At 39.3% G+C, this 57671-nt stretch carries 50 protein-coding genes, 1 other RNA gene and 1 other annotated feature (1 of these 52 running past the window's edge); of the genes, 25 read left to right on the top strand and 26 right to left on the bottom strand.

Annotated features, from left to right (window positions below):
• The 3 genes from AAEY62_RS07365 to fadI form a co-directional block, all read right to left on the bottom strand.
• Window positions 1-312: the 5' portion of a GNAT family N-acetyltransferase gene (locus AAEY62_RS07365; protein WP_007580595.1), read on the bottom strand. 198 nt of this gene lie to the left of the window's left edge; 312 of the gene's 510 nt are visible here — the first part of the coding sequence; it begins with the start codon at window positions 310-312; its stop codon lies off the left edge, out of view.
• A 73-nt stretch (window positions 313-385) separates the two neighbouring features.
• On the bottom strand, window positions 386-2593 hold the full coding sequence (gene fadJ / locus AAEY62_RS07360; protein ID WP_101164079.1) for a fatty acid oxidation complex subunit alpha FadJ: 2208 nt from the start codon (window positions 2591-2593) through the stop codon (window positions 386-388).
• The gene (gene fadI, locus AAEY62_RS07355; RefSeq protein WP_004335629.1) at window positions 2593-3903 is read right to left on the bottom strand and encodes an acetyl-CoA C-acyltransferase FadI; all 1311 of its coding nucleotides are present in this window, start codon (window positions 3901-3903) and stop codon (window positions 2593-2595) included. The genes fadJ and fadI overlap by 1 nt, the downstream gene beginning before the upstream one ends.
• Before the next feature lie 306 nt (window positions 3904-4209).
• On the opposite strand from fadI, the gene AAEY62_RS07350 reads away from it, so the two are divergent.
• The 9 genes from AAEY62_RS07350 (at window position 4210) to AAEY62_RS07310 (ending at window position 13517) form a co-directional block, all read left to right on the top strand.
• On the top strand, window positions 4210-5166 hold the full coding sequence (locus tag AAEY62_RS07350; protein WP_004335627.1) for an AAA family ATPase: 957 nt from the start codon (window positions 4210-4212) through the stop codon (window positions 5164-5166).
• Window positions 5167-5169: 3 nt separating this feature from the next.
• Window positions 5170-6114, top strand: coding sequence for a DUF58 domain-containing protein (locus AAEY62_RS07345; protein WP_010554656.1), 945 nt, complete (start codon window positions 5170-5172; stop codon window positions 6112-6114).
• A gap of 2 nt (window positions 6115-6116) precedes the next feature.
• A complete protein-coding gene (locus tag AAEY62_RS07340) occupies window positions 6117-6551 on the top strand; it encodes a DUF4381 domain-containing protein (RefSeq protein WP_004335624.1) in 435 nt (144 codons plus the stop codon).
• A complete protein-coding gene (locus AAEY62_RS07335) occupies window positions 6544-7530 on the top strand; it encodes a vWA domain-containing protein (protein WP_101164078.1) in 987 nt (328 codons plus the stop codon). Before AAEY62_RS07340 ends, AAEY62_RS07335 begins: the two co-directional genes overlap by 8 nt.
• Entirely contained in the window at window positions 7530-9470 is a 1941-nt protein-coding gene (locus tag AAEY62_RS07330) for a VWA domain-containing protein (RefSeq protein ID WP_101164077.1), read from the top strand. The genes AAEY62_RS07335 and AAEY62_RS07330 overlap by 1 nt, the downstream gene beginning before the upstream one ends.
• Window positions 9464-11122, top strand: coding sequence for a BatD family protein (locus AAEY62_RS07325; protein WP_101164076.1), 1659 nt, complete (start codon window positions 9464-9466; stop codon window positions 11120-11122). The genes AAEY62_RS07330 and AAEY62_RS07325 overlap by 7 nt, the downstream gene beginning before the upstream one ends.
• Window positions 11123-11182: 60 nt before the next feature.
• Window positions 11183-11740, top strand: a complete 558-nt coding sequence (locus AAEY62_RS07320) for a sigma-70 family RNA polymerase sigma factor (RefSeq protein WP_032827217.1) — start codon at window positions 11183-11185, stop codon at window positions 11738-11740.
• Window positions 11740-12492: a DUF3379 family protein gene (locus tag AAEY62_RS07315; RefSeq protein WP_007582005.1), complete on the top strand. Its 753-nt coding sequence runs from the start codon at window positions 11740-11742 to the stop codon at window positions 12490-12492. Before AAEY62_RS07320 ends, AAEY62_RS07315 begins: the two co-directional genes overlap by 1 nt.
• 164 nt (window positions 12493-12656) lie before the next feature.
• Window positions 12657-13517: a Tim44 domain-containing protein gene (locus tag AAEY62_RS07310; protein ID WP_101164075.1), complete on the top strand. Its 861-nt coding sequence runs from the start codon at window positions 12657-12659 to the stop codon at window positions 13515-13517.
• Between the two features lie 47 nt (window positions 13518-13564).
• Here AAEY62_RS07310 and ggt read toward each other — a convergent pair whose 3' ends face one another.
• Window positions 13565-15238, bottom strand: a complete 1674-nt coding sequence (gene ggt / locus AAEY62_RS07305; RefSeq protein WP_101164074.1) for a gamma-glutamyltransferase — start codon at window positions 15236-15238, stop codon at window positions 13565-13567.
• 92 nt (window positions 15239-15330) lie between these two features.
• Entirely contained in the window at window positions 15331-15873 is a 543-nt protein-coding gene (locus tag AAEY62_RS07300) for a GNAT family N-acetyltransferase (protein WP_101164073.1), read from the bottom strand.
• Window positions 15874-15924: 51 nt separating this feature from the next.
• Here AAEY62_RS07300 and AAEY62_RS07295 point away from each other — a divergent pair, with 51 nt between their 5' ends.
• The gene (locus AAEY62_RS07295) at window positions 15925-16290 is read left to right on the top strand and encodes a hypothetical protein (protein ID WP_008169794.1); all 366 of its coding nucleotides are present in this window, start codon (window positions 15925-15927) and stop codon (window positions 16288-16290) included.
• Between the two features lie 103 nt (window positions 16291-16393).
• Here AAEY62_RS07295 and fabB read toward each other — a convergent pair whose 3' ends face one another.
• Window positions 16394-17605 carry a beta-ketoacyl-ACP synthase I gene (gene fabB, locus AAEY62_RS07290; RefSeq protein WP_007582000.1) on the bottom strand — a complete coding sequence of 404 codons (1212 nt, stop codon included), beginning with the start codon at window positions 17603-17605 and terminating at the stop codon, window positions 16394-16396.
• A gap of 178 nt (window positions 17606-17783) precedes the next feature.
• Between fabB and mnmC the strand changes: the two genes are divergently transcribed.
• The 3 genes from mnmC (at window position 17784) to AAEY62_RS07275 (ending at window position 21003) form a co-directional block, all read left to right on the top strand.
• Window positions 17784-19793 (top strand): bifunctional tRNA (5-methylaminomethyl-2-thiouridine)(34)-methyltransferase MnmC2/FAD-dependent 5-carboxymethylaminomethyl-2-thiouridine(34) oxidoreductase MnmC1, encoded by a 2010-nt coding sequence (gene mnmC, locus AAEY62_RS07285; RefSeq protein WP_101164072.1) that lies wholly within the window; start codon window positions 17784-17786, stop codon window positions 19791-19793.
• 67 nt (window positions 19794-19860) lie between these two features.
• Window positions 19861-20184 carry a hypothetical protein gene (locus AAEY62_RS07280; RefSeq protein WP_101164071.1) on the top strand — a complete coding sequence of 108 codons (324 nt, stop codon included), beginning with the start codon at window positions 19861-19863 and terminating at the stop codon, window positions 20182-20184.
• Between the two features lie 183 nt (window positions 20185-20367).
• Window positions 20368-21003: an SDR family oxidoreductase gene (locus tag AAEY62_RS07275; protein ID WP_197178228.1), complete on the top strand. Its 636-nt coding sequence runs from the start codon at window positions 20368-20370 to the stop codon at window positions 21001-21003.
• Window positions 21004-21182: 179 nt separating this feature from the next.
• Here AAEY62_RS07275 and AAEY62_RS07270 read toward each other — a convergent pair whose 3' ends face one another.
• The gene (locus AAEY62_RS07270) at window positions 21183-21941 is read right to left on the bottom strand and encodes a sulfite exporter TauE/SafE family protein (protein WP_007581996.1); all 759 of its coding nucleotides are present in this window, start codon (window positions 21939-21941) and stop codon (window positions 21183-21185) included.
• 185 nt (window positions 21942-22126) lie between these two features.
• Between AAEY62_RS07270 and AAEY62_RS07265 the strand changes: the two genes are divergently transcribed.
• The 3 genes from AAEY62_RS07265 to AAEY62_RS07255 all read left to right on the top strand — a co-directional run bounded on the left by AAEY62_RS07265 (window position 22127) and on the right by AAEY62_RS07255 (window position 24729).
• On the top strand, window positions 22127-23131 hold the full coding sequence (locus tag AAEY62_RS07265) for a YHYH protein (protein WP_350634750.1): 1005 nt from the start codon (window positions 22127-22129) through the stop codon (window positions 23129-23131).
• Between the two features lie 35 nt (window positions 23132-23166).
• A complete protein-coding gene (locus tag AAEY62_RS07260) occupies window positions 23167-23463 on the top strand; it encodes a hypothetical protein (RefSeq protein ID WP_007581994.1) in 297 nt (98 codons plus the stop codon).
• 156 nt (window positions 23464-23619) lie between these two features.
• A complete protein-coding gene (locus AAEY62_RS07255; protein WP_350634749.1) occupies window positions 23620-24729 on the top strand; it encodes a hypothetical protein in 1110 nt (369 codons plus the stop codon).
• A gap of 99 nt (window positions 24730-24828) precedes the next feature.
• Here AAEY62_RS07255 and ssrA read toward each other — a convergent pair.
• Window positions 24829-25185, bottom strand: a transfer-messenger RNA (tmRNA) gene (ssrA, locus tag AAEY62_RS07250).
• A 257-nt stretch (window positions 25186-25442) separates the two neighbouring features.
• On the opposite strand from ssrA, the gene AAEY62_RS07245 reads away from it, so the two are divergent.
• Window positions 25443-27068, top strand: a complete 1626-nt coding sequence (locus AAEY62_RS07245) for a flagellar assembly protein A (RefSeq protein ID WP_007581992.1) — start codon at window positions 25443-25445, stop codon at window positions 27066-27068.
• On the opposite strand, the gene rnt is transcribed toward AAEY62_RS07245, so the two are convergent.
• Entirely contained in the window at window positions 27052-27744 is a 693-nt protein-coding gene (gene rnt, locus AAEY62_RS07240; RefSeq protein ID WP_350634748.1) for a ribonuclease T, read from the bottom strand. The two genes, AAEY62_RS07245 and rnt, sit on opposite strands and share 17 nt — an antisense overlap.
• 202 nt (window positions 27745-27946) lie before the next feature.
• On the opposite strand from rnt, the gene AAEY62_RS07235 reads away from it, so the two are divergent.
• Window positions 27947-28825: a flagellar protein MotY gene (locus tag AAEY62_RS07235; RefSeq protein ID WP_024608925.1), complete on the top strand. Its 879-nt coding sequence runs from the start codon at window positions 27947-27949 to the stop codon at window positions 28823-28825.
• Between the two features lie 69 nt (window positions 28826-28894).
• On the opposite strand, the gene AAEY62_RS07230 is transcribed toward AAEY62_RS07235, so the two are convergent.
• Complete coding sequence (locus AAEY62_RS07230) at window positions 28895-29788, bottom strand: DMT family transporter (RefSeq protein WP_350634747.1); 894 nt, start codon at window positions 29786-29788, stop codon at window positions 28895-28897.
• Between the two features lie 215 nt (window positions 29789-30003).
• Between AAEY62_RS07230 and AAEY62_RS07225 the strand changes: the two genes are divergently transcribed.
• Complete coding sequence (locus AAEY62_RS07225; protein WP_024608927.1) at window positions 30004-31206, top strand: aromatic amino acid transport family protein; 1203 nt, start codon at window positions 30004-30006, stop codon at window positions 31204-31206.
• A gap of 84 nt (window positions 31207-31290) precedes the next feature.
• Here the strand turns inward: AAEY62_RS07225 and AAEY62_RS07220 are convergent, their stop codons facing one another.
• The 4 genes from AAEY62_RS07220 to AAEY62_RS07205 all read right to left on the bottom strand — a co-directional run bounded on the left by AAEY62_RS07220 (window position 31291) and on the right by AAEY62_RS07205 (window position 35232).
• A complete protein-coding gene (locus AAEY62_RS07220) occupies window positions 31291-32481 on the bottom strand; it encodes an amino acid aminotransferase (protein ID WP_010554636.1) in 1191 nt (396 codons plus the stop codon).
• 80 nt (window positions 32482-32561) lie between these two features.
• Window positions 32562-33221, bottom strand: coding sequence for a GAF domain-containing protein (locus tag AAEY62_RS07215; protein WP_350634746.1), 660 nt, complete (start codon window positions 33219-33221; stop codon window positions 32562-32564).
• A 56-nt stretch (window positions 33222-33277) separates the two neighbouring features.
• On the bottom strand, window positions 33278-34927 hold the full coding sequence (locus AAEY62_RS07210; protein ID WP_024589408.1) for a SpoIIE family protein phosphatase: 1650 nt from the start codon (window positions 34925-34927) through the stop codon (window positions 33278-33280).
• Window positions 34927-35232 (bottom strand): STAS domain-containing protein, encoded by a 306-nt coding sequence (locus AAEY62_RS07205; protein ID WP_002962948.1) that lies wholly within the window; start codon window positions 35230-35232, stop codon window positions 34927-34929. Before AAEY62_RS07205 ends, AAEY62_RS07210 begins: the two co-directional genes overlap by 1 nt.
• Before the next feature lie 135 nt (window positions 35233-35367).
• Here AAEY62_RS07205 and AAEY62_RS07200 point away from each other — a divergent pair, with 135 nt between their 5' ends.
• The gene (locus AAEY62_RS07200) at window positions 35368-35697 is read left to right on the top strand and encodes an SUI1 family translation initiation factor (RefSeq protein WP_007581414.1); all 330 of its coding nucleotides are present in this window, start codon (window positions 35368-35370) and stop codon (window positions 35695-35697) included.
• A gap of 12 nt (window positions 35698-35709) precedes the next feature.
• On the opposite strand, the gene AAEY62_RS07195 is transcribed toward AAEY62_RS07200, so the two are convergent.
• Window positions 35710-38724, bottom strand: coding sequence for a bifunctional diguanylate cyclase/phosphodiesterase (locus tag AAEY62_RS07195; protein ID WP_024589409.1), 3015 nt, complete (start codon window positions 38722-38724; stop codon window positions 35710-35712).
• Window positions 38725-38916: 192 nt separating this feature from the next.
• Window positions 38917-39034, top strand: a sequence feature (Phe leader region).
• A 44-nt stretch (window positions 39035-39078) separates the two neighbouring features.
• Between AAEY62_RS07195 and AAEY62_RS07190 the strand changes: the two genes are divergently transcribed.
• Complete coding sequence (locus AAEY62_RS07190; RefSeq protein WP_101164064.1) at window positions 39079-40236, top strand: chorismate mutase; 1158 nt, start codon at window positions 39079-39081, stop codon at window positions 40234-40236.
• A gap of 128 nt (window positions 40237-40364) precedes the next feature.
• On the opposite strand, the gene tyrA is transcribed toward AAEY62_RS07190, so the two are convergent.
• The 6 genes from tyrA to ffh form a co-directional block, all read right to left on the bottom strand.
• The gene (tyrA, locus tag AAEY62_RS07185; protein WP_024589410.1) at window positions 40365-41498 is read right to left on the bottom strand and encodes a bifunctional chorismate mutase/prephenate dehydrogenase; all 1134 of its coding nucleotides are present in this window, start codon (window positions 41496-41498) and stop codon (window positions 40365-40367) included.
• A gap of 228 nt (window positions 41499-41726) precedes the next feature.
• Window positions 41727-42086 carry a 50S ribosomal protein L19 gene (gene rplS / locus AAEY62_RS07180; RefSeq protein ID WP_007581406.1) on the bottom strand — a complete coding sequence of 120 codons (360 nt, stop codon included), beginning with the start codon at window positions 42084-42086 and terminating at the stop codon, window positions 41727-41729.
• 33 nt (window positions 42087-42119) lie between these two features.
• Window positions 42120-42887, bottom strand: a complete 768-nt coding sequence (gene trmD, locus AAEY62_RS07175; protein ID WP_007581405.1) for a tRNA (guanosine(37)-N1)-methyltransferase TrmD — start codon at window positions 42885-42887, stop codon at window positions 42120-42122.
• Window positions 42887-43423, bottom strand: a complete 537-nt coding sequence (gene rimM, locus AAEY62_RS07170) for a ribosome maturation factor RimM (protein ID WP_010554631.1) — start codon at window positions 43421-43423, stop codon at window positions 42887-42889. Before rimM ends, trmD begins: the two co-directional genes overlap by 1 nt.
• A 17-nt stretch (window positions 43424-43440) precedes the next feature.
• A complete protein-coding gene (gene rpsP, locus AAEY62_RS07165; RefSeq protein WP_002962192.1) occupies window positions 43441-43689 on the bottom strand; it encodes a 30S ribosomal protein S16 in 249 nt (82 codons plus the stop codon).
• A 260-nt stretch (window positions 43690-43949) separates the two neighbouring features.
• Window positions 43950-45329 carry a signal recognition particle protein gene (ffh, locus tag AAEY62_RS07160; RefSeq protein ID WP_007581399.1) on the bottom strand — a complete coding sequence of 460 codons (1380 nt, stop codon included), beginning with the start codon at window positions 45327-45329 and terminating at the stop codon, window positions 43950-43952.
• Window positions 45330-45581: 252 nt separating this feature from the next.
• Here ffh and AAEY62_RS07155 point away from each other — a divergent pair, with 252 nt between their 5' ends.
• Window positions 45582-46388, top strand: a complete 807-nt coding sequence (locus AAEY62_RS07155; protein ID WP_024589411.1) for a cytochrome C assembly family protein — start codon at window positions 45582-45584, stop codon at window positions 46386-46388.
• Between the two features lie 61 nt (window positions 46389-46449).
• Window positions 46450-47718, top strand: coding sequence for an HlyC/CorC family transporter (locus AAEY62_RS07150; RefSeq protein WP_007581396.1), 1269 nt, complete (start codon window positions 46450-46452; stop codon window positions 47716-47718).
• Between the two features lie 48 nt (window positions 47719-47766).
• Here the strand turns inward: AAEY62_RS07150 and AAEY62_RS07145 are convergent, their stop codons facing one another.
• Both AAEY62_RS07145 and gshA read right to left on the bottom strand, forming a co-directional pair.
• A complete protein-coding gene (locus AAEY62_RS07145) occupies window positions 47767-48378 on the bottom strand; it encodes a transglycosylase SLT domain-containing protein (protein WP_010554629.1) in 612 nt (203 codons plus the stop codon).
• A gap of 144 nt (window positions 48379-48522) precedes the next feature.
• Window positions 48523-50100, bottom strand: coding sequence for a glutamate--cysteine ligase (gshA, locus tag AAEY62_RS07140; RefSeq protein ID WP_024589412.1), 1578 nt, complete (start codon window positions 50098-50100; stop codon window positions 48523-48525).
• Between the two features lie 588 nt (window positions 50101-50688).
• Between gshA and AAEY62_RS07135 the strand changes: the two genes are divergently transcribed.
• Window positions 50689-52236, top strand: a complete 1548-nt coding sequence (locus tag AAEY62_RS07135) for a methyl-accepting chemotaxis protein (RefSeq protein WP_024608933.1) — start codon at window positions 50689-50691, stop codon at window positions 52234-52236.
• Between the two features lie 52 nt (window positions 52237-52288).
• On the opposite strand, the gene clpB is transcribed toward AAEY62_RS07135, so the two are convergent.
• From clpB to rluD, 3 genes are all read right to left on the bottom strand, one after another.
• On the bottom strand, window positions 52289-54865 hold the full coding sequence (clpB, locus tag AAEY62_RS07130; RefSeq protein WP_007581388.1) for an ATP-dependent chaperone ClpB: 2577 nt from the start codon (window positions 54863-54865) through the stop codon (window positions 52289-52291).
• A 96-nt stretch (window positions 54866-54961) separates the two neighbouring features.
• Window positions 54962-55693 (bottom strand): peptidoglycan editing factor PgeF, encoded by a 732-nt coding sequence (gene pgeF / locus AAEY62_RS07125; RefSeq protein ID WP_024608934.1) that lies wholly within the window; start codon window positions 55691-55693, stop codon window positions 54962-54964.
• Window positions 55693-56670, bottom strand: a complete 978-nt coding sequence (rluD, locus tag AAEY62_RS07120; RefSeq protein WP_002962209.1) for a 23S rRNA pseudouridine(1911/1915/1917) synthase RluD — start codon at window positions 56668-56670, stop codon at window positions 55693-55695. Before rluD ends, pgeF begins: the two co-directional genes overlap by 1 nt.
• A gap of 141 nt (window positions 56671-56811) precedes the next feature.
• Here rluD and AAEY62_RS07115 point away from each other — a divergent pair, with 141 nt between their 5' ends.
• Window positions 56812-57576, top strand: coding sequence for an outer membrane protein assembly factor BamD (locus AAEY62_RS07115; protein ID WP_007581382.1), 765 nt, complete (start codon window positions 56812-56814; stop codon window positions 57574-57576).
• Window positions 57577-57671: the final 95 nt, after the last annotated feature.

Genomic DNA, 57671 nt, shown 5'->3' with positions numbered 1-57671 from the left:
TGTCGCGTAGCCTTTATTAAAATACTCTGGCAATAATAAATAACCAAGCTCTGCGGTTTCTCCGTCATAGGCAAAACCTGTAACACCCACAGGTTGTTTTGTTTGATTATTAATAATGAGTAAACACAGGGGATGACGTGATTTAGCATTCCACTTAGGCAAGCGTATCTCAAAGCGGTTTCTTACCAGTGACTCCATTGGCATATCAAAACAATACTTGAGGACTTGAGGATCGCGATGAAGCGCAAGAAAAAGAGGCCAATCAGATTCTTCCATTTGGTATATGCTCAATCTTTGTGTAAATAATGTCATTAAGCTCCTCATTTATTTATAAAAACTATAAAAAAACCGCATTTAAATGCGGTTTTTTTAGATAGCAGAAACTTTATTCTTTCGTTTCAATCTCTTTGGTAACTTCAGGCTCAGTTACACTTTGCTCTTGTGACTCAGTGCTTTGTACTTCAGGAGCTACAACCTCAACATGTGTTGCGTTATAAAAAGTAGCACCAGAGCTTGCCATTGTTACCAGTGATTCACATGGTGCAAAGTTAGCATCGCTGTTAGCTAATGTAGACATATCAGAGCTTATTTTACTTGCGCCTAATTTATCCATATAGCTAAACGGGCCACCTAAAAATGGTGGAAAACCAATACCAAATATTGCACCGATATCGCCATCACGTGGGCTGGCAATAATGCCATCATCTAAACAGCGTACTGCTTCGTTAAGCATTTGCGATACACAACGCTTAGCAATTTCGCTCTTGTTTAAACGTGGAGCCGGGGTAACACCCAATAGTTCGTAAACTGACTCATCAACCTTTTTGCCTTTTTTATCGTATTCATAAAAACCACGACCAGACTTACGGCCAAGGCGTTTTGAATCAATCATACGCATAAATGCATCAGGGCCTTTAAAACGCTCGCCTAATTCTTTTTCAAGAATTGGGGCAATTTTAGAGCCAATATCAATACCTACTTCATCAAGTAGAGCCAGCGGGCCTACCGGAAAACCAAACTCAACAAGCGCCGCATCAATCTTTTCAATTGGCTCGCCTGCTAACATTAAGTTAGCAGCTTCGTTTAAGTAAGGCGCTAAAATACGGTTGACGTAAAAACCGGCCATGTCTTTTACAACAATTGGCGTTTTACCTTGCTTACGTGCAAAGTTAACAACGCGGGCAATGGTCTCTTGAGACGTACCTTCGTGTGGAATAATTTCCACTAATGGCATTTTTTCCACTGGTGAAAAGTAATGCAAGCCAATTACATTTTCAGGACGTGCTGCCTGCGCTGCAATTTGCGATATTGGTAATGATGACGTGTTACTTGCAAAAATTGTATTTGCTTGGCATTGCTGCTCTACGTCTGCAACCATACCTTGCTTAAGTGCAAGATCTTCAAACACCGCTTCTATTACTAAATCAATGTGTTTAAAGCCACTGTAGTCAGTTGTACCTGTAATACGGTTCATCGTTAACTGCACATCAGCTTTAGACATAATACGACGCTTAAGACGCTTATCTAAAATTTTATAGGTGTAGCTCATTGCATTACTAATGCCCTGCTCTGCTACATCTTTAATACGTACCGGTACTTTAGCTTTAACAGCACTTACGTGCGCAATGCCTGCGCCCATTAGTCCACCACCTAAAACAGCAGTTTTGCTTATTGCGGGTGCGTCATCATTGCGCCACTCTTTTTTCATTTCAGTGGTTGCAAAGAAAATACCGCGAAGCGCTTTCGATTCGTCACTCATTACAAGTGTTGCAAAGCTTTCAGCTTCTGTTTTATACGCTTTTAGCTCATCAAGCTCTACACTAGCTCGCACTGCTTTAATAATAGCGAGTGGTGCTGGGTAGTGCCCGCCCGTTTTTTTAAGTACGTTTTCTTTTGCTTTTTTAAAGATAAAGTTACGACCAAACGGGTTTGACTCTAGTAATTTACTAATATTGTCGAGCTTTGGCTCTTTTGCTTGTGGCTTTTTCTTAGTCGCAAATTCTTTTGCAACTTTTAGCAGCACACTGTGCGGTACACAGTCATCAAGCACACCTGCTTTTTTAGCTTGCTTAGGGCGAATCTGTTTACCTGTTAGCATCCACTCTAGTGCTTTTTGAATACCAACAATTTTAGTTAAGCGTTGGGTGCCGCCGCCACCAGGAAGTAAACCAAGTTGCACTTCTGGTAAGCCAATTTTTGTTAAATCACTGTCGGTACCAACACGGTAATCACATGCTAAAGCAAACTCTAAACCACCACCTAATGCAGCGCCATGAATCGCACTTACTGTTGTGTATGGCAATTTTGTCATATCAAAAAACGCTTGATGACATAGCTCGCTAATAGCTAAAGCATCTTCACGCTTTTGAACGCTATCGAGCATTTTTACATCGGCGCCAGCAATAAAGTTATCGCTTTTTCCGCTTATAAATACCATGCCTTTTACATTTTGCGACTTAGCGTCTTCTAGTAACGCTTTTAAATCATCGGCAAAACTGCTGCGCAGGGTATTCATTTTCTCACCCGGCACATCAATCGTTACCACGGCGATTTTATTTTCATCTACCGCTAAATTAAATACTGAATCTGTCATTACGCGCTCTCCAATACAAAGGCTGCACCTAAACCACCAGCAGCACACGCTGTTGTTAATGCTAAACCGCCACCACGACGTTTAAGCTCGTGTAAGCTTTGCGTAATTAAGCGTGCACCTGTCGCTGCAAATGGGTGACCATATGCTAAAGAGCCGCCGTTAACGTTAAACTTATCCATGTTAATTTCGCCAATTGCTTTGCTGCGACCTAAATGCTCTTGTGCAAATTTGTCTGAAGCAAACATTTTCATATTGGCAAGTGTTTGCGATGCAAACGCTTCGTGCATTTCAATTAAATCTAAATCAGCAAGCGTAATACCCGCTCTATCTAGTGCAATAGGCGTTGAATGAGCTGGGCCCATTAACATGTCTTTTTCTACGCCAATTGCCGAAAATGCAAAGCTACGTACGTAACCTAGTATTTCATAACCTAGTGCTTTTGCTTTGCTTTCGCTCATCATAAGTACGGCCGCTGCACCATCAGTTAATGGTGTTGCATTTGCGGCGGTAACAGTACCGTGCTGACGGTCAAAAACAGGTTTAAGCTTGGCGTAGCCTTCAACAGTTGAGTTTTTACGAATGTTATTATCTTCTGAAATAAAGCTTTTATATGGCGGTAAATGTGCCGTCATTACTTCATCTTTTAACTTTCCATCAGCCCATGCTTGCGTTGCAAGTGAGTGAGAACGATGCGCTAACGCATCTTGATCTTCACGGCTAATATTATGTGTTTTAGCCATTTGCTCAGCAGTTTGCCCCATTGAAAGGCCTGTTGAGTACTCTGCAACTGCAGGAGGCACTGGTAATAAATCTTTTAAGCGCAGTTTTGAAAATATTTTTAAACGTTGACCAAGCGTACGCGCTTTATTTAAATCAACTAAGCTGCCTGCTAGCTTTTTACTAACACCAATTGGCAATACTGATGACGAATCTGCGCCGCCTGCAATACCTACACTTACAGATCCCGCCATAATAGACTCAGCTACATTAGCAATAGCCTGAAAGCTGGTAGCACATGCGCGCGATACAGAATATGCATCAACCGATACCGGCATACCTGTGCCCAATACAATTTCACGTGCAATATTTGGCGCTTCTGGCATTTGTACTACTTGACCAAATACAAGTTGATCAATTTCTGACTTGTTGAAATTTAATCGTTCAAGCATTTCGTTAACCACCAATTTACCCATATCAAGTGCTGGTACATGGTGAAACGCTGTTGCTTGCTTTGCAAAAGGTGTACGTAAGCCGCTGACTATGGCAATACGGTCGCCCTTTGGTGTTTTTAGTATGTTTTGCTCAGACATTTATGCTCTCCCGCTGACAGGTCTGACCTGTTTGTTTTCCTCGATTCTAAACAACCCGTGTACTAAAGCCAATAGATAAACACAAATTTATATAAATAGTGTTTAATTACGACTATCACAATAGGCTTTTTTAGACGCATTTACAAAGTTTTGTGGTACGCTAAAAATCGTTAAAAAATAACGAACTATTTTAAAAAATACAGTCTAACTCTTGAGTTACCCAATTATAAACCTTATAAATAGGTCAGTATTTATCACCTAACACTATTAGGTACAAACCCAGCTGACGAGGACAGTCCACTTATTATGGCAGCTAACGCATTTTCACAATTAAAAACGTACTTAGATACACAAATCATTGGCCAGCCAGAGCTTACACAAGCGCTACTTATTGCTATTTTAGCTGATGGTCACTTATTAGTAGAAGGCCCTCCTGGGCTTGCAAAAACACGTGCAGTTAATGCACTTGCTAAAGGTATTGAAGGATCGTTTCAGCGCGTACAGTTTACGCCAGACTTATTACCGGCTGATGTAACAGGTACCGATATTTACCGCCAACAAACTAGCGAGTTTGTATTTGAAAAAGGCCCTCTTTTTCACAACCTAATTTTAGCTGACGAAATTAACCGTGCACCAGCCAAAGTACAATCAGCACTATTAGAAGCCATGGCAGAGCGACAAGTGACCGTGGGTAAAAACACTTATCCGCTTAGCGAACTATTTTTAGTTATGGCAACACAAAACCCGCTAGAGCAAGAAGGGACTTACCCGTTACCAGAAGCCCAGCTGGATCGCTTTTTACTGCACCTAAGTATTGGCTACCCTGGCGCAGAGCATGAGCTTGATATACTACGTTTAACACGTGGCGAAGCGCTTAACGAGCAACAACCAGTAATGCAAAAAATTAGTCAAAGCGATTTATTTGCAGCTCGTAAAGAAATATTAGGCCTTTATTTAGCAGAGCCGCTTGAGCAATATTTAGTACAACTTATTATTGCCACTCGTGAAGGCGCTAAATTAGATGCGCAACTAGGTAGCTGGATTGAATTTGGTGCAAGTCCGCGTGCAACAATAGCACTTGATAAATGTGCTCGTGCTCATGCATGGCTTCAAGGCCGTGACTTTGTAGCACCTGATGACATTCAAGCTGTTGTGCATAACGTACTGCGTCACCGCATTATTTTAAGTTACGAAGCCCAAGCCGATGGCATTACTAAAGATCAAGTAATAAGCCGTATAGTTGAACTTGTAGCCGTACCATAAGTTATGCAAAAACAATTAGAATCCCAAGCATGGCTCAAACAGAGCCATAGCCACGGTGTTAATTTAGCACTCAAAGAGCTGATGTATTACAAAGCCAAAGCGCAATTGCTCGAACTTGCCCCTAAGGTAAAAATAAAAAACACCTTAACAGGGCAATACCTTGCACCGCACAAAGGTCGAGGAATGGAATTTGCCGAAGTGCGACATTATCAGCAAGGTGACGATATTCGTTCTATTGATTGGCGAGTTACTGCGCGTACCGGCGAGACTCACACAAAGCTCTTTCAAGAAGAAAAAGAGCGCCCTGTGTTTGTATTTACTGATTTTTCAAACTCAATGCTGTTTGGTTCAAAGTTACTATTAAAGTCGGTGCAAGCTGCGCATATAAGCGCTCTTGTTGCATGGTCGGCGTGTCAGCGCGGCGATAGAATTGGCGGTATTGTGTTTAATCAGCACTCGCATTTGGAGCTAAAGCCCAGCGCCCGTGAAAAAGCAGTCCTTAAGCTTTGTCATAATTTATGCGACAACCACCAGCAAGCGCTCAACAATATTGATAAAACAGCCCCTAACAACTTTAGCGATAACCTAAAGCGCCTTAATCATTTAGCAAAACCAGGCAGCTTAGTGTATTTGGTGTCTGATTTTAATGCTCTGGATGATGCCAGCTTTAAGCAACTCGAAATATTAAGCCGCCACTGCGAGCTGATTGGTTGCCATATAAGCGATCCATTTGAGCATCAGTTACCTGCGTTTAAGCAAGCCGTTACTGTTAATGCAAATGGTCAAGACTTTGCCCTACCATTAATGGATAACAGCTTTAGAGAACGCTTTGCTAAAAATGCTGAGCAAGCATTTAGTACGCGCTTTAATCGCTTAACTAAATCGGGTCTTAATTTAATATCATTCAATGCAGCAACACCGCTTGAGCTGCAATTAGTGAGAAAATAACCATGCAAACCAATCCACTCGATGGCCTGCACGATATAATAGCGCCAAGCCAAGTTAATTGGTGGCCACTCGCCCCTGCTTGGTGGGTTATTATTGCACTGCTGTTTTTAGCACTGTGCGCAGCTATTTATATATTTTACAAAAAACATAAATTTAAAAAGCCTAAACGCTACGCAATACAATTGAGCCAAAGTGAGCAAAATCCTCAGCAACTGCATATTATTTTAAAACGTTTAGTGATTGAATATTACGACAAGCGCCTTGCTGCGCAATCTACCTCTAAATGGTGCACAACACTTAATACACTCACCGGTTTGAGCTTTACAGAACAAGAAATATTAAGCTTGTATAACCCCAGCCAAAAAGATACAACACTGTGCGAAAAATTTCGCCAAGGTATTAAGCAATTTAAAATAAAGGAGTCAGTAAATGTTTGAATTTAGCTGGCCATGGTTATTTTTATTAATACCCTTACCTTTATTACTTTTACTATTAAAACCCGCAGCAAGTAATGCCAGTATGCGTTTACGTATACCCAGTTTTGCAAAGCACAATTTAACCAGTCAAAGCATTGAGCCACACGCACGACGTTTAAATCCTTTCGAGTGGGTAATTTGGTTATTACTTGTTACTGCCGCTGCCAATCCAACATGGTTAGATGAGCCAATCTCATTACCAAATGAAGGGCGCGATATAATGTTAGCAGTTGACTTATCAGGCTCAATGACCGAACAAGACATGGCTTACAATGGCCAATATGTTGACCGCCTTACCATGGTAAAAGCCGTACTCAGTGATTTTATAGAGCAGCGTCAAGGCGACAGGCTTGGGCTGATATTATTTGGCGACACCGCGTTTTTACAAACCCCGCTCACGCGCGACGTTAAAACAGTAAGTAAAATGCTCAGTGAAGCGCAAATTGGTTTAGTAGGACGCGCAACAGCCATTGGTGATGCATTGGGTCTTTCGGTAAAACGCTTTGCCAATAAAGATGAGAGTAACCGTATTGTGGTGCTATTAACCGACGGACAAAATACCGCGGGCAATTTAAACCCAGAAGATGCACTACTGCTAGCCCGCGAGGAAGGTATTAAAGTGTACACCATTGGCGTTGGCTCAGATAATCCGCGCGGCTTTAGCCTCTTTAATATGGGTGGCTCTAGTGGCAGTAGTTTAGATGAAAGCTTACTTAAAAAGATTGCCGAGCAAACTGGCGGATTATACTTTAGGGCCAAAGATGTAGCAGGCCTTCAACAAATTTATGCAGAGCTTGATAAACTTGAACCTATTAGCGCTGATGAACAAACATTTCGCCCACAAAGCTCATTATTTTACTACCCGTTACTTATCGCTATTTTACTTATTAGCTTAAAAGTAATGCTGAGTACACTGCGTGCATTAAAGGAGCCAAACTAATGGATTTTGAATTTATTCGCCCCGCTCTTTTATGGTTACTCATACCTGCTGTGGCATTATTTTTTGTCGCCTTAATTAAGCATAAAAAAACCACCAGTGAGCAGCTAATTGCACCGCATTTAGCACAATTTATAATGAGCGAAGCAAACACTAAAGCCAGCCAGCCACTTTGGTTAGTTGCTTTGTTTTGCAGCCTTGGCATTTTATTTAGTGCTGGGCCTAGCTTTGAGAAAAAACAAGTTCCTGTATTTCAAAGTAAAAGTGCCCGTGTAATTGTTATGGATATGTCGTACTCAATGTACAGCACCGATATTTTACCAAATCGTTTAATGCAATCACGCTTTAAAGCGCTTGATATGATTGAGCTATTTAGAGAAGGTGATACCGCGCTTGTAGCTTACGCAGGCACAGCCTATATAATATCGCCGCTAACAAACGACGCCACAACACTCAGTAATTTAATTCCAAGCTTAAGCCCTGAAATAATGCCAGACAAAGGCTCAAACGTTTTAGCCGGTCTTGATATGGCCAAAGAGCTATTAACGCAAGCGGGTTATATTGATGGCGACATTATTTTAGTGACCGACGGTATTGACCAGCAAGAACAAAGCGACGTGAGTAGCTTTACCAGTAACACCCAATATAGATTAAATATATATGGCGTGGGTACCGCTCAAGGCGCTCCAATTAAGTTACCTGAAGGTGGTTTTTTGAAAGACAGATACGGCCAAATTGTAGTACCTACTCTCAATGCCAGTCAGCTTAAAAATTTAGCATCGAGCAGTGGTGGTAAATTTGCTAGTTACCAGCCTAGTAATAACGACATAAATACGTTTGCCCCAAATGCACAGAGTGAATTATTGAAAGACGAAAAACAAAGCCACGCACTTTGGCGAATAGATGCAGGTATATACGGACTCTTGTTATTACTGCCATTTGGTTTGTATTTATTTAGACGCGCTGCCTTGTTAGGCGCATTTTTAGCTTTTGGTTTTTTACCGCAGCAAAATGCGTATGCCGTAGAGCTCCCTACTCTTTTGCAAAATGCAGATCAACGTGCATTAGAGGCTTACAATAATAAAGAATACGATGCAGCAACACAGGCGCAATCGAGTGAGTTAAAAGGCGCGGCGCTTTACCAGCAAGGTAATTTTGATGCTGCACTTAATGAGTTTAGTAATGATAAGTCGGCTACCGGTTTATACAACTACGGTAATGCCCTCGCCAAAGCTGGCAAGCTTGAGGACGCCATTGAAGCCTACAAACAAGCCCAAACCTTACAAGACGACTTTACACAAGCAACTGACAACCAAGCTTTAGTTGAACAATTACTCAATCAACAAGAGCAACAAAACCAGCAAGATCAGCAAAGCGACGGCGACGACTCTCAAGACCAAGATGATAGCCAGAAAAAAGATGAGCAAAACCAAGGGCAAAATTCTGATGAGTCAAAACAGGATAAGCAACAAAATGGTGATAAAAGCGATTCTGAAAAAGGCGAAAACGAAAGTCAAAGCTCAAGCGATGAAAAATCTGATAAAGAATCAGATAAAGAGTCTGAACAATCAAAAGATCAACAAGGTGAGCCTGGTGAGCAATCAGACAAGCAAAATGAACCTGATATGCAAGCTCAGCCACAAAGTGAGCAAGGGCAAAATAAAGACGCTGACCAGCCTCAAGACGAGCAGCAACAAAGTAAGCCACAAACAATGAGTGAGCAACCTGCTACTGATGAGCAAAAACAAAGTGCTCAGCAACAAGCTATGCAAGCCCAAGCAAGTGAGCTCACTAATGAAGAAAAAGAAAAAGCACAACAGCTTAATCAACTACTTAGAAAAGTCCCGGACGATCCGGCTATTTTATTACGGAATAAAATGCAATTAGAAGCCCAAAAAAGACAATATAAACGTCGCCCTACAGGAGTCGAAAAATCATGGTAATGCGATTATTTTGCTGTTTATTGCTATTAAGTGCGATGCCTTCGTGGGCTGCCACCAAATTAGAAGCCAGCGTAGATAAAAACCCTGTTTTAGCGGGTGAATTTTTTATGCTTAATATATCCGTAGACGATACAGTTAAGGGCGAGCAACCAGACACCTCATCGCTGTTAAAAGACTTTGTGGTAGGCCCAACAAGCTTAAGTTCTCGTACCAACATTATTAATGGCAGCATTAATAAACAAACCACGTGGTCAGTTAAATTAATGACCCGTGCAGAGGGTGATTACACTATTCCGGCATTTAGCGTTGCAGGGTTAACCTCACAGCCTATTAAATTAAAAGTGGCAAAACGCTCAGTTGATGCAGATAAAAATAACGAAATATTTTTAAAAACGTCGCTCTCGAGTAATTCATTGTTTGTCCAAGAAGCCGGTGTTTACACTATTAAGCTTTACCTTGCGAAAGAACTGCTTGATGGCAGCTTAAGCACACCAAGTATGGAAGATGCTCAGCTAACCCAATTGGGTAAGCAAACTGAAAGCTATGAGCTTGTTGATGGTAAACGCTACCTTGTTATTACTCGCGAGTATTTGATTCAGCCACAAAAAAGTGGTGCGTACACTATTGCAGGCCCCGCTTTTCAAGGGCGAGTACAACAAAATTATCGTCAATTAGAAGTATCAGCTCTTGGCGACGATCAGCAAGTAGAAATCAAACCAATTCCGAGTGACTATAAAGGTGCATGGTTACCAAGCGAGCTGGTTAGTCTTGATGAAGAATGGCAACCTAACGACAACACCGTAGAAGTAGGTACGCCTATAACACGTACTATTACACTTACAGCGCTTGGGGTTACAAAAGAGCAATTACCTGAAATCTCTATGCCTACCATTGATGGCATACGCAGCTACCCTGATAAAAAAGAAAATAACAATGCAGTACGTGACGGACGTGTTGTATCACAGCAAACTGCATCGTATGCATTACTGCCGCAAAAACCAGGTACTTACACTTTACCTAAAATACAGCTGCCTTGGTTTAATACTAAAATGAACCGTATTAGCGTAGCTACATTACCAAAGCGCACTATAACGGTAACGCCAAGTAGTACCGCACCTAATACCGCCGTGGTAAACCCACAATCAAACCCAAACAATTTACCTGCTATTGAAAATATTTCGAATGAAACGACAGGCACACAACGTATTGAAACTAAAAGTGATACTCCTCTTTGGTTAATAGTTGTTGCCGCTTTAGGGTATATTTTATGGATTGGTACTGTAATTTTTTACTTAATGACCCGTTCTACTAAAAATACGACTGAGAAATTACAACTAAACAACCGTGATATTTCTCAGCCGAGCTTAAATGAGCTTAAAACGCTCGCTAAAACGAACGATGTGAAAGCTTTTTACACCGCATTAAATAACTTTTCTGTAAAGGTGACCCATAAAAATGTTGGCGCGATTGATGAGCTTTGCATCCGCGTAAACAGCAGCGAGCTTAATGGCCTCATTAGCCAATTGCAGGCACAACTTTATAGTAATAAAGGCGCAAACACGGATCTTAATGCTATTATTAAAATTCTTGAGAACTATCAAACTCAAGCATCAAAGTCGCAACAAGCTGTATTAAAAGACCTTTATGATTAATAATTACGATACTCAGGTCTTTTTTGCAATAAATAATAATTTTTAATTAAAAAAGTGCTTATGCTTGGAAAGAAAAAATCAAACAATCAGGTCTTAATCGATATGGCAGAGAAACAAAAGCGTTATGAAGCCTTGGTCCACGTTTACAATAAAGAGCTTTATCGCTTTGCTTATTGGTTATGCCGTGATCCGCACATAGCAGATGATTTAGTACAAGAAACGTTTTTACGCGCGTGGCGTTCTCTCGACTCTTTACTTGATCAAAAGGCAGCTAAACCTTGGCTGCTTACTATATTACGAAGAGAAAATGCGCGCCGATTTGAACGTAAACAGTTTGATTACAGCGACGTAGAAAACGATACGCTTGTTGATGAAACCAGCCACTCATTAGATGATGAAATGGAGCAAACGGTTATCCAACGCCAGATTGCCCTGCTATCTGATGAATACCGAGAGCCATTATTACTACAAGTTGTAATGGGCTGCTCTGGCGAAGAGATCGCAGGCATACTTAATTTAAATAAAAACACGGTAATGACTCGTTTATACCGTGCCCGAAATCAACTTAAAGAGGCTTTAAGCCGTGATGATGAACAACTTAAAGGGGCATCAAAATAATGGATGAACTTGAGTTTCGTCGCCGCACTATTGCGCAGCCAAACGACATTGACAAGGAGCTCATGGAGTTTGCTAACAATAACCCAGAGCGACAAAGTTTTATTAATGATATGAAAGATTTTGATAAATTTATTCAAGACTCTTTAGATATACCTGTGCCTGAAAACCTTGCAGATCGCATTCTTTTAAACACATCGTTAAAAGAAAAAGCACTACAAGAAGAGCAAGCAACAGGAAAAAATGTAGTTGATGCCCGCTCGCGTTTTAAGCTTGACCGCGTGCATCTTGCATTAGCTGCATCTTTTGTAGTGGCTATTAGTGCCTTCTTTTTTAGTACAGAGCAAAATATTGCACACGAAGCGGGTGAGCATGCGCTTGCCCATGTGTACTACGAAATTAGTGCGCTTGATAAAAAAGAGCCCATTAGCCTACAAAGCGTTAACGACAAGCTTGCAGTATTAGGTGGTCATCTTGATGAGCTTCCTGGTGATGTAACTTACGCTATGTTTTGTGATTTTAAAGGCGAAAAAGGGCTACATTTGATATTTGAGTCTGACTTTGGTCCTATGACGGTATTTATAGTGCCTTCTGAAAATAAATCATTTGGTTTTGGCGATGATAATTTCAAAGACGAGCGCTTTGAAGGTCATATTAACCGAGGCTCACAAGCAGATACTATTTTAGTGGCAAGTGTTGGAGCACCTCTAAATACTTATAACGAACGCGTTACTGGCGCTATTCGTTGGCTTTAAAATAAACAAATTTACCGCTTAGTCCCTACTAAGCGGTTTTTTGATTATATACCTACCAATAAACCTTTTCTTTTATACTCAAAACCTCTGATTTTTAAAGTAATTAATTAAATTCCTTAAGAAAGTAAATTATAATCGCGGCTCGATTTTAATTAGGGAATTTCATGAAGAACATCATCGTTATTTTTTCACTATTGGCATTATTATGTACTGCCAGTTTTGATGCACACGCACGTAAAAAGTTTGGCAGTAGCAAACGTGGACAAACTCCTGCAACACAACAAACAGCACAAAAACAAAAAGCAGATACAACAACCCCAACAGCAGCACCTAAAGCCACATCAAATAAAAAAGGCATTATGGCTGGCGTTTTGGGTGGTCTTTTAGCGGGTGGCTTAATTGCAGCGATGTTAGGCGACGATTTTGAAGGTTTTCAGCTATTAGAAATGATTTTATTAGCTGGCGGACTATTTATTTTATTTAAGCTAGTAACAGGCTTTTTACGTGCTAATCGTGCCCCACAACTTGCAAATGCCAGTGCGGATACAAGTGCTCAGCAAAATGCTTTTAAACAAGCACCAATCGAGCAGCCAATGAGTACAGGCTTTGCTAACAGCGCCCCACAAGGTGAAAGTGTCCCTTTTAATTTACCACCTAACTTTGACGTTAATGGCTTTTTGCAAGGTGCCCGTAGTCATTACCATACGCTACAAACTGCATGGAATAATGCCGATTACACCACAATGGCTGAATACTTAAGCCCTGCACTTGTTGCCGAATTTAAAGCTGAGCGTGAAGCTATACAAAGCGTAGACACTGAAGTAATGTTTATTGATGCCGAACTTGTGCGCGCAGATACAAACGCGCAATCGTGGCTGGTTAGTGTTCGCTTTAAAGGTAAGTACCGTGATTTAGGCGATAAAAAAGAACAGCCTATTTTAGAAATTTGGCACTTAGAGCGCCTAATTTCAGACGATGCTCCATGGCTAATAGTGGGTGTTGAAGATTTAATTGATACTCAATAAGTTTTTATTATTTTAAACACCGCGCTTTTTAGCGCGGTGTTTTTTATTTAAAAAACAATTGATTTACCGCGCCCTGATGCTTCAGAAGCGGCATCTAATTGACCCTCTTTATTAATAATAACGTGTAAGTCACCAAAGTGTCTCTCGTCTATGGTGTAACCCATTTTTGTAAGCTCTGCTTTTACGCTATCGGTTAAACCAATGTGCGTTCTAATTATATTTTTAGGCCACAATTGATGATGAAAACGAGGGCTATTTACAACCTGCTCTGCACTCATATCAAACTCTATCGCATTTAAGATAGATTCGTACACAGAGCTAATAATGGTTGTGCCACCAGGCGAACCTGTCACCATTTTAACGGTGTTGTCTTTAAGTAATATTGTCGGTGTCATAGAACTCAACATACGCTTGTGTGGCTGTATTTCATTAGCTTTACCGCCTATTGCACCAAACACATTCATAACGCCTGGTTTGGCGCTAAAGTCGTCCATTTCATCATTTAAAATAAACCCCGCACCTTCAACAACGACACCGCTACCAAACCCTAAGTTTATTGTGGTGGTATTTGCTACAGCGTTACCCATTTTATCAACGATTGAAAAGTGCGTAGTTTGCTCACTTTCTTTAAGGCCCGGTTTAATATTTTCGGTAGTCGAGATAGCGGTTAACGAAATGCCATTACTGCGCTCTTTGAGGTAGTTAATATTAGTTAACGCGTTTACTGGAACATCAAAAAAATCAGGGTCGCCTAAATACTCTGCTCTATCTGCAAATACACGTTTACCTATTTCAGAAAGTAAGTGCACATACTGAGTCGAGTTATGCGCTAAGCCTGCATCTGGTTTTTGTAACTCATACATTTTGAGCCACTGTAAAATAGCAATACCACCTGAACTCGGCGGTGGCGAAGTAAGTACTTCATAACCATTCCAACTTGCTTTAATGGGTGTACGTGATTTAGCGGTATAATTTTTTAAATCATCTTGATTAATAATACCACCATGCTGGTGCATAAATTTAGCAATAATATTTGCAGTCTCGCCTTTATAAAATCCATCTTGACCGTTATCACGAATACGCTTTAGCGTTGCCGCTAGCTCGGGTTGCTTAAAGACTTTATTGGCTTTTACATCAGCAAAGTATTTTTCGAAGTTTACATTTATTTTTTGCTCTTTTAGATGGGCTATATAATGGCTAACACCTTTTGCTAACTTAGGCGGAACTATAAACCCTTGCTCAGCCAACGTTACAGCAGGCTGTACTAGTGTTTCCCACTTTAAAGTGCCATGCTTTTGATGGGCAAGCCACATACCCGCTACACTGCCAGGTACACCGCTTGCGTGAATGCCATATATTGATTTGTTTGCAATAACATTACCTTGCTCATCTAAATACATATCACGATGAGCCGCTGTTGGCGCTGTTTCGCGATAATCTATAAAATCGCCTTTGCCATCTTTTTGAATAAGCATAAATCCCCCGCCGCCAATATTTCCAGCTTCAGGAAGCGTCACTGCAAGTACAAATTGTGCCGTAATAGCTGCATCAACAGCATTACCGCCTTGCTCTAATATACTTTGAGCAGCATCCGCACTGAACGAGTCTGGCATTGCGACCGCGCTTTGCGCTAAAGGCTGCGCCAAAACACTAAAAGTAGTGAACTGTAAAACCAGTACACTTTTGACGATTAATTTACGTGGTGAAAAAAACAATCCCATACAACATCCTTAATTTATTATTTTTGTTGCCCATATTAATGCACGTCACTTAAGGACAGGTCAATCTTTATGCTGTTGATATTTAATCATCTTCAAACGTTTTTTGAATAAAGTACCGCGGGTAAGTCGCCTTGCTCATCTGTATGTGTATAATTTTTTATAAATTGCAGGCCTAACTTTTTCATTATTGTTATAGAGGCCGTATTATCTTTTAGTGCAGTTGCGCTTATCGCCTTAACGTCATCTTGCTTAATGAGTTCATCACATAATGCTAAAGCCGCCTCGGTTGCATAACCATGCCCCCAACTCGCTTGTTTAAAGCGCCAACCTATTTCAATATCGCTGTAATTTGGTGCATCACTAAAGAAATCCATAGGTCTTATTAATACCCAGCCAATAAATGTATTGGTTTGCTTTAGAGTGATACTCCACAGCCCCCAGCCTTTTAGCTCATTTCTATATGCGAGCATACGAGGCACTCCCTCATTTTTTATTTGCTCTAAAGAGGTAGGTACACCTCGCGTTAAATACTGCATTACGGCGGGGTCTTGGTCGAGTTCAAATAATTGAGGCCAATCGTGCTCATTCATTAATTTAAAATTTAATCGTTTTGTTACGGGGGCGTTCATTTTCATTGTTGTATAGTCTGCCTCGAATTAATTATCAGTCTCTAAAGGAGATAGCACATGAATAAATTAGCAGGTTTAGCTTTATTAGGCACTTTAATTACATTAACTGGTTGTGAAGATGCCAACGAAGTAAAAGAAGATGCAAAAGATAAAAGCGCACAAATGCAAGAAAAGCTTGGTGATGCATGGAACGACGTTAAAGAGACAACTAACGATCTTAAAAATGATGAGTCTTTAAACGAGCTATTAGAGCAAAGTAAAACAATGGGCTTAGACATGTACGACGACGGCAAAGAGATTGCGGTTGATGCATGGATTAAAAGCAAAGAAGCTGCTGGCGAGTTAACTGAAAAAACTAAGCAGAAAGCGCAAGAAATTGCTGACGAAATTGAGCAAGCGCGTAAAGAACATAACGAAGGTTAATTTAACTTTCGATAATAAAAAAGGAAAGCCTCGGCTTTCCTTTTTTGTTTTAAGCAGTTTAGCCCTGACATGTGTTTACATATTTAGGGCTTATAAGCTCAAATTAACCTTTGTACTTACTCATAACTAAAGTAGCGTTTGTACCACCAAAGCCAAAGCTATTAGACATTACAGTATTTAACTCAACGTCACGACGTTCAGTAATAATATCTAAACCTGCCGCTTGCTCATCTAGCTCATCAATATTAATTGAAGGCGCTACAAAGCTGTGCTCTAGCATCAATAATGAGAAGATAGCTTCGTGAACACCTGCAGCACCTAGGGCATGACCCGTCATTGCTTTAGTTGCGCTGATCATTGGTGACTTACCACCAAACACTTCTTGAATCGCACCAAGCTCTTTAACGTCGCCTACAGGTGTAGATGTACCATGCGTGTTTAAGTAATCAATACTGTCTACATCTTGCATAGCTTGGCGCATACAACGTGCTGCACCTTCGCCAGATGGAGCAACCATGTCGTAGCCATCTGATGTTGCACCGTAACCAACAATTTCAGCGTAAATGTGCGCGCCACGTGCAAGTGCATGTTCAAGTTCTTCAACTACAACAATACCGCCGCCGCCAGATATAACAAAACCATCGCGGTTTGCATCGTATGTACGAGACGCTTTTTCTGGTGTTTCGTTGTACTTAGTAGAAAGTGCGCCCATAGCGTCAAATTCCATTGCCAATGTCCAGTGTAGTTCTTCACCGCCACCAGCAAATACAACATCTTGCTTACCTAATTGAATTTGTTCTACTGCATTACCAATACAATGCGCAGATGTTGCACATGCAGAGCTAATTGAGTAGTTAACACCTTTAATTTTAAAGGGTGTTGCTAAACAAGCAGATGTAGTGCTCGCCATAGTACGTGGAACCATATAAGGCCCTACACGTTTTACGCCTTTTTCACGTAAAATATCAGCAGCTTCTACCTGCCATTTAGACGAACCACCGCCAGAGCCAACAATAATACCCGTGCGCTCATTTGATACTTGGTCGTCAGACAAACCTGAGTCTTCAATTGCTTGAGTCATCGAAATATAAGAATATGCAGCAGCATCACCCATAAAGCGCATTGCTTTGCGGTCAACATGTGCTTTAACGTCAATATCAATTTTACCCGATACGTTACTACGTAACTTGTAATCGGCAAATTCTTGGTTAAAAGCGATGCCGCTTTTGCCCGTTTTTAACGATTCTAATACTTCTTCTTTGTTGTTACCAATGCTTGATACAACACCGATACCTGTAATTACAGCTCTTCTCATGGGTAATTCCCTTAGCTTAATACTTAATTGCATTCTATTTTACGCGAATTTAATCACCTAAGTGGTCAGCTTTCTAGCGTACACTTGTACTCTGAACTGCTAGCTTATAAATAACGCCAGACTATTACAAAGAAAACCCGTAAAATAATTAAAAATATATCTATAAATTTAAGAAATTATGATTAAAAACGCACATAGTCACATTAATAATTTAGGTACACCTTTGACTAATGACTCCGGTGATATTTATTTTTCTAATGACGATGGCTTAGCTCAATCGCATTATGTGTACTATGAGCAAAATAATATAGATGTACGATTACAAAATCATGACCAATCACATTTTGTTATTGCCGAAACCGGTTTTGGTACCGGTTTAAACTTTTTAAATACGTGGCAACGCTTTAAAGACCACCTTGAGCGGATGCAAGTTCAAAATGAATGTGAAAAAAGCGTAAAACGCCTACACTATATTTCGTTTGAAAAGTATCCCTTAACATTAACAGACTTAAAACAAGCATTAACCGCTTGGCCTACCTTAAGTTATTTTAGTGAGCAATTAACAGTAAACTACCCAATTAATTTAGAAGGATGCCACCGGCTCGAATTTAATAATGGCAGTGTTGTTCTCGATTTATACTTTGGTGATGCGCTTGAATCAATACAAGCAATGAGCTACCCGCAAACAGGAATTGTTGATGCTTGGTATTTAAATGGGCTTGAGCCAAGTGAAAATCCTGATATGTGGCAGCAAAGTTTATTTAACTCCATGGCTGATATAACAAGAGCTAATGCAACCTTATCGACTTTTACTGCCGCTGACTTTGTTCAACGAGGATTAATAGAGGCTGGTTTTAGTACTAAAAAAGCCAAAGATTTTAATCAAAAAGAAGATATGCTTACTGGCCAACTTAAACATGTTAATAACGCTCAATCAACCCCCGCTTATTTTAATCAAGATAGCAGTACTTTAAAAAATGTAGCGGTCATTGGCGGTGGTATTGCCAGTAGCTGTATTTTATACAGCTTGGCTAAACGTGGCATAACCAGCCAATTATTTTGCCAAGATGAAAAGCCTGCAATGGGGGCTTCGCACAATGTGCAAGGCGCTATTTACCCTCACCTACAAGCTAAAAACTCGCCGCACAGCGAATTGTTTGCACATAGCTTTTTATACGCCAAACGCCTATATAACAACTTACTTAGCAGTGGTTTTAATTTTGATTACGATTGGTGCGGCGTATTACAACACGCAGTGAAAAAACCTCTCGCTGATAAGCACGAAAACTTAGCACAAAAGCAACTGTGGCCAACCCAGCTAATGCGTAACGTAACCGCAGAGCAAGGCGATGAAATAGCCGGCGTAACAACAGGTTATTCAGGCGTGTTTTTTGAACAAGGCGGCTGGGTTAACCCGCCACAATTAGTAAACGCTATGCTAAGCGCTGCAAATAGCATAAGCCCATTTAAAAGCCTATTTAACTGCAATATAAAGCAGCTTAAAAAAACTGATAGCGGTTGGTTTTTATTAACGAATGATGAGCAGCTAGGCCCTTTTAGCGATGTAATTATTTGTGCAGGTGAGCACAGCGATGCATTTGAGCAAACAAAAGCGCTACCTATAGTGGGCGTACGCGGTCAGGTTTCACATATTGAGGCAAGTGAGCAATCACGCAAACTTAAAACAGTGCTATGCCATAAAGGGTATTTTACCCCGGCTTATTTAGATCATCACTGCATGGGTGCCACATTTGAAAAAAACACTAAAAGCCGCCAAGTTACCGAGCAAGACAACCTAACTAACAAAGAACAGTTACTTAGTTTTTACGACCAAAGTGAATTTGCCTCTACCCTTGGCAATATAACCTCGGCAAAAGCGGCTGTTCGCTGCACATTTATAGATCACCTACCAATGGCAGGGCAATGGTGCGAGCAAAGTGATTATATAATGGCTTTTGCTAATCTACGTTTAGGTAAACGCTACCAATATGAGCAACTTAATAAACCACAACAAGGCCTACATATTTTCACCGGTTTTGGCGCACGCGCTTTATGCAGCGCACCGCTAAGTGCAGACCACCTCGTAAGTTGTTTAAATAACGAACCCCGCCCATTAAGCGAACGTGTAAGCCAAGCTATTCATCCTGCACGATTTATAGTGCGAGACTTAATTCGTAATAAAATTTAAATGACAAAGGTGCTTATTGGGGTAAAATAAGTACCAATAAAAGGAATTTATTACTCAAAGGACTCTAATGAAAACTTTAGCATTTTTAATAATATTGCTATGCACTCTATCGTTTAACGCACTCAGCCAAAACGTCACTGAAATCCCACTTCCTGAAGAATTTGTTACAACGATGGATGTAGCAAGCGAATACCCAATGGTACGCACTGGTTATTTAACCGATTCAATTTCTGATATCACTCGCTTTTATCAGCAAAAATTAGGTGAACCTTTAAAAACAAATGGCAATAGTACATACCGCACTTTGTTTTATAATTACCAAGAACGTAAAGTCCGTATTAGTCTATACCGCCGTAGTTATGTGACCGAAGTGAGTATAATGGTTGAATAAAAAGGTCTAAAAAAACACACCAAAAGCAGCTAATTTTAATACTCAGTTAAGCATCGCACTTTAATTAAAGTATTTTTTGAAATTAGCTCATTTAAACTCTTTTTTACCCTTTAAAAATAATCCCCTACCCCAAGGTCTGTTTGTAAGCACATTACTTTTACTATTTATTGGAAGGAGTTAATTATGAGTAAGACCCTAATTATTGGCGCAAGCGGACAAATAGGTAAAATGACAACTGAGCTACTTTTAGAAAATGAGCAAAATGTTGTGGCATTAGTGCGTGACAAAAATAAGTTAAGCGATTTAAACAGCTCTTTTTTAACTATTGTTGAGCAAGATCTTGAAGGCGATTTTGGTGATGCAATGAAAGGCTGTGACCAAGTGATTTTTGCTGCTGGTTCTGGTGGAAGTACAGGCGATGATAAAACTGTACTCATTGATTTATGGGCAGCAGCAAAAGCAGCTACATTCGCTAAAGAGCACGGCGTTAAACACTTTATTATGGTCAGTTCAATTGGTGCAGACGATCCAGATTCGATTCAAGGTGATTTAAAACCTTACTTGGTTGCTAAGCACATGGCTGACGAGCACCTAATAAACAGTGGTTTAAATTATACCATTGTTCGCCCTGGTACATTGACTGACGATAGTGCATCAATGCAAGTAACTACGCAGCAACCAAGTGATCGTTCAGAAGCTAAAATTAGCCGCGAAAACGTAGCCAATGCATTATTACATATTGCGACCAACTCATTTATTAGTAACCGCATTTTTAAGTTGTTTGACGGCGACAAGCCAATTAAAGCCGCTGTTAAATAAGCTTTAATACCAATTTAATTAAACGTATGAACAATTATTACAAAGAATATGTAATTCATCGATAAGGCAAAAAATTACAGTATAGTCGCTCTATATCAGTAACTTTTTGGCGCAATGAATTATTTAATCCTCTTAAATAATTTATGTTTAATAAAATTAAATTTACTCCACTAAACAAATTAGTGGAGTAATATTTTTATACCTTGCCAACCAAGTTGTAGCGTTAATAACGTTAAAACTATCCTAAAAACACGCTTAAATTTATCCCCAGACATCCTTTTAAGTAATTTAATTCCGAACCAAGTTCCTACAGCGCCACTTATTACCATGGCAATTACAAGCGGTATCCATTGCCAAAAACTAAAACCAACAGCGCCATAAATTATCGCTTTTAATAAATGCTGCACACTCATAATGCTCGAAAACGTTGCCGTAAATTTTAACTTTTCGTAATTATTTATATATAAACAGCTACCAACTAATGGGCCACTTGCCCCTACAAACATAGAAATAAAAGTAGTTATTCCACCGGCGACCATACGCCACACCTTAGAGGTTAATTTTATAGGTGGCGTTTTACCCCACAGTAAATAAATAACAAAAATAGCGACCACTAACTTCATAGCATCAAGCGATATATCATCAATAACAAAACTTGATAACCCCGCCCCTACTAAGCCGCCTAACGCAAAATATACAAACATGCTTTTATCAATATGCTTAAAGCTGAGTAAAAACCTATTTGCATTAGAGCCAAGCTGTACTAAACCATGCACGGGCACAACAACTGCCATTGGCATAAACGACGCCATAACAACAAGCAGCATTAATCCGCCACCAGCACCAAATGCAGCAGATATAAAAGAAGTAAAGCCAGCGGTGATCATTAACAATAAAAACAAAAATAAAGACATGCTGTCGGGAAATAAAAAATCCATAAAACTCCACTGCCTATTTAAGTACTTTTAAGTCGCAGTATTTAATAGTAAAAAAGGTACTAAACACATTTATAGCAACTTTATCAGCTTCTATCTCGTGCTATGTACTATGTTGCGTTGTTTTTGCACTTTGTTTGCACATTTAACAAATATTATACATTCAACTTCATTACCGGATATTTTTGATGAGAAGATTTAACACACCAATTTTGACACCGCTTGCAGTGTGCATACTCGCACTGGGTTTAGCTGCCTGTAACGGTAGCGATGCTGAAAGTACCGTCGTAACTGAAACAACCACCGATGAGGGAACTACAACAGATACTTCAACCGATTTTGTTGTAGAAGTCGACCCTTTTAACTTTGAAAGCGATGCGCTCATTTCATCAATTACCACTCAAACATGTACGCTAAGTAATGGCGATGAAGCCTCATGCTACAAAATTGATATTGCCGGTGCGCCTTCAAATTACGAGATTGGTGTATTTTGCCCTCAAAATATCACCTCAACAGCTGACGAAGCCGGTATTTGGTTTGATGGCACCGGTGAGATTTACGATATAACCGGAGACTTTATTTTAAATCTACCTACATTATATAACGATAGTCATTGGCAGCTATACGACGAAGGTACAGGCCTTGTAAATGTAACCGACACACAAGAATCGTGTGATGGCGCTGCACGCCCAAACGTAGAAGAACAATACCAAAACCACTGCGTAGAATGCTCTATTGATTATGTTGATGGCGGTATATCAGAATCATTTTTAATTCCAATAACGCCTGTTACAACCACTCAAAATAGCAGTATTGGTAACGCTAATGTAGGTGTTGCTCTCAATGGTGTTGTACTTGCTGCACCCGCCCCTGTTGAGGCTATTTTAGGCGCATACACTATTGCAGCCTTTGATGATTGCGCTGGCCATATTAACTTAGTAGCAGGCTATCACTACCACGGTGAAGCAGGTTGTAGCCAAACACAAATTCAATCAGATGGTCATGCCGCCATGATGGGTTATGCACTCGATGGATTTGGTATATTTGGCATGCTTAACGAAGATGGATTAGAACCCACTAATTTAGACGAATGTAGAGGCCACACCGACGATACACGCGGATACCACTACCATGCAGCCGATGTATCTGAAAACATGTTTATTGGTTGTTTTAAAGGTGCTACCGCAAGATAACTCGCATTCTGGCCAAATAATTAACTGAGATACTAATGAAAATATTTAACGTGATAAAAGCACTAACCACTGGCTTTTTACTTGCTGCCTCATGCTCAGCGCTAAGTCATGCAGGCCACGGCTCAAATGCGCCTTGGGAAGCATGTGAAGCAAAAGCCATTAATGAAGATTGCAGCTACACAAGCCATGATAAAAAAGCGACAGGCACATGCCAAGCAATGAACAAAGTACTTATGTGCGTTCGAAATAAACCACTTGAAACATTAATAGACAAAGCAACCCAACCAGCAAGTGATCAAAAGCAATCTGTAAAATCACTCGCTAAACGATAAAGTAACAGCTACACGCCAAAGCCTTAACGCTGTTTGTTAAGGCTTTTTTAATCGCAAATCATTAGAAAGCATACCCTTTATCTGTTAAGTTAGCTTTGTGTATCAAATAATAAAAATAAAATTCCAAAAATGGAATTACACAAGCAAGGTACTAACGTGAGCGCTACATTTAAAATTGTTTTTAATGGTCAGTTATATCAAGATACTGACCTTACCTCTGCCCAAGAACAACTCAGTCAACTTCTTAATATTCCTCATAATATTGTTGTTCAGTTATTTGATGGAAAAGCTTACGCTTTAAAAAAAGACTTATCGAGTATTGATGCTGTTAAAACAGAATCCTCACTTAAAAAGCTAGGTTTGATTACTAAAGTAGAACCTCAACTCATTACTGTAATCTCTCAATCTCAAAATAATCAAATAGCACTCACTGAGCACAGTAAAAATACAGATAAACACATTAGTGAAAGTACTAACGACAAAAGTATTTCAATACAAAATGAACGCCTAGATACAGACGAAGCCCCAAATACAACTGCAGCTATTAAGCAAAGTTATAATAAATATAAACTACTGCGTAACACTTTAAAAAGCGCATTGTACTTTTGCTATTGCGCACTTTGTATTATTACCTTAGTAGGTGTAGTGATCAGTGTTAATGCACTTAAAAACAACTTTGGCACTCTAAATAACACAACTACAAATAACACAACTACAAACAACTTAAGTTACCAAAACTATAAACAATATTTGATTGATCAAAATAGCTTAAATCAACCAACACAAAAAGTAACAAACGAGCGAACAGCTAACCCTACACAGCAAAAAAGTAATGAGTACTTTAGTCGCTTTTCATCGCTAATAAATAGCTACGCGCAAAGTACAGGACAAGCTGATATAAAAACGATGGGGGGTGATAAATTACAACAGCACCTACAAGAAATAGACGACCTAGGCCCTAAAAATGAATTTTGGCAGCAACTGATACAACTTTCAAAAAGCTTAGATAACGATAAGCACGCAATAGGGATGCTAAACAACACTGACCCCGCCAAAGTACAATGGATAAACGCAGTAGATTGGATCAGCCAAAGCTATATTAGGCAACATCAAAACACACAAGCTACCAACACCTCCCCAGCCAATGCGGATGAGCAAAGCAGCAACCCAATACTTAATCTAACATTGTTAATAAGTATGTTGTCGTTATTCAGTATTTTTATAATTGCGATAAAAATGAAGTTACGCGCAATTATAAATACTTAAACTTTATTTTATAAATTCCATAAAAAAACCCGCAAATTTGGATTAACAAATTTGCGGGTTTCTTATGGTTTTCGAATAACGAGTTCAAAAAACCTTTATTGGTGGAGCTGGGGGGATTTGAACCCCCGTCCGAAAAGCCTCGACCGTCGGTACTACATGTTTAGTATTGTCATTTAATTAACCTTTAAGTCCCGGACAAACACGGTAAATAAAGGCGAGGCCGCTTAGTTTTAGCGCTTCAACCCCGGCCAGGGTTTCCGTCGCGATCAGGTGTTAGGGTGACACTCCAAAATCCAGTCCACAAGAATACATGGAAGGAGCGCTAGCCAGCCTAAGCTGCTAGAGAGTAGTTATCGTCGTTTGCGATTACTTTAGGTTGCGGCTGTTTAACGAGGCAAACCGCACCTCGACATGCACCTTGGGCTTCTTGAATTCCGTCGAATCCTAATCAGCCCCTGAATTAGTAACTCAATTCAGAGCGTGCAAACAGTATAACTGAGTAAAGTACTGATACTCAAGGCCTAGTAACGCTTTATTTTAATTGTATGTGCCAATCGCGTGTTAAGTAACCAAAATTTAGTTTATGCAAGCCTATATAAACATTTACTTAACAATGTGTTTAACCTGTGTTCAAATGAGGAGTTAAGGTTTTTGCTATTTCTAAACCTTTAGTTGTAAAAAATAATAACAGGCATAGAGTAGGGAATTAATAAATGTCGGTTTTTTCATTTGATAAAAGTACAGGGTTTGTCTCTTTAGAAAGTCACCCTATTGATAGTGGTTTTCCTGTTACAAGTACTCAGTTAACGCAAATGCTAGAGCAATCTGAGTTTAGTGAGTACGAAGCTGTCATTGCCAATATTGGAAAGCTTTTTGCGCCAACTAAAAATTATCAGGAAGTATCGCTTGTCGTTGCTAAAGCTGTAGATGCGTCGCTTATCATTAATATTGATGAAAAAAACATGGTCGCAGAAGCAACATTAACTACCGCTAAAGGTGGCGCACTTTTGTCTATGGAAGGCGCGCAAAAAGCACTTGCTGATGCAGGTGTTAAAAAAGGAATAAGTCCTCGTGCGCTTGATACCTTTTTAGGCCAGCAGTTTGAGCAACCAGCAGGAAGCTCTTACAGTGCCATAATTGCACATGGGCGCAATCCAAAAGAAGGCAGCGATGCTAAATTTGTGCGTTTATGCTCAACAGCTCAAGACCGAGTACTTAGCCCACAAGCTAAAGAAGGCGGTAAGGTTGATATGAAAAACCTTGGCGCTATTATCACCGTAAAACCTGGCACTCCCTTAATGCAGCGTATTGCAGCGACCCCTGGAGAAGAAGGCTATACGGTATTTGGCGATTCAATTAGTGCAAAACCAGGTAAAGATCACCAACTCCAGCCTTTCGAAGGTACAAAAGTAGATCCTAATAATCCTAATATGCTTATTGCCGACTGCAAAGGTGTGCCCGTTGCCCTACCCCGTGGTATGCGTGTAGATGACGTTTTATGCTTTGATAACGTAGATGTAAGTACAGGCCATGTTGATTTTGATGGTAGCGTAATTATTACTGGCGATATTAAAGACGGCATGCGTGTAAAAGCCAACGGTGATATTACGGTACTTGGTTTTGTGGAATCAGGAACTGTTGAAAGTAAAAGTGCGGTAACCATTATGCTTGGCGCAATTGGCCGAAAACGTGAAGGCGAGGAAGCATTTACGTGCTGTATAACCGCTCAGCGAACTATTTCGATTGGCTATGCCCAGTACTGCAATATTAAATCCGAACAAGATTTATTTATTGAACGCCAAGCTCTGCATTGTGATTTGAGTGCTAGGCGATTAATACGTGTAGGCAAAGCAAATGACCCGCGAGGTAAAATTATTGGCGGTAATATTTTAGATGCTATGCGCATTGAAACAGGTGAGCTAGGCGCGCCAGCCGGTACTAAAACACGCGTATTTTTAGCGCAGCTCTGGTTTGAGCTTCGCCAAAAGCAAACACAAATAACCGATTTTGAAAAAGTACTTGCGACTAAAGTAACCGCTTTACAACAGGCTCGTGAAAAAGCAAGTAAAATTGCGGGGGCTGCTCAGCGTCAGCAATTCATGAATAAGATAACTGAAAATGAAAAGCATATAAAAATACGCTCTGCGCATATTCATCGTCAAAAACTACTTATTAAGCAAAAAATAGTGCAATTACTTGCCAGCAGTCGTTTAAAAGTAAATGAATTAATGCACCCTGGTGTGGAGCTTAAAATAGCGAAAGATTCTAAACAATTTTCGCGTATTTACCCGCCCCACCTAGTTAAGCTAACTGAGGGTAAAATTACTCAGACGTTTTAGTTTCTTCGTCATTTTCAGTTTCAACTTCAGCATCAGCGTCATCTACTGGCGCTAATGGCCAACCACCTAATTGCTGCCAGCGGTTTACTATTAAACAATAAAGCTCGGCTGTACGTTCTGTGTCGTAAAGCGCTGAGTGCGCTTGGCTGTTATCAAACTCTATACCAGCCGCTCTACATGCTTTTGCTAATACAGTTTGCCCTAACGCTAAACCCGCTAAAGATGTTGTATCAAAGCTTACGAACGGGTGAAATGGCGTACGCTTAATGTTATTACGCTCTATTGCTGCATTTAAAAAGCCATGATCGAATGCGGCATTATGCGCCACAATAACTGAGCGTTGGCACCCAGCAGCCTTTTGCGCTTTGCGTACTACTTTACATATTTCTTTAATTACTTCATCTTCAGGTACTGCGCCACGTAATGGTGAAAACGGGTCTATACCGTTAAAGTCGATGGCTGCTTGTTCTATATTAGCGCCTTCGAATGGCTGAACATGAAAATGAACAGTATGATCTATGCTGAGCAGTCCATCGTCATCCATTTTTAAAACAGAGGCTGCTATTTCTAACAAGGCATCTGTTTCTTTGTTAAAACCTGCAGTTTCAACATCAATAACAACAGGAAAAAATCCACGAAAGCGTTTTGCGAAAGGTGTTTGCTCAGTATTTGCCATAGTCTTCTTTGTTTATACGTGTAAGCTGACTATTATGTCAAAATTGATGCCCCCTAGGCTAGGGGATTTAAGTATTTATTGCTTTAAAATTGTAGGCACATAACTTGCTTTAACTTATAAGTTAGTTACGTAGAGAGCAAACTAATCATTGCAGTCGTTAATTTGCCAAATTATTGGCATTCCCGGATAGCTGGAGAGCACCATGAAGTATAAGTTGTTATTTATTAGCCTTAGTATAAGTGCGGTGTTTTGCAGTACTCACTCGCAAGCTGCTATGCGCCAATACACAGCAACCCAAGACAACTCCAACTGGGAAGTAGTTAAAACAACGCGCTTACAATGCCAATTAAATCATGAGGTTCCTTATTACGGTGAAGCTATATTTAAAGCTTCTGCAAGTAAAAGTAAAAACTTAACATTTAATTTAGATATGGTTGTACGCCCAGATAACTACGCAATTGCAGGTTTAAAAGCAGTGCCACCTACATGGCGTGCAGGATTGCCCGCTCGCGATATTGCAAATATGAAATTACTTAAAAAGTTTGATGGCGAGCTAGGCAATAAAACCGCATGGGAAATGCTTACTGAGCTTGAAAAAGGCTACTACCCTACTTTTTATTATCAAGACTGGCAAAACAGTGCCGATAAAATTGCCGTTGGTATATCGAGCGTAAACTTTAAACAAGCTTACTGGGCTTTTTTACAATGCCGTGATGAGCTACTCCCTTACAGCTTTGAAGATATTTCGTTTACTGTAATGAACTATCAATCTAACAGCAGTAAATTAACTAAATCGTCGCAACAACGTCTTGATAAGATTGCTGAGTATTTAAAAAATGATGCAAGCATAGAGTCCATTAGTATTGACTCATACACCGATAGTTATGGCGGACGCTGGAATAACTTAGATTTATCGCGCAAGCGCGCCAAAACTATAAAAGATTATATGGTGAGCTTGGGTGTTGATGAAACAAAAGTACAAACCACCGGTTTAGGCGAAAAACGCTTTGTTGATAATAACGATAACATTTTAAGCCGAGACAAAAACCGTCGTTTAATTATTCAAATTGAAAAAATGTAGTAACGCTAATTTGCGCTTACTTTCTTTAGCCTTAAAAACTTATCACTAAATTGAAAAAATGTAGTAAAGCTAATTTGTGTTTACTTTCTTTCGCCTTAAAAACTTATCACCAAATTGGAAAAAACCTAGACTAATTAAAATAATAACCGCACCAATTATTAGTTCTTGGCTTAATGACTCATTATTTAGCCAAGCTCCCAAGGCTAACGCAAAGCTAGGAGTTATAAGTGTAGTAAGTGATACCGTACTTGCATTTAGGTTTTGCAGCACATGAAAATACGCCAAAGCCCCTACTAAAGATCCAAATATTCCTAGATAACCAATAGCCCACAATGATTTTGCACTCCAGTTTTGTATATGCAACTCACCATCTAATAACCACCAAGCAATAAAAAAGAGTGGGGTTACAAAAACTAAGGCACCAAATGTTGTTGCCATAGGGTGAATCGCAATCTGTACACGCTTGATCATCACACCACTTAAACTAAAAAAGCAGACAGCCATAAACACATAAAGCAACCCAAGCCCTTGAGTTTGCGAGTTTTGTACTTGGTTATAACTAACAAAATATAAGCCAATTAAGGCGCACGCTAACGCAACTAATTTAATCGGGCTAAATTTAGGTTCATTTAATAATTGCTGAGCAAGCAACCCCGACAAAATAGGTGCAAGGCCAAACATAAGCGAAATAATACCAGAAGGGACTGTTTTAGCTGCCATATAGCTCAACAACATACCGCCAAAAATACCTATACTCGAATAAAAATAAAGTAAGCATGCATTTTTGCTCCAAGGCACTCTAATATTTGTAATGGCAACAATTAAGCCGCCTAACAATAGCCCCACCAGCATTCGCATTAACACTGCAAGTGTTGGCGATACAGTTTCACTACTCCACACTATACCCAGTGGTGCAGTAGACCATATAAGAACCATGAAAAAATACGATACTTTAACTGGCACGTGCCATCCCTACGCTTTATATGAATGAATAAAACAAAGAATAAATTATACGCTCACTACTGTGTTTTAGTACTTTTTAAACACTAAAGTCCTTAATAAATACAGTTGTAAATTGTAAGTTACATTTTAATACCGCTCTTTTATTACAAAACTATTTGAGATTTGAGCAACTAGTTATATGGTGCATCAATATTAATAATAATTAAGGTAATTAAGTGCTTAAAAATAAAACAACTGGAAGCATGTTAATTGTTGCAGGCACCACTATTGGTGCGGGTATGTTGGCATTGCCAATTGCATCTGCCGGGCTTGGGTTTAGTACTGCACTTGCATTAATAATTGCTAGCTGGTTACTAATGACCTACACCGCACTACTCATGTTAGAGCTACACCAATATGCACCACGCGATGCAACATTAAATACATTGGCTAAATTATGGCTTGGAAAGCGCGGACAATATATTGCGAATTTTTCGATGGTTTTTTTATTTTACGCTTTATGCGCTGCTTATATTGCAGGTGGTGGTGCACAACTTCAAGCGCGTATAAATATAGGCTTTGATGTAGATATAGCCCCACAGTTTGGCTCTGTGATTCTTGCTGTTATTATTGCAAGTGTAGTAACGCTAGGCACTAGCAAGGTAGATAAACTAAATAGAGTGTTATTTACAATAAAAATTATTGTATTAGCTAGTTTGTTTTATATGCTTACCCCTTATGTGCAAGGTAAGCATTTATTAGAGATGCCTGTGGAGCAAGGGTTAATCCTTTCAGCTATACCGGTTATATTTACTTCGTTTGGCTTTCATGGATCTATCCCCTCTATTGTTAAATATGTTGGTGTTGAAATAAAAGTACTGCGCAAAGTAATGATTGCTGGAGCCGCCCTACCTTTAGTCATTTATATTTTTTGGCAACTACTTAGCCAAGGTATTATGAGCCAAGCTGATTTACTCAACAGCCAAGGTCTTAATGGGTTTGTATCTAGCGTGGCAAGTATTGCGCATAACCCAAGTGTGGCAACGGCCGTTAAGTTATTTGCTGATTTAGCACTTGCGACATCATTTTTAGGGGTGAGTTTAGGGTTATTTGATTTTTTTGCTGATGCATTTAAAAAGGGTGACAATAAAACAGACCGAATTAAAACGGCTTTAATTACGTTTATTCCGCCACTTGGCTTTGCATTGTTTTATCCTCAAGGCTTTATTATGGCCTTAGGGTACGCAGCAATAGCACTTGTTGTACTGGCAATATTTTTGCCTGTAGCAATGGTTTATAAACAGCGTACAACATCAAATAAAACAGGCTACCAAGTTAAAAGTGGGAATGTTGGGCTTGGTATAGCAGCTATATGTGGCATAACTATTATTGCTGCGCAGTTTATGCAAATGGCGGGGCTTATTCCTGCTATCGGTTAAAGGTTGCTGCTAATTGTTTAAATTTAGATAATAAAAAACCGCACATCATTAGTAATGATGTGCGGTTTTTTATATTAACTGCGTTTATTTACAAACGTCAGCTACAGCATTTGAAAAGTATTCAATATTTGAATGACTAACACCTGCAACATTTACGCGGCTAGAGCCAACTATGTAAATGCCGTATTCTTTTTGTAGGCGAGCAATTTGCTCTTTATTAATACCTAAGAAAGAAAACATACCGTTTTGGCGTTCAATAAATGAGAAGTCTTGAGCAATATCTTTAGTTGCTAAGCTTTCTTTAATTAAGCTACGTAAGCCATTTATACGACTACGCATTTCATCAAGCTCAGAGTGCCACAATTGTGTAAGCTCTGTACTGCTTAAAATAGTATTAACAATGTCAGCACCATGCGCTGGCGGCATTGAGTAAATACTACGTACAACGCTTAGCATTACAGAGTTTGAAATATCTGCTGTTGCGCTGTCTTTTGCAATTAGTGAACATGCACCAATACGCTCGCGGTATAAGCCAAAGTTTTTAGAACATGAAGAACAAATAATTAGCTCTTCTACTGCATCGGCTAAAATACGTAAGCCACGTGCATCTTCTTCAAGTGAAGCACCAAAGCCTTGGTATGCAATATCAACAAGTGGTGTAAAGCCAACTTCTTTTGCCAGTTCGGCAACCGTGTTCCACTGTGTTTCGTTTAAATCCATACCGCTTGGGTTATGACAACATGCATGCAGTAAAACCACATCACCTTTAGGCACTTGTTTAAGTGTGTTGATCATTTCATCAAACAATAAATCTTTATTTTCGTAATCGTAATATGGGTATTCTTTTACTGTTAAGCCTGCAGCTTCAAACAAGCTAATATGGTTAGCCCATGTTGGGTTAGTTACCCAAACAGTCGCGTCTGTATTACAACGCTTAATAAATTCAGCTGCAACACGAAGTGCACCCGTACCACCAGGAGCTTGCGCGGTACGTACGCGGTTAGCTAGTAATACTTGATGCTCACCTAATAGTAACTGCTCCATTTTTTGGCAGTAATCTAAATTACCCGCTAAACCAATGTAAGATTTGCTCATTTCGTTTTCAAGACGAAACGCTTCAGCTTTTTTAACCGCTTTAAGAACCGGTGTATTGCCTTGCTCATCTTTGTAGACACCTACACCTAAATCAATTTTATTAGGGTTTGTATCTTGTTTATAGGCCGCCATAAGGCCAAGAATAGGATCTGTTGGTAATGGTTTTAATACTGAGAACATTGGCTATCTCTTATCGTTATTTAGGGGTTAGCTGTTAAGCTAAGCTTAACATAAAAGCACATCATATTGACTAGCGTTATTTACACTAGAAAGTGAGGAATTTTAATACAACATGCTATTAAAACGGCAAGCGTCTTTTCATCAAAAAAATTATTTTTAAAGGCTTCTGCATCCACAATACCAACGCATTCATTTTGTTCATTAAATAAAGGTAGGCAGGTTTCTGATTTAACTTTAGGATCGCATGTGTAGTATTCACCACCTTGTGATAAATACGCTTCAACGTTATTAATAATGCGGCCCTTGTGGGATAGCGCAACCTGTACGTTGTTACTGCCAGCCGCAAATGCTTGCGTTAAAGGAAACAACGGACGACTAGGCGCACCATGATAAGCCAATTTTAATAGTTGATTACCTTCGGGGGTATTAGTTGATTGATAAATACCATACCAATCAACGCCTGTTTGCTGCTCAATGTAGCTTACAATACTTTGTAAAGTAGCCAGCTTAAACTGTGTTTGCTCATCATTTTTAATATAGTCAGTTAATTTGAATGGCTCATCTTGTAAGTAACCAAATAAACTACATGCACCGCCCTCGCCAAGCTCAGGTATTTGATACTCCCAACACACATCAGGCAAAGCAGTGTTTGCTAAATGTAGATCAAGCTTTTCAAGCTCTGTTGAAATCAAAGCTGGATTAGCACTAAGTTGTGCTTGTTTTAAGTAAGAAGAAATCATTTGGCCATCCATACATCTAAAGTTTCGAGAATAATAGCATGGATATTTTTACAGAGCTAGCTCAACTTGTAGCACATTTCAACTTGGTTACCACTGGCGTTATAAGTGACTTTTTCGGCTATTTCTTCTAATAAAGACACCCCTCTGCCAAATTCGTTATTAGCCTTTGCCAACTCATCGTGCTTACTACTAAACCCTCGACCTGAATCACAAATAATAAAATATAAACTGAGCGTGTCGGGGCAATAGCGCATATCAATAATAATCATGGCATCTGTAAGTTTAGCAAGGGCAGCCTCTCTCAACTCGTAATATCGAAAAAAGCCGTCCTCTTGTTTTTTAATTTCTGAGTTAAGTCCTAATACACCATGATCAAGCGCATTGTTGTAAGCCTCAGACAACAGTAAAAATATATTAGAGCGATGGGTATTTAACCCCTCCACACTGCTTAAAATATTAACGACGTCGTAAACGGGGTCTGTTTTTTTTATTTGCTCTGAGTTTAAGCTCAAAGACAAATTAAAAGCTAAAGTAGAAAATGCTTCTCGCTCTTGTTCCACAGGAATTAAAGGCAAGCAGTTTAGTAAAACAATGCTTAAATCGTCTTGCTGTTTCGTACCATCAGCAAACTTAGTAACATTAGCAACTATGTCTTCACTACTAATCATCGATTTATTTTTTAAGGTTTGTAAAAATCGCTCTTCCCCAAAAAATATATCCTCTTTGTTTGCCGTTTCTATAATACCGTCGGTTGCTAATACTAGGCGTGTATTACTATTTGTTTCAAAATGGATAACTTCATATTCAAATTCTTGTTCATCTAAAATCCCCAGCGCCATATGCTGCGATTCTAATGTTTGTTTTACATTACCGTCTTTATCTATTAGGTACGCATCTGGCAGGCCGCCCATCCATGCAGAAACACTTTTACCTGATGCACTAAGCTCTATAATGGTTGCAGCACAAAACATATGCCCAGGTAGGAGGTTGTACAGTAGTGTATTTAGCTCGCTGGCAATATCGTTAACCGCCATGCCTTTTTGTACCATAGTATAAAACACACGAGAAGTTGGTAATGCACCAATAGCTGCAGCTAGGCCGTGCCCCGTAAAATCTCCCAGCATGCAATACAAATTACCGATTGGACTTTGCGCTACTAAAAACATATCGCCATTAAACATAGAGGCAGGTGATAAATTAAAATCTAAATACTCTTTAAACTTACCTTGGTTTTCTAATGAGTTATTAAAAATATGCTCAATTATTTCGTGTTCACGTTCAATTTGATTGTGATGATATTCAAGCAATTTTTTTTGCTGGTTTGCTTTTTTACTCAGCTCTCTGGTGCGAATATGTGCTTTAATTTTTGCATGCAGAATAACTTTTTCAAATGGTTTATGAATAAAGTCATCACCGCCTACCTCGAGGCAGTGCTCAAAACTTGCTTGATCGTCTAAGGAGGTTATAAAAATAATTGGTAAGTAAACTTCACTATATTGCTGCTTTATTTTTTCAGCGGCTTCAAAACCATCCATTACAGGCATTAAAACATCGAGTAAAACAACGTCTATTTGCTCTCCTTTAAGTACATTAAGCGCATCTAGCCCGTTATAAGCCACTGATATTTTATAACCCTCTTGCTCAAGCATTTTACTTAGTAAAATGCGATTGAGCGCCTGATCATCCACAATTAACACATGTATCATTAGCTAATATCAAACTTTTTATCAAAACGTGAAATTTGTAGAATTTTTCTAAGCTGAGGTTGGCAATTGCTTATTTCAATAGTTTTCACTTGGCTATCAATGGTTTTTTTCATGTTAAGTAACATGCCAAGTGCTGAGCTATCCATGTAGTCAGTCTCTCTTAAATCAATAATAACCTTTACTGTTTTTTCGCTCATTTGGGCATAAGCTTGGCGAAAAGATTGCACTAAATTAAAGTCAAATTTACCTTTGATTTGTATTGTTAATGTAGTGCCATCGACTGATTCATTCTTAGTTAAACTCATATTAAACTCCAATAATATTTCCTTTGAACTAAATATAACCTGTTAAAAGTATTTAGCAAAAAGAAAAACACACAACTTCAAATTTGCTATCATTTACGCCAATATTTAATTAATTTTTATCCATAAAGGTAAGGTATGAGTGATAGTCACTTAGTATATTCAACAAGTACGGGTCGCATTGACCAGCCAAAACCAGAAAAAGAGTTAGAAGCTAAGCTTTTTAAAGATGGTTTTATTCGCATTGAGCGTCAAACAAAAGGACGTAAAGGCAAAGGCGTAATGTTAGTTGTAGGCATTGATCCAAAAGATCATGATTTAAAAAAGTTAGCTAAAACTATAAAAAGCAAAATGGGCCAAGGCGGCGCAGTAAAAGAAGGCATTATTGAAGTGCAAGGTGATGACCGCGATAAACTAAAAGCCATTTTAGAAGCGTTAAAATTTAAAGTTAAAATTGCGGGTGGTTAACCCGCAATTTTATTAACTACTTACTTCGCTATTCGAGAGTTCATTTAACCTTTCATACAATTTTGGCAGTTCGTGTTCAGCAATTGGTTTACTAAAATAATAGCCTTGTACAATGAAGCAGTTATTATTTTGTAAAAACTGCATCTGCTCTATTGTCTCAACCCCTTCTGCGACCACGTCTAGCTTTAACTTTTGCGCCATGGCAATAATAGCTGCAGTGATCTCCATATCATTTGTATCCTCAGGAATATCTTTTACAAATGAACGATCAATTTTCAATATATCAACCGGGAATCGTTTTAAGTAACTGAGTGACGAATAGCCAGTACCAAAATCATCAATAGAAATAGATATACCTAAGGCTTTAAGCTCGTGGAGTTGTGTAATTGCAGCTTCTACATTTCCCATTAGCATACTTTCGGTAAGCTCTAAATGAAGGCGCTTAGCCGAAACACCCGTCCTAATTATCATTTTACTCAGTGTTGAGACTAAGCTTGAGTCTTTGAACTGGCGAGCCGATAAGTTTATCGATATATTATTTTCTAGACCTTGCTTTGTTAATCTTACAGCAAAATCACAAGACTCTTGAAGCACCCATTCGCCTAATTCAACTATAAGGCCTGTCGCTTCTGCAATAGGAATAAATTTATCTGGAGGGATTGCGCCTTCGGTTGGGTGGAACCATCTTAATAACGCTTCATAGCCAATGACCTGATGAGTGCGACTATCAACTTGAGGTTGGTAGTAAACTACAAACTGTTTTTCTTTTAGACCTATACGTAGCTCATTTTCAATAAATAAACGCTCATTAGCGGCTGCGTTCAATTCTTGGCTATAAAAATGGAATGTATTACGCCCTTTTGCTTTTGCTTCATACATTGCTAAGTCAGCATGTTTTAATAACTGATCTTCTTCTAGGCTATCGTACGGAGCCATTGTAATACCAATACTAGCGCTCACAATAACTTCATTACTACCTAGTTTTATAGGCACATTCAGTGTTTTTTGAATTGTATTGGCAACATCAGTCGCGTGAGCTTGGCTTTCTATACCACTGAGCAACACTGCAAATTCATCACCACCTAAGCGCGCTATGGTGTCCTCGGCTCGTAAACGTTTTTTAAGTCTGTTTGCCACTTCAATTAATAATTGATCGCCGGCATCGTGGCCTAATGTATCGTTAATACGTTTAAATTCGTCTAAATCAAAGTAAAACAAAGCAAATGCATAATGCCCGCGTTCTGCTAATGCCATTGATTTACGTAATTGCATTCTAAAAAACGTTCTGTTGGCAAGACCAGTAAGGGTGTCAAAGTAAGCAAGCTGCTCCATTTTACGCTGGCTTTCTTTGACAAACGAAATGTCTTGTGCAGATGCTACATAGCTGGTTATTTCACCGCCCTCTTCACGAATTGGCGAAACACTTAAAGATACCCAAATTGGCTCTTTATTCAAGCCTTGAATTAATGTATCACCGCGCCAGTAATTACGGCTGCGTAGATCTATGTCTATATCTTCAACTAAAATAGACATTTCTGAGGCAATAATATTAAGTAATGGTGCTCTATTAAAATGACTTTCTGGGTAGCCTGTCATTTCGAGCATTTTTGGATTTACGTATTCAATTACAAATTTCTCATCGGTGATCACAACCCCAGTGCCCGAGAATGCTACCGCTTTAGATAAACGGTTAGCTGCTTTTTCAGCAATTTCTTTTTCTGTAATTCTCTGGTTTAAGCCATCGATAAGTTTGCGAATTTCTACCGTCATGTCTCTAAATGAGCCATTAAGCGTGCCAATTTCATCTTTGTTTTCTGGTGGGAATTCTGTAGTTAATTGACCTTTGCCAAAACTTGTAACTGCATAAACCAAAGTATGTAAACGGCGAAGGACTAGTTGATAAAGCGCTTGATGCAGCAATAAGGCAACTAATATTGCGTATAAAATAAAGAGACCAAAAAACTTCAGTTTTAAATCTTGTAATGCAGATAACGTCGATGAACGCTTTTTATATACCCCTATGTACCAATCTAAGTCATCAATCTTACGAATATTGATAATATGAGCTTCGTCATTTTTTTCAAACGAATTTGCGTATTCAGGTAACTTCACCGCAATTACATCGTCAATAATCGACTGCAGCGCTGGGTTTACAAATTCGTTAGTAGCAAGTGCTTTATTATCGCTACCATAGTCAGCTAGTAAGGTCGGATTTAAATCTGGGTGTGCTAACAATTGCCCTTTACTATCAAACACAAGTAGGTGTTTTTCTTTATCACCAACAGGTAAAAACGAAATAAGTTTGTTGAGGGAAATATCGCTCCCCGTCACACCTAAAAACTCATTATCGACATAAACAGGCACTAGTAAGCTAATAACCCATTTGCGCCATACTGTATCGTAATAGACTTTTGACCATGCAGGCTCTCTTACTGTTTCAAGCGTACTTTTAATCGATTTATAAGTTGAGCCATTCGTTGCTCTAAAGTCGGCAGGTGCGTTTAATGCCCAATTTGGAGGAGAAACACGAATAAAATCATCATCTGTTATTAGATAAAAGTTAAAAAAGTCGTGTACCAGTGTAGGAGAAATTATACGCCACAGCATCTCAGAATCATTAAATAGGCGTTTATAAAAAGGAGAGTAATTTTGCTGTGGTAAAAATGCTGCTGATAAACCATCAGCCGAGGCACTTCGAATCGTACCGTCACTATTAAATTGTAACTGTGATTTATTGCTTAAATTAATTGGTGAATTGGGTTGAAAAAGTTGTTGTGTTACTACGTTATTAGCTTGCTGAGCAATATTTACTTTTGTTTTAATGCGCTCATTAAATTGCTTTACTAATAAGTCTGTCGAGCTTTTTAAAACTTCGTGTTCTTCAAAAACGAGTTGTTTCTCTTCAGATTTAAGCATTAAGGCAGCCGCACATACCCCAGCTATTAAGCAAATAGCGGATATGAGTAGCGATAGTTTTACACTTAAAGAATTCAATCCAAAACGCGATGGAGGGCGTCTGTAAACCACGGGTTAACCTTAATTATTAATAATTGTTATTATTTGAACCAGTTAACGAAATATACCAGATCCGGATTCATATTTATAAATTATTTGTAAACTTTCTATAAAAACTAATATAGTGAAATAAATAGTACTCCAAGCTTATTTAGATCTTTATTGACATTGTTAGCAACTCTCCATACATTAACTGCATGAACATATTTATCTCTCGCACTTTTTTTTCGTTTTTTAGCTTCTTTATATAGAAGAGGCTTCCCTGTTTGTGAGATAAAATCAATCGAATAGTAAAGCCTCCCAACCGGGAGGCTTTTTTGTTTTTGCTGTGTAATAACAGCTTACTTTTGGAATGAGGATACCAAAATGACAAGTGATGTTTTAAATACCCTAAGACACGATATAAATGAAATAGACTCCGATTTACTCGTGTTATTAGCTAAACGTCGTCGTATTAGCCACGGTGTGGTTGAGTACAAAATTGCTAACAACAAACCAATTCGCGATGAAGCACGTGAACTCGCACTTTTAGAGAAACTGATTGGTTATGGTAAATCACTAGGTTTAGATGCTTACTACGTGAATAATGTTTTTCAAACTATTTTGGAAGACTCTGTTTTACATCAACAAGCAATGCTACAAAAAAACCTGAATCCAGATGCCCTTAGTGAAACACACCGTGTAACTTACTTAGGTGGTCAGGGTTCTTATAGCCAACTAGCATGCCATAAATATTTTAGCCGCCGCCCGGGTAAATTAGTTGAAATTGGCTGTACATCGTTTGACGAAATAACAGGTAAAGTAGAAAACGGACAAGCTGATTTTGGTTTATTACCCATTGAAAACACAAGCTCTGGCAGTATTAACGAGGTGTTTGACTTATTACAGCACGCGCAAGTATCTATTGTTGGAGAAGTAACTCACAGTGTAGAGCATTGCTTACTCGCCAACCCTGATACTGAACTTAGTCAACTAACAAAAATATTTGCACACCCACAACCATTTGCGCAGTGCAGCCGTTTTTTACAGGGCTTAGGTGATTTACAACACGAAACATGTGACTCAACATCAAGCGCGCTACAATCAGCTCTGAACACTCCATACAGTGCTGCAATTGGCTCTGCACAAGCGGGGAAAAACGTAGGGCTTGAGGTTATTAAATCAAACCTAGCTAATCAAAGCGAAAACCATAGCCGCTTTATTGTTGTTGCACGTAAGCCTCTACAAGTGTCTAACCAAATTCCAACTAAAACTAGTTTGATCATGTCGACAAAACAACAAGCGGGCTCACTAGCCGATGCGTTAATGATTTTTAAGCAGCATAAGATTAATTTAGTAAAACTTGAATCTCGCCCTACTCCGGGCAATCCGTGGGAAGAAGTTTTTTATGTTGACCTAGAAGCAAACTTAGCTGAAAGCCAAGTAAAAGAAGCGCTAGAAGAACTTAAAGAGCACACCCAATATGTACGTATTTTAGGATGCTACCAAAGCGAGTCACTACAGGCAGTAAGCGTTAATACTTAATAAGCAATTTTACAAATCAAAAAAGGGCCGATATCGGCCCTTTTTCGTTAACTAGTACCAGTCTGCATAAATATTTTAGCAATTTAACGAATTAAATCCCCATACTTAAGCAAACGGTATAACAAATATTAATCTAAAACTTTTGAATCATTCGCTTTATTTAATAAGCTTCTACTTTGCGTTAAAAAGTGTTCTGTCGAGTCAGAAAAGTAAACTTTCGCCTCAGCAAAAGAATCAATAAGCGCTGCTTTATCTCCCGCTTTTAATTTTGCTAATGTACTTGCGAAGGTATCTTGGTACTGTGCAAGTAAGGTTTCTACATCATCGAATTGTGCTAGCATAATATCTGAGTAAAGCTCAGGCGACTGCGCAAATAAACGCCCTACCATCATCAGTTCTAATTGATATATAGGTGACGAGCAGCTACGTAATTCTTCTAGTGTATGACTTTGTTCTGCTAAAAATTGTCCGTACACAAATGTCGTTAAATGGCGCATTACCTGAATAATTTGCATTGCTTCATCATGCTTTTTAGCATCAAGCTCAACAAGCTGACAACCCCATACTTGTAACTGCTGTAACAAACCTTTTGCCGCTTGGTGCTCTCGTCCTTCACATACAACGACTGTTTGTTTTACCCAGTGTGATATATCAGGCCCAAACATAGGATGTAAACCAACCACAGAGCCACTGTGCGCAGCTTTTAGTGCTTTAATAGGCGATTGCTTTACCGATGTAATATCAACTAGTAAACAGTCATCATCTAGTTTAGGTAACTTAGCAACGACAACGTCCAATGCATTAATAGGTACGCTAATCATTACCAGCTTGGCACCTTTTAAAATACTTTTCGCATCGTTTTGCTGATCTTTATCTAAAATTTTAACTTCGTAACCTGAGCGAATAAACTGCTGTGCAAATAACTGGCCCATGGCGCCTTGACCACCCACAATCACAATTGGCGAAAGCTCTGGCGCTGCGCATGCAAGTTTTGCTTGTTGGTTTTGATAGGCTTCTCGCATCATGCGTCTAAGTATATCTTCAACGAGATCTGGGCTTACATTTTGATTTATTGCTTCTTGTCGTCTTGCCGCTAATAGCTCTGCTTCACGGGCAGGTGCATGTAAAGGTGCGCCTGTTTGTTGTTTTATCTCACCAATTTTTTGCGTAATACCATTACGTTTAGCAAGTAAGGCAACAAGTTGTGCATCGCATTCATCTATACCTTCTCTTAGCTGTGCTAAATCACTTATGTCAGCCACGTTCGTCCCACCTTAAAAAACCAAATAACGTAAATATAAATTTACATAAAAGTAAACTAATCAATACGATAAATACTAACAGGATCAGCTAACTGAGAAAAGGCTAAAGCGGAAATTTTACTAATGAGGAATTGAGAATTGAGAATTGAGAAAATAATATTCTAAAACCAAAACGGGTTGCAACCCGAAGGATGCAACCCGTTTTTTTGCGTTGATAAACAGCGCGTATTAGTTAAGTTTTTCTCTAATACGTGCAGATTTACCAGAACGCTCACGTAGATAGTAAAGCTTAGCACGGCGAACTGCACCGCGACGCTTAACTGTTACGCTATCAATAAGAGGGCTGTGCGTTTGGAATACACGCTCAACGCCTTCACCGTTCGAGATTTTACGAACTGTGAATGCTGAGTGAAGACCACGATTACGCTTAGCGATTACAACACCTTCAAAGGCCTGTAGACGCTCTTTAGCACCTTCTTTTACTTTTACCTGTACAACCACTGTATCACCAGGGCCAAATGCAGGTACGTCTGTTTTAAGCTGCTCATCTTCAAGCGCTTTAATAATATTTTGGTTTACTTTTGCCATTATGTTTCTCACTTTCCTAGGTGTAACTGTCTTCTAGCCACAAGCTTTTTGGTACTCTTGCTGAAATTTCGCGAGTAATACCGCTTGCTCCTCAGTCAGAGCTAGGTTATGCAACAAGTCTGGACGTCGTAACCAAGTTCTGCCTAATGACTGCATAAGCCGCCATTTTGCTATCTCTTGGTGGTTACCACTGAGTAATACAGCAGGAACCTGTTTGTCGTCCAATGTTTCTGGTCGTGTATAGTGTGGACAATCTAACAAGCCATCCGAAAACGAATCTTGTTCTGCTGACTGGTTATGACCTAACACACCTGGCACTAATCGCGCTACTGCGTCAATTAATGTCATGGCAGGTAGTTCACCACCACTCAAAATAAAATCACCAATTGACCATTCTTCGTCAACATATGATTCTATTATTCTCTCATCTATACCTTCATAGCGACCGGCAATCAAAATCAGTTTTTTAGAGTTAGCGAGTTCGCTAGCACCTTGCTGATCAAGTTTGCGCCCTTGCGGGGACATATAAATTACTTTAGCACCATCACCAGCTGCTTTTTTAGCTTCGGCAATCGCTTTTTTTAATGGCTCAACCATCATTAACATACCAGGTCCGCCCCCGTAAGGACGGTCATCTACGGTTCTATGCTTATCTAAAGCGTAGTCTCGCGGATTCCAGCAGTTAAAATCAATTAAGCCATTTTTTACTGCGCGACCGGTAACACCTTGGTCTGTAATAGCGTCAAACATGTCTGGAAAAAGGCTTATCACCCCTACCCATAATGAACTAGTTTGCGTCATTAAAAACCAGGATCCCAGTCTACGGTAATTTCTCTTGCATCGTATTTAACTTCTTTAATAACTGAATCAGTTAAAAAAGGAATCAAACGCTCAGCTTGACCAAATGCGTCTTTACTGTTTGCTTTAACAACCAGTACGTCATTTGATCCTGTCTCCATCAGGTCATCAACAATGCCTAAGCTATAACCTTTATCGGTTACAACAGACATGCCAATGAGATCTCGCCAATAGAACTCACCTTGCGGGAGTTCTGGTAAATGCGCTGCATCCATTGAGATTTCAGCATGGGTATAAGCCATTGCTTCGTCTCGGTCGTTTACCTGCGCAAATTTAGCGATAAAGCCTTTGTTGTGGCGACGCCAGTCGACCACTTCTAAGGACTGCCATTTACCTTGCTGCCCTATCAACCACGGGCTGAAATCGAAGATCCCTACGGGATCATCAGTAAATGAATGTACCTTAAGCCAGCCCTTTATACCATATGGGGCACCGAGCTTTCCTACGACAATTATTGATGAGGTGTTCTCTTGACTCATGGTTACACTTACGCCTATTAAGCCGCTTTACGAGCGTCTTTTACTAACTTAGCTACGCGATCTGAAAGAGATGCGCCCTGACCTACCCAGTGTTCAACACGTGGTAAATCTAAACGAATTTTTTCTTCTTGACCTGAAGCAATTGGGTTAAAAAAGCCTACTTTCTCGATGAAGCGACCGTCACGCGAGAAACGGCTATCCGCAACCACAATTTGATAGAAAGGGCGTTTTTTAGCGCCACCACGTTGCAAACGAATAGTTACCATACCGTCCTCTATAAAGATTGACTGTTTTCATTAATAAGATTTACTCCCCAGAATGGGGAGCTGGGGAATTGTACGAGTTTTTGGCAATAACGCAAGTAAGAAGTGAACCAAAAAGGCAGTTTAGTAGGTTAAACCGTGATCTCAACGACAAATAAGAGTTAAAGGTGTATTACATGCATAATTTATTCAACAAAAAAGGAGCTATTTGCTCCTTTAAATATGATTCGCTATTATTTTAAAAAGTAACTTAATGGTACTTTTTAAAATTTAGGACCGCCGCCGCCCATCATTCCAGGTGGTAACATGCCTTTCATACCGCGCATCATTTTAGTCATACCGCCTTTACCTTTCATTTTTTTCATCATTTTTTGCATTTGCGTAAACTGCTTAAGCAACTTATTAATCTCTTGTACTTGTGTACCAGAGCCAGCTGCTATGCGTTTTTTACGCGAACCTTTAATGATTTCTGGGCGTGCACGCTCTTTTTTAGTCATAGAGCTAATAATAGCTTCCATTTGAATAAATGTTTTATCACCCATTTGACCTTTAACAGCATCTGGTAAGTTAGACATACCAGGGAGCTTATCAAGCATTGACATCATGCCACCCATGCTTTTCATTTGCTTTAATTGGTCAGCAAAATCATCAAGAGTAAAACCTGCGCCTTTAAATACTTTTTCAGCAACTCTAGCAGCTTGCTCTTTATCTACTTTCATCTCGACTTCTTCGATTAATGAAAGTACGTCACCCATGCCTAAAATACGCGACGCTATACGGTCTGGGTGGAAAGGTTCAAGTGCGTCAGTGCGCTCACCCACACCCATAAACTTAATAGGCTTGCCAGTGATGTGACGAATAGATAAAGCAGCACCACCACGCGCATCACCATCAGTTTTTGTTAATATAACACCGGTAAGTGGTAATGCTTCGTCGAATGCTTTAGCTGTATTCGCCGCATCTTGACCTGTCATTGCATCAACAACGAACAAGGTTTCAATTGGATTGATTGCTTTGTGAAGATCTTTAATTTCATCCATCATGTTGCTATCAACATGTAGACGACCTGCAGTATCAACAAGTACTACATCTATAAATTTCTTTTTAGCATGAGAAATTGCAGCGGTTGCAATATCAACTGGCTTTTGCGAAATATCACTTGGGAAGAAATCAACATCAACTTCTGCTGCAAGCGTTTCTAGCTGTTTAATAGCCGCAGGGCGATAAACATCGGCACTTACTACAAGTACTGATTTCTTTTTTCGCTCTTTTAAAAACTTAGCAAGCTTAGCTACACTGGTGGTTTTACCCGCACCTTGTAGACCCGCTACCATTACAACGGCTGGCGGTTGCGCATTTAGACTTAGCTCTTCATTAGCCTCGCCCATTGCTTTTTCTAGTTCTTCACGCACTATTTTTATAAATACTTGGCCTGGGCTTAAGCTTTTTGTAACTTCAACCCCAACTGCGCGTTCTTTAACTTGTTTTACAAAGTCGCGAACAACAGGCAATGCCACATCGGCTTCTAAAAATGCCATACGCACTTCGCGAAGTGTGTCTTTTATGTTGTCTTCCGTCAGACGGCCACGGCCACTGATATTTTTTAAGGTTTTACCTAATCGTTCTTGGAGGTTCTCAAACATGTAACGGTTCCGATAAGACGTTTATATCAATCCATTTATATTTATGATTAATTTGATTTTTCAATTAACCTAGATTGACTTATTAAGTTTCAATTAAAAGTAGTATACCGTATATGGCGTCTTACAATATAGTGTTCAAGTGCACCTTGATGAGTTTCTTTTTTTAAGGTCTATGCATTTGCTTTGCTATAAAATACAATGGCTGTATAACAACAAGGATTATTTTGTCTCAAATTAAGTGGCCCAAGCACAATGCTGATTATTAGTTTAACTATTATTGCCAGTTTATTTTATGTGTTAGCAACGTCTCACGTGCTTTCACGGCTGTTTCATCAACAAGGCCCTAGCCAAAAAGTAACCGTTATTTTAAGCACGGTTGCTATAGTGGCGCACATGCTGCTATTAGTTAACTCTGTTTTTAGAGCCGACGGTCAAGATTTAAGTATCGTAAACGTCGCTCTTTTGACGTGCTGGGTGATTGTGGTCTCGGTGACGGCTGTCTCGCTAAAATTCCCTGCAACTTTATTGTTGCCCGTTGTTTATGGTTTTGGTGCCTTACTAACCATTGCCAGTTTATTTATTCCTCATCATATTTTATTGCAAAGTATTAATATTGAGGTGGGTTTAGTAACGCACATCTCTTTATCTTTGTTAGCCTACTGTATTTTAATTATCGCCACTTTATATGGTGTACAGTTTTACTTTATTGATAAACGTTTAAAACGTAAAGATTTAGCAATTGTGCATAGCCATCTTCCGCCTTTAATGGTTGTGGAGCGCCAGCTTTACCAACTTCTTAATTTAGGCACTATATTACTCACATTTGCATTACTTTCAGGGTTTGTATTTCTTGATGGAATGTTCGCTAAAGAGTTCATTCATAAAACAATATTATCGTTAGTTGCGTGGGCTATTTTTACCGTTGTAGCTATCGGGCATATGAAAAAGGGTTGGCGCGGTAAACCGGTGGTTATTACAATCATGGTCGCTGCATTTGTCCTCACACTCGCTTATTTTGGCAGCCGTTTCATACAAGAAGTGATACTAAATAAGTTTTAACTTGACTCTGCTTGCTCACTCTAGCTTAATACGCATTGATTTATAAGAAAAGGATCCATCGTTGGACGACATATCGACAAGTACCCTATTTATCATTTTAGGTTTTTTGGTGCTTTTTTCTGCTTATTTTTCTGGTTCAGAAACCGGAATTATGTCAATCAATCGTATACGCCTGCGACACCTCGCTAAAGAGGATCATCGTGCAGCTAAACGAGTCAGTAAATTACTTAGCCGTCCAGATAGGCTCATCGGTTTAATCTTAATCGGTAATAACCTTGTTAATATTGCAGCAGCCCAAGTTGCAACCATTATAGGTATTCGTCTTTATGGTGACCTCGGTATTGCAATAGCTACAGGTGTGTTAACTTTAGTCGTGCTTATATTTGCTGAAGTAACCCCTAAAACCCTTGCTGCTCTTTATCCTGAAAAAGTTGCCTTTCCAAGCTCTATTATTTTAAAAGGGCTACTTAAAATAATGTTTCCTTTTGTCGTGGTTATTAACTGGATGACAAACGGTATACTGCGGTTATTTGGTATTAGTGCTGCTCAAATCGACGAACACAGCATGAGTAAAGAAGAATTAAAAACAGTACTCAATGAGTCAGGCGCACTTATTCCTGCTCGTCATCAAAGTATGCTGACTTCAATTTTAGATTTAGAACAAGTAACCGTTGAAGATATTATGATCCCACGAAACGAAATTGTGGCCATTGATATAAATGACGATTGGAAACTAATTAGTCGCCAGCTTACCCATGCACAACATACTCGTGTGTTGTTGTATCGCGATAATATAGATGATGCAGTAGGTTTTATTCACTCACGTGATGCGCTTCGTTTACTTACAAAAGAGCAATTTGATAAACCATCTTTGCTACGAGCTGTACGTGAAATTTACTTTATCCCTGAAGGAACATCACTAAATACTCAGCTATTAAAGTTTCAGCAATCTAAAGAACGCATAGGCTTAGTGGTAGATGAGTATGGCGACATCCAAGGCCTAGTGACCCTAGAAGATATTTTAGAAGAAGTTGTTGGCGATTTTACAACTACGCAAACTCGTACGCCGAGCGAAGAAGTAGAAACACAAACTGATGGCTCATGTATTGTGGATGGCGGCGCTAACGTACGCGATTTAAATAAAGAAATGGGTTGGGATTTCCCGCTCGATGGACCTAAAACTTTGAGTGGTTTAATTGTTGAATACTTGGAGAATATTCCTGATGCAAATATTAGTTTGCGTATCGCGGGATATCCTATTGAAGTACTCGAAGTAAAAGAAAATATGATAAAACAAGTGAAGATACTGCCGAATAAGCGTTCTCGCTAAATAAAAAAGGAGCCAATTGGCTCCTTTTTTATATCCATTAATAACTATCTAGCCAAATATAAGACGTTCAAACCAACCTTTATCAAGCTCTTCTTCGCAGTGTTTTAATTGAGCGCCATAGCGGCTCGCTCTGTGCTTAACTTTGTTCGCAACACCCATTAGCCACTTTTTCTTTTTGTACGTGCCACGCTTATAACCACCCCAGCCTTCATGATAATTAAGGTATTGTGCGTAAGCATCCCATTTAGATATTTTATTTACTTTATGGGTTTTATAAACAAACCACGCCATAAAGTCGATTGCATCGTCAAAGTCGTCTCTATCAGCACCGTTGTTGCCTGTTTCACGAATATAATCAGACCATGTTGGTGTTTTAGCTTGCGAGTAACCATAGGCATCACTTGCGCGACCGGTAGGAATTATCCATAAGAAGTACTCCATAGGCGGAGCGGCATCATGCTTAAATGAGCTTTCTTGGTACATCATACTCATGAGTACATGCTTGGGAGAACCCCATTTTTCTTGTGCATCTTTTGCGTCGAAATACCAATCTGGCTTTTCTTCAAAAATTTTACATAAATCGTTAGGTTGCTTTGGAGGCGCTGTAGCACAACCGGCTAAAGTAATGGCGAGAGATAGGATAATTGCATTTTTTTTCATTTTTCTAAGATCTCACAGAACTTTTTTAAAAAGTGTGGGTCTGACTCAATGAATGCAGCAGTACAGCATTAATTCATCCCTGAATATATTTACGCAGCCAACTTAGGCTGCGTTTTTTTGCTTAAATTTTGCTAAATACCAAGGTTATTTACCGTCAAAATACGCATCTAAAAACGCGGTAAATGACTGGGTATCTGCTTGCTCAATTGCAGCTTGTGCTTCGTTAGACTCTACAACTTGTTGTTCCAGCCAAGGCTTTAAAAACTCGCTGTAGTCAGTGTCTGCGTGGCTTTGCTTATATTTACTAGCCAATGCTAGTGCAAAGTGGCCGTTGTCTAAACCAGACTCTTTCAATTGTGACACGTAACGTCCAGAGTAAGTAAGCTCTGGATTATGTATCCACGTTGCCATGCGCTTTATAGTATCTGAGTAATAGTTAACACCATAAGCATTATCCATCCATTTAGCGACATCAGTAAGCTGGGTAAATATTTCATCGCCCCACGACTGAAGGCTACGCTGTGTGTTATTAAAGTTAAGCATTAGCCCTTCTTCTCGACCTTGGTTTACTACTGTGTCGAGATTTTCAGTACTACGTGCTTGTTCTTTCCAATCCATTGGAGCTGAATCTTTTAATAAACAATACGTTAAAAACACATCTAAAAAGTGAATTTGCTCAATATCAATACCAACTTCGCTAAACGGGTTAACGTCTAATGCGCGAATTTCTACGTATTCAATACCTGCTCGAAGCAATGCATCCGTTGGCGTTTCGCCACTTTTCGCATTACGCTTAGGACGAATTGGCGAGTAAAATTCGTTTTCAATCTGCAGAATATTTTTATTTAACTGCTTAGGGTTTTCACTCTTGTAGTCATCAAGATCACCATAAATTTCTGATGGTGTGTTGATTGCTTTTTTAAGGCCCGCTACATATTCATCTAACGAGTTATACATTACGCGTAGTGACGACTGAGCGCTATTTGTATAACCTAAATTACCTAAACGCAGTGCTGTACCAACTTCTAAGTAAAGCGTGCCTTTACCTAGTTTTTTAAATGGTAAGTCGGTTTTTCGACCTTGCAAAAATGAGTTACACAATGCTGGCGATGCGCCAAACATGTAACTTATTAGCCATAGTTCGCGTTTAAAGTTACGAATAAGGGATAAGTAACCTTCTGAAATAAAATCTTGAAGGCTTGCATTACTTTGTTGTAACGAATGAAGTGACTGCCAAAGCGTATCTGGGAATGAAATATTAAAGTGAACACCCGCAATTGCTTGCATCATACTACCGTAGCGATTTTTTAATCCTTCACGGTATAGTGTTTTCATTTGACCAGTATTTGAACTACCAAATTGAGCTAGCACTATATCGTCTTGGTGCTCAATAAAACACGGCATACTAATGGGCCAAAGTAGTTCATCGCCCATTTTTTCTAGAGTGAACTTTTGAAGGTCTTTTAATTGCTTAAGCGTTTGCGTTGACGATTCACTAACTGGAGTAATAAATTCAAGTAAAGACTCAGAAAAATCAGTTGTAATATGGCCGTTAGTTAACGCACTGCCCACACCTTTTGGGTGACCTTGAGGTGATATAACACCATTATCTTGTATTCTTAGCGACTCTCGCTCTATGCCACGTTTAATGCCTTTAACTGCATGTTGGTGCTCATTTACTGATAACGCTTCAAGTGCGTTAGCTAAATCATGTGTTGTCAAAAAATCTTTCCTCGGGCCACGTGGCTTAATCATAAGGTTATGGGGGCTAATTACTTAGACTCAAGATTAATACCAATTTTATTGAAAATATGATCATTCTATCGCATTAAATAGCGCACTCACTGCGTTAAAAATTATTCATATAGAACAACTACATGTCATAATTTTTGCCTTGTTATTGTGCTATTTTCTTAGCGCTATAATAGATCACTTATTTAATGCAACTGGTATAAATTGCTAAGAACAATATAATTTCTCTAAGTTAATAATTATTTACCCACTCTATACATGCGCTTAATATGACCAACATCATTATATTAAGTCGTAATATTGCCATTGCTCTGGGCATTATACAAATGCTTTAAATGCGTATTTAAGTATAAATTAAATACGCAAAATATAAGCCCAAAATAATAGACCGGAACTTATTTAAAATGAGTTCAATTTAGCTACTCGATATTTAAATTTGATCTAGATCAATAAAAACAATTATTTGTCTTATGAGCATAAAAGGAAAGACGCTATTTTTTGCTTTGTAGTGTGTAACCAATATAATGACAGCAACAATAAAGGATGATAATAAACATAATGCACAATGATAAAAGCTTAAAAAATGAAGAAGTATACTTTGATGAGTCACAAGAGCTTGTTTCTACTACCGACCTCAAGGGTGTAATAACATACGTCAATCAAGAGTTTTGCTCTGTAGCAGGTTATAGCGCACAAGAGCTTATCGGTCAGCATCATAATATTGTTCGTCACCCTGATATGCCAAAAGCGGCCTTTAAAGAAATGTGGGCAACATTAAAACAAGAGCACTCGTGGCGCGGCATGGTTAAAAACCGCTGTAAAGATGGCCGTTATTATTGGGTAGATGCCTTTGTAACCCCTATTTTTGAGCATAGCCGACTTGTTGGTTATCAATCAGTAAGAACTAAAGCAAGCTCTCAACTTAAGCAACGTGCACACGCTCTTTACAACAAAATAAATGCCAATAAGTCATCATTTAAACTACGAGAACACACCACAATAAGACAAGGCATTACTTTTATATGCCTATTACTTTGGCTGATTTTTATTGCTGTTACGGGATCAATCTCTTTAGCTGTAATTAGCCTATTGATGTGCGCCTTAGTTATTGCGCTAAATTATGACGAACTGATTGTTACCCCTAAAATATTACGCGAACAAAAAGCAAAAGCCGATTCAATCTCTCGCTATATTTACAGCGGCCATACACCGCATAGCGTAAGTGATTATAGAGAGCAAATGCTAAGCGCAAAATTGCGCACGGTTCTTGGCCGTATGAAAGACTCCACATTAAGCTTTAATGGCATCGCAACTGATCTAGATAAACAATCTACGCTTACTGAAAAAGGTATTGCTTCGCAAGGTGAGCGTTTAGAACAAATTGCATCAGCGATGACTCAAATGAGCTCTACCATTGGTGAAATATCAGTAAATACCGCTCAAACAGCTGATAAAGTGAATAACACCCATCAAAGTTGCTCTGAAATAAAAGACCATATTGCAGATAATAGTAAAATGGTATCTGATTTAGCTTTTCAAGTAGAAAAGGCTGCAACCACAGCCACCAGCTTAGCCTCTGAAGCAGATAAGATTGGTAAAGTAATGAGTGAAATAGAGGGAATTGCCGATCAAACTAACTTACTTGCCCTTAATGCAGCGATTGAAGCAGCTAGAGCGGGAGAGCATGGTCGAGGCTTTGCTGTAGTAGCCGACGAGGTAAGGACCCTTTCGTCACGTACTCAAAATGCTACAACACAAATCCACAGTTCTATTAAAGAAATACAAGATACTTTATTTAGCTGGTCTAAAGTAATGCAAAGCACTAAAGCACAAGCCGATAATTGTGTGCTGACAACCGATAAAACTCAAGTTGAATTAGAGGGGATTTTTATCCAAATCAGTGAAATATCTCATTTAGCAATACAAATATCATCTGCTGCAGAAGAGCAACAAATGGTTAGTAATGATATTAGTAATAATGTTTCGCAAATTAAAGACTTTGGAGATAACAACTTAAGCTTAAGCTTTAATGTGGCAAAAGGAGCAGCTGAACTTGTTGAAGGTTCACGTAGGGTGAACGATTTATTACTAACTTTTAAAGTTTAACAAACATAAAAAAGCCGCTATTTTAGCGGCTTTTGAGTTTAATTATTTACAATTAACGCTTGGAAAATACCAGAGAGTCGTCATTTGCATCAATAACGATCACGCAACCTGGTAAGTAGTCTCCATTGAGTAACTTTTGTGCCAGCGGGTTTTCAATCGTTTGTTGAATAGCACGCTTAAGCGGACGTGCACCGTAGACAGGATCAAACCCACTTTCTGCAATTCGCTCAAGAGCAGCATCGCTTATTTCAAGCAGATATCCCATCTCAGTTAAACGCTCACGTAATTTCATTAACTGAATATCAGCTATTTCTTTTATATGCTCGTTTGCTAACGGGTGGAACACGACAGTCTCGTCTATACGGTTAATAAATTCAGGCCTAAACTCATTAATTAATACTTCCATTACTTTAGCTTTAAGGGTCGTGTAATCATTATTACCCGCTTGCTCTTGGATAATATCTGAGCCTAGATTTGAGGTCATGATAATAACGGTATTTTTAAAATCAACGGTTCTACCCTGCCCGTCAGTTAATCGGCCATCATCTAATACTTGCAGTAAAATATTAAACACATCAGGATGCGCCTTTTCTATTTCATCAAGCAATATCACTGAGTAAGGTTTACGACGAACAGCTTCTGTTAAATAACCGCCCTCTTCGTAACCCACGTAACCTGGAGGAGCCCCTACTAGACGTGCGACTGAATGTTTTTCCATAAACTCAGACATGTCGATACGCACCATGGCATCTTCGGTATCAAACATAAAACCAGCCAGTGCTTTTGTCAGCTCGGTTTTACCCACACCAGTTGGACCTAAAAATAAGAAAGAACCAATAGGACGATTAGGATCTGCAAGCCCGGCACGTGAGCGTCGTATTGCGTTAGAAACAGCAACAACCGCTTCATCTTGCCCTATTACTTTACTGTGTAACTTATCTTCCATTTGCAGCAGCTTTTCACGCTCACCTTGTAGCATTCTTGCAACAGGAATTCCTGTCCAGCGAGACAGTATTTCAGCAATTTCATCCTCACCTACTTGGTTTTTAAGCAGAGTCATTTCTTGCATTTCGGCTTGTGAGGCTAAATCAAGTTTTCGTTCAAGTTCTGGAATTCGCCCATATTGCAGCTCTGACATACGCTGTAAATCACTTGCTCTTCGCGCTACATCTAAATCTAATCTTGCTTGTTCAAGCTCGGCTTTAATTACTTGCGTGCCTTGAAGTGATGCTTTTTCAGCATTCCATATCTCGTCTAGCTCACGATATTGCCCATCAAGGTCGGTGATCAACTCTTGCATTTCAGCTCGGCGTTTTTGACTTGCTTCGTCTTTTTCTTTCGCTAGCGCATTATCTTCTAACTTTAGCTGGATGATACGGCGTTCAAGCTTGTCTAACGATTCTGGTTTGGAGTCAATTTGTAATCGAATTGAAGAACCCGCTTCATCTATTAAATCAATCGCTTTATCGGGTAACTGACGGTCACTAATGTAACGATGAGATAACTGCGCCGCAGCAACAATCGCGGGGTCAGTAATTTCTACTGAATGATGTAACTCATATCGCTCTTTTAAGCCACGTAATATTGCAATGGTATCTTCAACAGATGGCTCTTCAATAAGTACCTTTTGGAATCGACGCTCAAGAGCTGCGTCTTTTTCTATATATTTACGGTATTCATCAAGCGTGGTTGCGCCAACACAGTGTAATTCACCGCGTGCTAATGCTGGCTTTAACATATTGCCTGCATCCATGGCACCGTCACTTTTTCCTGCACCTACAATAGTATGTATTTCATCAATAAATAAAATGACTTGGCCTTCTTCTTTAGCCAATTCGTTTAATACTGATTTTAAACGTTCTTCAAATTCGCCACGGTATTTAGCACCCGCAACTAACGCCCCTAAATCAAGTGATAGTACGCGTTTATTTTTTAATCCTTCAGGTACTTCACCATTAATAATACGCTGTGCTAACCCCTCGGCAATTGCTGTTTTACCAACACCTGGTTCACCGATTAATACAGGGTTATTTTTAGTGCGGCGTTGTAGTACCTGAATCGTGCGGCGAATTTCGTCATCGCGACCAATAACGGGGTCAAGCTTACCTTGCTCTGCTCGCTCAGTTAGATCAATCGTGAACTTTTCAAGCGCTTGACGTGTTTCTTCGGCATTTGGGTCATCAACTTTTTGACCGCCGCGAATCGCTTTAATTGCAGTTTCAATTTTAGTCGAGGTAATATTTAACGACCTAAATATATCGCCAAGTGGACCTTTATCATCGCATGCCGCCAGTACAAATAATTCACTTGAAATATATTTGTCTTTGCGTTTTTGCGCGTACTTATCACATAGATTAATAAGTGATGCCATATTGTTTGATAGCTGGACGTCGCCACCTACACCTTCTACTTTAAATAATTTTTCTATTTCTTGTGAAAGCTTGGTGTTGAGTTCGTCAGCGCTGACACCCGTTTGTGCAAATAATGCACGTACACTAGAGCCACTTTGCTTTAGCAATGAATACATTAAATGTACGGGTTCAATAAATTGATGATCGCGACCAAGGGCTAGCGATTGCGCATCAGAAAGCGCAGATTGAAATTTACTTGTAAATCTATCTAAACGCATGGTGTTACCTATTAAATAATCTAATTGCTTAATTAATGGGTATGTTTAGGTGTTTGTTCAAGGTGTAGGGGGAAATATAATGATTAAAGATACTAATTACTTGCGCCAGATCAAACTTGCCATACGTCCAGTTTGTCCATCTCGTCGATAAGAAAAAAATAAGTCACTTTGGGAGACGGTACAATAGTCGCCGCCTTTAATATTTTTAACGCCTAGCTGGGTAAGTAGAGTACGCGCAATACCATAAATATCAGCAAGATATTTGCCATTAGTTTGTAGTGTAAATGCTTGAATAAATAAAGGGGACCTTTTTTGAAATAACTCAAACACCTCAGCCCCAACCTCAAATCGGTTTGGTCCAATTGCAGGCCCTAGCCACGCACTTATATTTTCATATTTTGTACTAAAGCACTCTAATGTATTTTCAATAACTCCCTGCTCAAGTCCTCGCCAGCCGCCATGTATAGCTGCAATTTCTTTTTCATCATCACTCACTAATAAAATAGGTAAGCAATCGGCGGTCATTATAGCCAAAGGCTGATTTAATAACTGAGTATAAAGCGCATCAGCATCGTGTAACTCATCAAAATCAAAATATTCATCAACAATAACAACATTAGAGCTATGAATTTGATTTAGCCACACGGCAGGTTTAGGTAGAAGGTTTGTTAATAATGAGCGGTTTTTTGATACATGATTTTGATTATCACCAACATGGAATCCCAAATTAAAACTTTTAAATGGGATTTTTGAAACACCACCTCCACAAGTAGTACTTAACGTTCCTACTTTATGAAGGTTTTGCCATGTCGCTGACAATAAGTGCATTATCTATCGATATCAGGATTAGCTTTAGTATCTTCACGTAGTGCATGTGTCATCGCAACCATATCGTCAGGGATAGGTGCTTGCCATGTCATCATTTCACCCGTGATTGGATGCGCAATACTCAATTTTACAGCATGTAGTGCTTGGCGTCTAAAGCTACGAAGTAACTCAAATAACTCAGGTGTTGCACCTTTAGGTGGACGCGGACGGCCGCCATAAGATTGATCGCCAATTAGCGGATGATTTAAATGTGCCATGTGCACGCGAATTTGATGCGTACGACCTGTTTCTAAGCGCAGGCGTAAACGAGTATGAGCACGGAATTTTTCAGCAACACGGTAATGTGTAATTGCCGGTTTACCCAGTTCATGTACTGCCATATGCGTACGCTGAGTCGGATGGCGGCCAATTGCTTTTTCAACCATACCACCTGCGGTCATAGTACCATTACACAGTGCTTCATATTCACGCGTGAAGTTTTCACGCTTTTGTAGCGCTGTTACTAAATGCGTTTGTGCTGGAATCGTTTTAGCTACAACCATTAAACCGGTCGTGTCTTTATCTAAACGATGCACAATACCCGCGCGTGGTACGTTAATTATTTCAGGGTAGTAATGTAGTAATGCGTTTAGCACTGTTCCATTAGGATTACCCGCACCAGGGTGAACCACTAGGCCCATTGGTTTATTAATTACCAAAATATCATCATCTTCATAAACAATGTTTAATTTGATATCTTGTGCTTCGTATTCGCGTGGTGCTTCAATTGTTGTCTCAACACTTACAACTTCACCACCTAGTAGCTTTTCGCGTGGAGTGTTGAAAATTTCACCGTCTACGGTGATTTTATCATCCAATATCCACGTTTTTATACGAGAACGTGAATAATCAGGGAACAATTGTGCTAATACTTGGTCTAGACGTTTACCACCTAATTCGGTTGGAACGTCGGCTTGAAGAGAAATTTGCTCTGACATTAGTAACTTTACCCAATTTACCAGTGCAAGCTTTGCTCGACTGGGTTAGAATCGCTTTTAATAAAAGCATAATATAATACGCATAGTTTACTCGGTTTTACCGACTTGGCCTAGCCGAAGACATCGAAGGTAACAAATAAAATGATAAATAAAATAGGGAAACGTGCATTTGCCATTGTTTTTTCAGTTTCTGTACTTAGTTTAGGCGCTTGTTCGTCTGCTCCAGACCAAGAAGACATTCAACGTGTACCGAATAAATCTGCACACGCTTTATATGAAGATGCAAAAGAAACACTAGATTCTGGTTTATATGCTCGCGCAATTGAACTTTTGAGTGCAATAGATTCTCGCTACCCGTTTGGCCCATTCTCTAAACAAGTACAAATGGACTTAGTGTATGCACATTACCAATCAGGTAATACTGAACAAGCACTTGCAACCATTGACCGCTTTATCCGCTTAAATCCAAACCATAAAGACCTAGATTACATGTATTACATGCGTGGTTTAGTAAACATTAAAGCAGATAAAAATGCGTTCCAAGAGTACTTTGGTGTAGATAGAGCCGACCGTGATGCTAACCGTACACGTGTTGCATTTACCGATTTATCGACACTAGTAAAACGCTTTCCGAAAAGTGATTACGCGCCTGAAGCTAAGCGTCGTTTAGTATGGCTTTTAAACCGTATGGCACGTTATGAATTAAAAGTAGCCACTTACTATTATGAGCGTGAAGCTTATTTAGCTGCTGCTAATAGAGGTAAGTTTGTTGTTGAACACTACTCACAAAGCAGTTACTTAGATCCCGCGCTTGAAATGATGGAAAAAAGTTACGACCAATTAGGTTTAACTGAGCTTAGTGAGCACGCAAAGCAAACACGAAGACTAAATAAAAGAACTAAATAAACAAAAAGGCGCTTAGTAAGCTGTCTCTTGATCACAAGTCTGACTCAAGAGATTTTGCTAAATCGTAGCCTTCCAGGATGGCTTGTAACTTAAGC

Source organism: Pseudoalteromonas sp. GW168-MNA-CIBAN-0100 (assembly GCF_040309225.1).
Lineage (GTDB): Bacteria > Pseudomonadota > Gammaproteobacteria > Enterobacterales > Alteromonadaceae > Pseudoalteromonas > Pseudoalteromonas arctica.
Note: the sequence above shows the minus strand (reverse complement) of the source record. Positions and strands in the feature narration are given on the sequence as shown.

What these genes read in the sequence shown, in the direction of transcription:
- fadJ (WP_101164079.1), bottom strand. Translation starts at nt 2,593, where the DNA reads ATGACAGATTCAGTATTTAATTTAGCGGTAGATGAAAATAAAATCGCC.
- fadI (WP_004335629.1), bottom strand. Translation starts at nt 3,903, where the DNA reads ATGTCTGAGCAAAACATACTAAAAACACCAAAGGGCGACCGTATTGCC.
- AAEY62_RS07350 (WP_004335627.1), top strand. Translation starts at nt 4,210, where the DNA reads ATGGCAGCTAACGCATTTTCACAATTAAAAACGTACTTAGATACACAA.
- AAEY62_RS07345 (WP_010554656.1), top strand. Translation starts at nt 5,170, where the DNA reads ATGCAAAAACAATTAGAATCCCAAGCATGGCTCAAACAGAGCCATAGC.
- AAEY62_RS07340 (WP_004335624.1), top strand. Translation starts at nt 6,117, where the DNA reads ATGCAAACCAATCCACTCGATGGCCTGCACGATATAATAGCGCCAAGC.
- AAEY62_RS07335 (WP_101164078.1), top strand. Translation starts at nt 6,544, where the DNA reads ATGTTTGAATTTAGCTGGCCATGGTTATTTTTATTAATACCCTTACCT.
- AAEY62_RS07330 (WP_101164077.1), top strand. Translation starts at nt 7,530, where the DNA reads ATGGATTTTGAATTTATTCGCCCCGCTCTTTTATGGTTACTCATACCT.
- AAEY62_RS07325 (WP_101164076.1), top strand. Translation starts at nt 9,464, where the DNA reads ATGGTAATGCGATTATTTTGCTGTTTATTGCTATTAAGTGCGATGCCT.
- AAEY62_RS07320 (WP_032827217.1), top strand. Translation starts at nt 11,183, where the DNA reads ATGCTTGGAAAGAAAAAATCAAACAATCAGGTCTTAATCGATATGGCA.
- AAEY62_RS07315 (WP_007582005.1), top strand. Translation starts at nt 11,740, where the DNA reads ATGGATGAACTTGAGTTTCGTCGCCGCACTATTGCGCAGCCAAACGAC.
- AAEY62_RS07310 (WP_101164075.1), top strand. Translation starts at nt 12,657, where the DNA reads ATGAAGAACATCATCGTTATTTTTTCACTATTGGCATTATTATGTACT.
- ggt (WP_101164074.1), bottom strand. Translation starts at nt 15,238, where the DNA reads ATGGGATTGTTTTTTTCACCACGTAAATTAATCGTCAAAAGTGTACTG.
- AAEY62_RS07300 (WP_101164073.1), bottom strand. Translation starts at nt 15,873, where the DNA reads ATGAAAATGAACGCCCCCGTAACAAAACGATTAAATTTTAAATTAATG.
- AAEY62_RS07295 (WP_008169794.1), top strand. Translation starts at nt 15,925, where the DNA reads ATGAATAAATTAGCAGGTTTAGCTTTATTAGGCACTTTAATTACATTA.
- fabB (WP_007582000.1), bottom strand. Translation starts at nt 17,605, where the DNA reads ATGAGAAGAGCTGTAATTACAGGTATCGGTGTTGTATCAAGCATTGGT.
- mnmC (WP_101164072.1), top strand. Translation starts at nt 17,784, where the DNA reads ATGATTAAAAACGCACATAGTCACATTAATAATTTAGGTACACCTTTG.
- AAEY62_RS07280 (WP_101164071.1), top strand. Translation starts at nt 19,861, where the DNA reads ATGAAAACTTTAGCATTTTTAATAATATTGCTATGCACTCTATCGTTT.
- AAEY62_RS07275 (WP_197178228.1), top strand. Translation starts at nt 20,368, where the DNA reads ATGAGTAAGACCCTAATTATTGGCGCAAGCGGACAAATAGGTAAAATG.
- AAEY62_RS07270 (WP_007581996.1), bottom strand. Translation starts at nt 21,941, where the DNA reads ATGGATTTTTTATTTCCCGACAGCATGTCTTTATTTTTGTTTTTATTG.
- AAEY62_RS07265 (WP_350634750.1), top strand. Translation starts at nt 22,127, where the DNA reads ATGAGAAGATTTAACACACCAATTTTGACACCGCTTGCAGTGTGCATA.
- AAEY62_RS07260 (WP_007581994.1), top strand. Translation starts at nt 23,167, where the DNA reads ATGAAAATATTTAACGTGATAAAAGCACTAACCACTGGCTTTTTACTT.
- AAEY62_RS07245 (WP_007581992.1), top strand. Translation starts at nt 25,443, where the DNA reads ATGTCGGTTTTTTCATTTGATAAAAGTACAGGGTTTGTCTCTTTAGAA.
- rnt (WP_350634748.1), bottom strand. Translation starts at nt 27,744, where the DNA reads ATGGCAAATACTGAGCAAACACCTTTCGCAAAACGCTTTCGTGGATTT.
- AAEY62_RS07235 (WP_024608925.1), top strand. Translation starts at nt 27,947, where the DNA reads ATGAAGTATAAGTTGTTATTTATTAGCCTTAGTATAAGTGCGGTGTTT.
- AAEY62_RS07220 (WP_010554636.1), bottom strand. Translation starts at nt 32,481, where the DNA reads ATGTTCTCAGTATTAAAACCATTACCAACAGATCCTATTCTTGGCCTT.
- AAEY62_RS07215 (WP_350634746.1), bottom strand. Translation starts at nt 33,221, where the DNA reads ATGATTTCTTCTTACTTAAAACAAGCACAACTTAGTGCTAATCCAGCT.
- AAEY62_RS07210 (WP_024589408.1), bottom strand. Translation starts at nt 34,927, where the DNA reads ATGATACATGTGTTAATTGTGGATGATCAGGCGCTCAATCGCATTTTA.
- AAEY62_RS07205 (WP_002962948.1), bottom strand. Translation starts at nt 35,232, where the DNA reads ATGAGTTTAACTAAGAATGAATCAGTCGATGGCACTACATTAACAATA.
- AAEY62_RS07200 (WP_007581414.1), top strand. Translation starts at nt 35,368, where the DNA reads ATGAGTGATAGTCACTTAGTATATTCAACAAGTACGGGTCGCATTGAC.
- AAEY62_RS07190 (WP_101164064.1), top strand. Translation starts at nt 39,079, where the DNA reads ATGACAAGTGATGTTTTAAATACCCTAAGACACGATATAAATGAAATA.
- rplS (WP_007581406.1), bottom strand. Translation starts at nt 42,086, where the DNA reads ATGGCAAAAGTAAACCAAAATATTATTAAAGCGCTTGAAGATGAGCAG.
- trmD (WP_007581405.1), bottom strand. Translation starts at nt 42,887, where the DNA reads ATGACGCAAACTAGTTCATTATGGGTAGGGGTGATAAGCCTTTTTCCA.
- rimM (WP_010554631.1), bottom strand. Translation starts at nt 43,423, where the DNA reads ATGAGTCAAGAGAACACCTCATCAATAATTGTCGTAGGAAAGCTCGGT.
- rpsP (WP_002962192.1), bottom strand. Translation starts at nt 43,689, where the DNA reads ATGGTAACTATTCGTTTGCAACGTGGTGGCGCTAAAAAACGCCCTTTC.
- ffh (WP_007581399.1), bottom strand. Translation starts at nt 45,329, where the DNA reads ATGTTTGAGAACCTCCAAGAACGATTAGGTAAAACCTTAAAAAATATC.
- AAEY62_RS07155 (WP_024589411.1), top strand. Translation starts at nt 45,582, where the DNA reads ATGCTGATTATTAGTTTAACTATTATTGCCAGTTTATTTTATGTGTTA.
- AAEY62_RS07145 (WP_010554629.1), bottom strand. Translation starts at nt 48,378, where the DNA reads ATGAAAAAAAATGCAATTATCCTATCTCTCGCCATTACTTTAGCCGGT.
- AAEY62_RS07135 (WP_024608933.1), top strand. Translation starts at nt 50,689, where the DNA reads ATGCACAATGATAAAAGCTTAAAAAATGAAGAAGTATACTTTGATGAG.
- clpB (WP_007581388.1), bottom strand. Translation starts at nt 54,865, where the DNA reads ATGCGTTTAGATAGATTTACAAGTAAATTTCAATCTGCGCTTTCTGAT.
- pgeF (WP_024608934.1), bottom strand. Translation starts at nt 55,693, where the DNA reads ATGCACTTATTGTCAGCGACATGGCAAAACCTTCATAAAGTAGGAACG.
- rluD (WP_002962209.1), bottom strand. Translation starts at nt 56,670, where the DNA reads ATGTCAGAGCAAATTTCTCTTCAAGCCGACGTTCCAACCGAATTAGGT.
- AAEY62_RS07115 (WP_007581382.1), top strand. Translation starts at nt 56,812, where the DNA reads ATGATAAATAAAATAGGGAAACGTGCATTTGCCATTGTTTTTTCAGTT.